Genomic DNA, 49,432 nt, shown 5'->3' on the forward strand with positions numbered 1-49,432 from the left:
TAACCGCTCTACTTGGGCTTTCAGCCGTGATCGATTCCTGCCTGAACCAGCCTCCATCATCTGCTGGTAGGTCATGTAGAATCGCCCGCAACGATCTCCAAATACCTTCCCATGCCGGTAGAGGATGGCGTACAGAACTCGTAGCGGCTTCTCTTCAACCAGCCGAATTTCCTGTAAGTCCTCATCGCAAAGCTCTCCATCCTTGAGCCTGGTCGATCGGGACGGCCTTATACCCTTATAGCAGGTGTAGCAGAGCTTGTAACAAATGGCGCTAATGATTCCATCTGCGCGTTCCGGATCGTACAAACTGGTGCTGCACTTCGCCCATGTCCATTGGCGGAGTTCGCGTTTGGCGGCCCCGTACGTGTAGCCGCATTCTTGAATGAAGTGTTGAGCCAGCTTATACACCGCTTGTCCATAAGCTGCACCGCCCTGACTAATCCCTTCCTGTAGTAACCTCCTGACCTGTTCGGCATTTCTTTCCGTTGTCGGCTTCTGATAGATCGACAGCGGTTTTATAGAGACCGCTAACTCGTCGTACTGCAAAGCTTCTGACCTTAGTGTCACTGGAAACCCAACTCCTTTAGGCGAGTACTTGCACCGTGGCATTAGAATATATAACGAATTCGGGTCAACGTTTAAGTGGAGTTTCAAATTCATTCGATTATTTCAAATCACTGGGCAGTACCCCGTTCATCTCTGCTACAAGGGTCAACATTCTGCCGGATACGCGGGTGATGGCATTCTCAACAGCTATAAGTTCCTCGAAATACCGACTCGAATTCTCATCCCACTGATTGGCGCGTCGCATCATTCGGGCAACTCGTATACTTTCCATTTCAAAGGGAAAGTCAATTTGCTCATCGGGTTGCAAGCGATACTGTTCTCGGAGATACCCTTTCTCCTCTTCGGTCAACGTCTCCCACGTGATCGTCTCATACTCCCCTGTTGTGAGTGCTGCCTTATTACCGACTGCATTCCGATTTCCTCTCAATTTGGCTGGGTTGTTTGGCCCCTTGCTCTTGCCGCCGTGCAAGCGACATCTCCCGTTCTTCATGGGCAGATTGTTACAGCTCGTCCCGCTGCGGGTTCTCGCTCCGCAGACATATTTCTGGCCTCTCATCATAGACTTGCGCCTCCTCTGAATAACCTGCATAGCGTTCGTGTTTGAAAACTTGGGTGTTCAGTTTTGCCCAACAACGTTATGAATACCTTATTTTCGTTCCTGTTTATTACGGCTAGGGAGTATCTAATACTGATTTTCATGTCCTCTGTCGCTATAGGCAACCGTTCATCCTCGTTAGTAAGTGCGGCATATACAGCCTTTACCGTGTCTGACTAACGAGCCTAGGCGCTGCGAAACCTTTCGCCGAGTTCGAGTGAGTTACTACCTCTCGGGCATAGAACGGTGATCTTACCGTAAATTCACGGTTGCACGTAATTCCGGGTGATTCCATAGAAAAGACCACTCAAATTCAAGTGGCCTGTGGTCATACCGTTTAGTTATCGTTCTGTAGTGTGGCATGTTCGAAGTATCCATTCGCTACTTGGCTGAAGTTATTGCGGTTGAAGTTGTCCCAATTGATCTTGGCTGCGGTCGTTCTATCGATAGTGATTTTCATAACAGGCTTGTTCTCAACTTTACCGTATGTGTCTACTAGCGGGAGTTGCCAAATTATAGTGACCTCCTCCATCGTGCTCATAGCGAACAGTTGCTTGAATACATCCATGGACTGAAACTGCATCCGGCTTTTCGTCGATCCTCCAGCATTGTCGGCTAGTAGGGTGGCGACAACGATATGATCATCCGGCCTTGTTGTTCCCTGATGTTCATTCACCTGCAAGCTCATGATTCGTTCGCCGCCAACGCTGCTTTTGGTTCCGGCAGTTTTGCTGATAACCGTTCTGACTTGCTGTTCGACTAGGTTATCCTGCTTTGCAATGCTGGTGGTTCCTGCCACTCGTGGCATTGTCGGTTGCGGCGAAACCGTTGGATCGTCTTCGTTCATCGAGAACAAGCTGGCTACAAAGACACCTACGATGAGCAGAACAATTCCGAAACCGAGACAGCCGATGCAACCTTGCAATGCGTTACTGCTTTTGGATGGACTTTTCCCATTCATTTTCGTTGATTGCTGAGACAAAGTGGCCGTTGAATTCGTGTGGGGACTCCCTTTAGGAACGGTGGGGTTCTTCTGCAATGGCTATGCATCCTTTCATTAATCAGTTGGCATAGCCATAATTATACAACACAAAAATACTTTTTAGTATTATTTCATGATACTTTTCTGCCTATTACCCTTGTTTTTCCCATTGTCTACACTAATTTTGAGGTGTTGAACGTGGCAGATATTCTAAAGGCGGTTGGCGGCAGAATTAAAGAGATTCGGAAATCCAGAGGATTGTCCCAGGATCAGCTTGCCGAGAAAAGCGGCTTTCACTTCTCATACGTAGGCGGAGTGGAGCGTGGTGAACGCAACGTTTCGCTGGAGAATCTAGCCAAGATTGCGGATGCCCTCCATGTGCCCGTTAGAGAACTATTGCACTTCGATGATTCTTTATCTGAGGAGAAGGATAAAGCCCAGGATGAGGTTATTGCTATTCTGGATACGTTGGATATCAAGAAAATTCAGATGTTTAAGAAAGTGCTGATCGAGATTACCTCCTCCTATGCGGAGAAGGACTCCTAAGGCAGCCCGGCCTTCATCCCGCTCTATGCGGCGATGAAGGTTTTTCTATCTGAAACACAAACTGGATTAAGCAGTCCGCGAATCGTATAAATACAGTTAAGAGCCAGTATCCACTGAGCCATCATGACTGTAACATAATGAACAACAATCTTGATATTGCCGACTGGAATCAATCAGACCCGGCAAACTCAAAGAGGATTATTCCTTATGTTACAGATGAGCGCAATCAGGCTAATGCTGTTACTTTCAGATACTACGATAGATTGACTTCTGCACGAGATAAAGAAAACCACAATACGAGATTAGTCGTATTGTGGTAAAGGGGATAACTTTCTCTACAATGCATCTTTTACTGAGAACCTGGTGACTTGAATATGATCAGTATTTAGAATATGCAGTATATCTCGACAAAATCTCCGTAATTCTTCTGCTTCTTCTGTCACTTGAATTTTTAACTGTATTTTGGCCTTTATCAGATTCGGACCATCTATTATCTCCAAGACCTTGAACACTTTTACATGTTTATTGTTTAGAAGAAGGGACCAGCTTCGTATAAATGATTTGATTAACTCCAAATTAAACTTATCAATCTGTTCACTTGTAATAATTTCTAATTCTAGAAGTTCTCCTTTCTTAGGAGTTTTGTTTAGCGGAGAGTATACCTCTTCAATTTTGTCCCAATTGATATTTGCCATTTTTTCACCCCGTTTTTAAAATGCTGGTGAGAATCTCCTACCACCAGGTAAAGACTTCGCTAATTCCCTAAATATGATGGCCGCTGCGGCTGCTGTACTAAGCTCTGTGAGGTTTCCATCATCTTCTACATAGTACATAGAATAAATCGCTTGACCCGGCTCTGGAAAACTAATTCGCATTTTCACATTACCTGCCAATGTGATTCCCGACATTGTCTCAAGAGTCTCACCTTCAGTCAATCCACCTAACGATTTATAAAGTTCAAGTTGCGGTTTGGGATCCGCGCCATGTAAAGGCTTCACTTCCCAAACTTTTTTTCCTAAGACAATATCAGCTTCATACTTTGTTTTCTTTCCATTGTTATTCGCTTTAAGGCCCTTCTCTAATTCTGGGTTCTCTCCGTACATTTGCTTTAGTTTTTTGGCTACATTGATTTGTGCTATTTCATGAAGTGGTGTAAACAACTGAGTATATGGTTCTTTCATAGATTCAGAACCAACTGTATAAGAAATAACATTTGCTCCAAAAACCATATTAGAGCCTTCATAATCAGCCAGTCTACCAGTGTTGTAAGCCTTTGAAATAAGGTTAAGAGCCCACCCCCAGGTATGTCCTGTTGGATCAACCCTAGTTAGAGGATTGTTTTCTACATACGTATACAAATTCAAACTCAGTGGGTTACTAATCTGGCCCTCATACGTATCCTTATTAATAAATCGACCTATACTCGGATCATAATACCTTGCTCTTAGGTAATAAAGCCCAGTTTCTCTGTCCAGGATCTCCCCTGCGTACAGAAACGGGTTCCTAACTGTTTCCCGGGAAGGAAACACGTTCCCCCACTCGTCATAAGAATAACTATTTTTGATGTTCCCCGCTGTATCGACTATTTGTATCACATCGCCATGTCCGTTATACAGATAGTAGTAGTGCTTGCCAGTGGCTGAATCTTTTTGAGACAATACCCGATCTGGTCCCCAGACATAATTAGCTAGTATTGTGTTGCCAGCATCCGCTTCAGCAATAACTTTGCCATTATTGTTATAGACGTACCGAACGGTTTCAGCAGGTGTGGATTTCTTGGTCCGCAACCCATCAGGCCCGTAGTAAAAGTTAGTTATCCCTTGCTCGCCACTTACTTGCGTAAGTTGATTCCATACGTCATACGAATACGCTCCGGATTCCAAGCTTCCAACGTATTCTCCTACAGACTCGAATCGATTCCCAATAGAATCATAGCTATATTCGGCCCATGTCCCATTCGGTCTGGAAATGGTCTTCAATCGATTCAGACGGTCATACTGGTACGTGGTTGTCCCTTGATCATCGGTTTTTGCAGTGATGTTCCCGTTATCGTCGTACTGATACTCAAAACGGGAAAGCAGTTGAGTTCCTTTGTAGTTGGATACTTTCTTGAGTCGCTTCAAATCATCATATTCTTCGTACACAGTACTCAGATACGTATTATCCGTTAACTTCGGATAAATGATGGAATATAAAGTTCCATTCGGGTTATACGTGTACCTGGCGTTGACGGCATCCGATGTGTTTGCAACGGAGGAACCGTCCGTCTGAACAAACTCCAATCGATCTTTGCTATACTTAAAAAGCGTACTGTAATTCGTGTTGGTTATGCTTGTTAGCGCACCTAATCGATTGTACTCGCTAGTGACGGTTTGAGTAAATCCTTCACTAACGATAGACTTGGATTTGACCTGTCCTGCAGAGTTATAATCGTAGTGAAGCGAGCTTAGAAGACTGCTCCCAGCCCAAACTTGAACCTTTTCCGGTCCGAACGGCATCGCGTTGTAATAGGTGCTCCACTTCGAGCCCGAAGTGCAAGGATTTTGTTGAGCACATTGAGCATTGACTTTGTTGCGACCCCATTCGTCATATGCAAGTTCGAACTTTTTGCCATTTGGATCTGTTCGCTTTACGGTCTGCAACAAGGCATTGGACACATATGTTTCTGGTTGCTCGGCTGGCCCAACTTTCTCCTGGATAGCTCCAAGTTCATTGTACGACTTTGTAATTACTTTTCCATCAGCCAACGTAGTCGTTTGGAGTTGCCCAAGTGTGGAGTATGCATACGAAGTTGTTTCATTCTTGGCATTTGTCACACTTGACAATCGATTCAATTTATCATAGCCAAAGGTTGTCTGATAAGACGGGGACACGTTGTATGAGCTGGGATCGCGATAGACAACCACATTCCCCAAAATATCGTACAAGTAGGATTCCGTTACGACCTTGGACGTAGATGGCCATGACGGATACGCTTTCCGACTGCTGACTTGATCGAAATTATTATAAAATGTCTCTACTACGTTGGATTTCAGCCCATTGTTAGTCGGATTCGAACGATAAGCGGTCACATTGGAGGCGGCCACAAAAAAGCCAGTGGTTTTTTTCTGAGCAATGTCGCTGTCCAGTCGAAATAGATTTCCCCAAGTATCGGTTCGCTCCGACACATTACCCCAGTCATCGTAAGCATACTGCTCCGTGTTTTCTTCAGCATCTTTCGCATAAATCGGTCTACCTACCGTATCATAACGATACTGTGTTTCCACTATATCCCGATTATTCTGATAATCCTTGAACCTGCTTAATAAAAGTTGTCCCTGACCGTTATAATATCGCTCCCGCTCATTGAATAACGGCCCAGCACCGTTAACGATCAAATATGATCGAACCTTCATGGATTTTGTATTGGTATTCACAGCATCAAAATCCGATGTGGTCACTCCTGTTACAAACTCAGTTCTGTCTTCAGCCGCATATGGAATGCCATCCAATGATGTGTATGCAGGGAATTTTATGGTGATCGTTCTTCCTAACGCGTCGTAGAAAAATTGCTTTTCAATATTGTTGTTATCCTTTTCAGTTTTGACTTGTCCGCGAAGCATCCCATATGTATACGTATTAGTCGATGTTTTTATTTGATTTGCTTCATCCGTATAATACGAAACCATACTAGAGGGGAACACGAAGTAAGTGCTCGAATCGAATATGTTTTCCGTTTTAGCTGTTTTGCCATCCTCCAGTAAAACGATGATGGTTTCTTTCTCCACTTTATTCTGATTCATCGTATACTGATGTACCGTGACTTGCCCAAGGGCATTCGTTGCCGTAAGTACCCTGCCATTCGCATCATACGTGTAGCTTTCCGATGAAGCCACCGGGTCTGTCACATTCTGATACCAACTCTTGCCGTTAAGCAACGAGCGGTTTGTAGGATGATAAGTAAAGGTTGTCGTATATTTCTGCTTCTCCCCTGAATAGAATAGACTGGCTACTAGAGGTTGCGTAATAGAGGATACTCCGCCCCAATCATAATATGTGTTTTCTACAAATCGCTCAGTGACTAAATGGATCGGACTGGAATACTCTTCCAATTTGGTTACGAGAGGTTTAAATTTGTATGTGGAGTGAAAGCTGGAATAGCTCGTTACAAGCTTCTCATTGTTCCCTACCAAAACTTCAACCGAAGTATTTTGCCGAAGTCCATTGAACGTATATGTGGTACGCAAATTGGTTTCTCGAATCGTTGCTTGGGAGTCATACGTGTAGGACTGCGGCAAGGAATTATCCGAATGATACGTAGGGTATCCGCTAACATCTCTCGTATAGGTATAATCCACATGATGCAAATCACCGGTTTCTACCCACTGTCCTCCGCTTAATACATACTTTTGATCGTAGCGAGTCTTAATCCGATAGGCCTGATACAAACCATCGCTTCCCAGATTACGATTGACAGGTTCATATTCGTACTTGCTCTGACTTAGCGGGTACGCAACCTTTGTTAATAAAGCCGATTGGGAAGTACCGCCATACAGCACCGTCTTTTCATCAAAACGAAAACCAATGGATGATATCTGATAATCAAAATACATACTCAATGCGGTTGAAGTACCCTCCGCTTGTGTAACTCTCCAAAGCTTCGGCTCATATCTACCATTAATGTTGTCTCTCATTTTCGTATACTTGACTTGATACGTGTCGGAAACACCAGGCAAAGAAACGGTTACCGTAATATCTTCTCCAGGAAATGCCGGGTAACTGCCATTTATCGTACTTTGATAGCTAAATGCAATGATTCTTCCGATCGAATCTACAATTTCAGAGATAAACGGGTAGGAGCTGCCATTAATCGTTCGATTGGTGTAACTAAATTTGATTTCATTGTTAAACCTATCCTTGATGCCTAACAGGATTCCAGAAGAAGCAAAATAATATTTTTTAAGATCTGCACCTGTAAATACATATGCGGAGCTATACTGCCCGTTACTGTAGGATTGATTGTCAATGGCGAATATAACATCATTGCCCTGGTACAGCTTCAAATTGGTTCCGCCTTGGTTGAAATCCACTTCGTATACGGCTCCCGAGCCATCATGAAAATGGCGATACCCGCCCTCGATTTGAACGGACGGAAAGGCAAATGCCCAACCGTTACCGAGGTCGTATCGGTTTCTTAAATAATTGTTGCTGTCTACATAGTTGGATATATCGGTATCACAAACCTCATAATAGTAGTCAATATAGGAATACAGGTAGTAATCATAGTCCGGTACGTCAATGGTTTCTACCGACCATCCGACATACCATGTGTTGGGATCCTGTGCTGCTGCATACCCGGCGGCATCCGCGTCGGAGTAACTGATATAAGTGCCCGCGTACACAATACCATTAAAAAAATGATCCAAATACAAGTCGTACTCATGGGTGACATTCTGGTACACGGGAATATAGTGAGGCTCCCATTGACAATTCGTCTCTGAGTAACCCACCCGCTTGGTTCCAATCTCGGCCTGGGCAGAGTTGTAAATTCTGGACAAGTTGAGATTCAATCCATCTCTTCCCGGCAGACTCAAATCATGTTGAATCAATGTCAATGAGCCGGTCTGCGGGTCAATCAATTCTTCTGACTGATTGCGGTCAGCCAGATTTGGCTTTTGGCTTTCATTCACAAGCTGTGGATTTACTCTCCCGTTCAACTCAGCTATAATGGCACTGTTCAAGTCAGCCATCGCCGTCTGAGCAGTTGCACCAAACAGAAGTATAACGAGAAAGAATGCTCTACATATGTTTATCATATGTCTTTTCATTGTCTTCCCTCCGTTATAGAGGATTCCTGGCGCGTCTCTTTATACTGCTGTATAACATCTTTTAACGGCAGATTTTGTCTCTCCGCAATAACCTCTAATTTTTCCAATGTTATTTCAGGAATCCCCTTAGTGTCGCTATCCAACAGTCCCTTCGATGCCATACGCCGGCTGGTCTGTAGATCGCTCTGGCTGCGGCTTTGTTTCTGCATCTCAACAATCCCTGCAAGTCCACTTCTTTTATAGGTGTCTATTAGCTCCACCATAAGTTGAGATTCTTCCCTCTTTTTCATATCAGATTCTTTAGTTTTCCTGTTACTAGAGTATAGAATGGAAAATGCATATAAGATTTCCCATTGCTGTTGTACGGTTAATCCGCTTTGCTGTAAAGTGAGATATTCATTTGGAAACTGGTCGATCAATTGTATGACCTGCATCTTGTCCTGTGATTCGAGTCCTTTACTAATCAAGTACCAATCGATTTTTTTGGATTTTTGCTCTTCCAATAGCTGTTTAGGATCTTGACCGTACTTCAGTCCCAAGCTGTAAGCCCAACCCACATCCTGAGCGTCATAGCCTGCACGAAGTAAAGAATTGTATTCTTCCTGCTGCAGGTGGTACTTCATGGACTCAGCAGGAACGTTCATCCTTGTTTTTTGTTCAATGGCACTCCAATCTTTTTGTTCATCCTTTTTCGCATCGAGTAAAGATTGAATGCTTTGGTTGCTTCTTGCAGATAATTCGTTAGCCTTTAACAGGTCTTTCATGCCATATCCCTGCTGGAACCATTCCGCGACTTCCGTAGGTGACGTTGCTTGATCATTTCGCTTTATGGACGGTACATCCAGACGAATCGTACTATTCTCCGTCCCGTAGCTTCCCTCGGTGGGCGGGACTGGGGAATGTTCGGGCAGTATGATGTCCGTTGCCGTGGAATTCTTGCTTTCTTTCATAACTCCAGGAACAATCCCCGCAGCAAAGAGGACCGAGAACGATCCGAAGCTACTGGAAACAAGAAGGAAACATAAGAGATAGGGAATGTATCTTTTCACGCTTTTCATTCGCAGTCACTCCAATTTTTTATTAGAAATGTTTGCTTGCAAAATTTTATATACTATACTCTATCTTTAAAGCAGTAAGTGAATTATGGTTGAACTACTTGTTGAAGAACATTCCCATTGTTGTCATATGTATATTTCAATTTCTCTCCCGAACTAAACTGGATATAGTCAAGCCTACCTTTCGAATCATACTTAAACTGTTTGTTCCCTGAATAAATGAGTAATGTTTTACTTGGCACTGATAGGTTTCCCGCTTCATCCTTTGCTCGAACTGTAATTTGATATAGCCTATTCATTTGAAAATTGGAATAGGTAAACGTCGGTACTGCACTTGATCCAATTTGGTTTGACTTATCATAAATGTAGTAGGTGGATACACCGACATTGTCGGACGAAGGTAACCAAGAAATAGTAGCACTCGCTCCATTTCTAGTTAAGATATAAGGAGTAGATGGAGCGGTTGGCGGTAAAGAATCAATAATAACAGACAAGGCATCGCTCATTGGCGACACATTTCCCGCTGCGTCTTTAGTACGTGCAGTAAAATGATACATAGTGTTGGGAAGTAAAGTGAAAAAAGGGTCTTGTCCTGGGGTGGTCCACGTCAATTGCCCATCTTTGAAATATTCGGTACTTGTCACCCCGACTTCATCGTAGCTATTAAATGCATATAGAAGAATGAAGTATGGGTTGCTCTCGTAGTAGGCTTCATAAGTTAATGAAGGTTTTGTTGGTGCTATTGTATCTGCAAGGGTTTGAGTAGTTGCACCAGAACTAAATGCCGATTCATTTCCAGCTATGTCCTTCGCTTTAACCGTAAAAGTATAAGAAGTATTTTGCGTCAATCCTGTACACGTATAACTTGTAATTGATCCAGAAACATCTTTTGGATTGCCGCACCCATTGATAATATAACTGTATACCCCAACATTATCTGTCGATGGATTCCAAGCGATGGATATCGATGTCGCTGTTCGATTCGTAATTACCACACCGCTTGGTACTGAGGGAGCGGTGGTATCAGTGGTATACCCAACGTATAAACTTGGTGCCGCATAAGGCCCCCCATCATCCCAAGTAGCAAAACTATTGCTAGATATATTTATTGCTTCTACTCTCCAAGAAGTAATGCCAGCTTTATTGATTGCAGTAGCAGGCAATTGAAAAGTTGTATATCCGTATCCATAATTAATTCCAGTGTTTACAGATAAACTTGCAACTAGTGGAGCATTGGCGCTATAGTCGGAGGGATCCAGGGTCGGACCAAAATCATAGGAGTACAATCCTAATGTAAACGGATTTGTGGTTGTATTCGTTCTCCAATTAATATAATCCGTATGAGTTAGAAGTGCTGTTGATATAACAGCATCTGCTGGGATAGAGCTTGTATCATACTTTACAAAAGACTTTCGTATATAAATGGAATCTTGGTAATTGTCAAGCGTATATTCAACATAATATTCTGAAAATGTATCAATTTCCGAACTGGAAGGCGAGTTCTGATATTCGTCCATAATATAATACTTATTTTTGATTGAGCCTCTATTCACCGTGTTATAAAAAACTGCTGGATCCAGTACCATGGGATAACTTAAGCCTTCGGTATTAATAATTAAATCAAGGTATGTTCGATTGCTCTCTTTTCGAAGTGATTGTTTTACCAACCTGATAGTTCCATTCGAGTCTTCAACAAAAGCTGGGCTAATTTGCAATTGTCCAGCACTGAAGTCGTCCATGATGTTTCCTTCAACCTCAAATGAAAATAATTTTGGTGCCGTATCATCCCTCAAAATAATGGATTCTTTTATTCCACGTGTATTTGCCTCAAGTAATACATCCGTACTCTTCCAAACCTCGTAATACTTAATTTGATTATCATAGACCGCATTCATCACCCCCAAACTATTATTGGCAGTAAGTGGGATAAACGTCAGAGTGTCATTACCTCTGCTAATGGAGTAGCCATCCGAATATTGTTTTGGAAGCAGAGAATGGTAATTGGTCTGTAATGTTCGAAAATAGCCTTCTGAGAGATTATTTTTCTCTTTAGCAATAATAGTTCTATCTATTACTTTGGGGAGATGTTTAGCCGCTTCTCTTGAGATCTTTACATTCCTAACTGCTTCTATAAATTCTTCGTCGACAAGTTTCGTCTTGACCTCCTGATAATTACCATCTTCATCCTCGTAATGAATTGGTTCACTACTAATGTACGCTACGAAACTACCGTCTTCTAAGAGAAATTGTTTACTCGTTTGATTTCTTAATTCAGGAAGTTCTCTCACTATTTTTTTACCTTCTACAAAACCTAAACTTTCGCTTATTTCAATATTTTCTATATCCTTCGATCCGGTTGAGTACTTGATAAAATTTAAGTGATTCATGTTCTCTTCATCCAATTGTACGCTCTTTAACTCAGGCACTATTTGTCCAATTGCTAGATTCGGCAAGAAGTTTAATATCCAACAAATTACCAATATAAACATGAGCACATTCTTCATCCTGAATTGCATTCTTCGACATCTCCCTAGAATATAGTTTATTTCCACTAATTTTCTATATACTTTATCGCCTCCATCTTTCAGGAAAACCTTAATCCCATTTATTTTATTTGAGTGTTCCACCTGTCGGAAACTGTCACTTTTCCGTTTTCATACCTGTTTTATGCTTTTTTGTGGTCATTTAGAAAAATATTAGGAATCTGGTACGTTGCACAACGAGAACTACGGCACAATTGCATGGTTTCTACGATTCAACTCCCCTCTGCCCCACTGCGCGAACTCCCAAAAATTCATTCATTGACGCCAACTCGCTCGACCCTTATGATGGCTATAGGATGTATCTAAGATGTATTATCCCTGTAAAACAGTTGTATACATCGAGATGAGCGGAGGAAATGCGACATGATTCATTTGATCTGGAGTCCCAAGAAAGCGGAGGCATTGTGGCGGCAAGGCCGCGATGCGGAAGCGCCTTATTGGGCGGAGATATTAAAATATGCAGGGCTCGCCTATCACGAGTGGACGCTGGAAGCTTGGCGCGAGGTACAGCCCGAGGGGCTGACCTTGATCGCCGAGCTGGACGTTGCCGACGCGGCCGAGTCCGCACAGCTGGCGGCGCTGTTCACCGCCTACTGCGCGCGTGGCAACGCGATCCTCGTCGCCGGCGGCACGCACGGCCTCGACGCGACGCTCGGCGTGAAGCGCATCCAATCGATCCGCGAAGGCTGGATCGACTGGGCCGAGACGAGCTCAAGCGGCGCATCAATCGCTGCAGCAACAGAAGCTACCGCCAAGCCGTCGCTGGCCCAAGGGCTGCGCAGCTCGTTCCACTTCTTCGGCGCGACGCTCGTCGAGCTCGCGGCGGGTGCCGCCGAAGAAGTGGAACCGCACGGCGCGCTGCTGCCGCTGGCGGCCACTGTCCCGGCTGCCGGCTACCCCGCCGTCACGATCCGCGACGTCGGCCCAGGCGCGGCCGCGCTGCTAGCCGTCGACCTACCGCGCACGTGCCGGCTCATTCAGGACGGCGTCGCCGTGCTGCGCGACGCCGTCCCCGCTCCGGATGGCACGGCCGCCATCTGCGACGACATTCTCAAAGCGGACGACGGCGGCGTCCTCGACTGGGACCGCGATCGCGATCGGGTAGAAGAGGAAGGTGCTCCGTTCTTCCTCCACCCGATTGTCGACGAGTTCCGTGTGCTGCTGTTGCGGCTGCTGCACCACCTGCACGCGAGGATCGGGCGGCCGCTCGCACAGCTGTGGTTCTGGCCGGAGGGGCTCGAAGCGATCGGCCACATCTCACACGATACCGACGGCAACGACCCGGCCGGCGCCCGGATGATGCTCGACCGGCTGCGCGAAGCCGGCATCCGGTCGAGCTGGTGTACGATCATGCCGGGCTATGATGCCGACATGTACCGCCGGATCGTGGCCGAGGGGCACGAGATCGCGATGCACTACAACGCTCTGGAGGCGGAGGGCGCTTATTGGGATGAGGAGCTGTACCGCGCCCAGCTTGCTCAGCTTCGTTCCCAGCTGGCCGTATCCCATCCCGACCCGGCCGACGCCGACCGCACCCAAGTCATCGCCAACAAAAACCATTATTTGCGCTGGGAAGGCGACGTGCAGTTTTACCGCTGGTGCGAAAAAAGCGGCATCGTCGTCGAGCAGAGCAAGGGCGGCACGAAGCAGGGGAACAAAGGGTTCCTCGCCGGCACCTGCCATCTCTACCGACCGGTCTCGACGCCGGCGGAACGCAATCGCCTCATGAACGTGTACGCGAATCCGACGCTCGCTTGGGACCCGCCAATGCCGATCCGCTGCACACAACCCGAAGCCCAAGCGCTAATCGACCGGAGTGCCGACGTTTACGGCGTAGCGCATTTCCTGTTCCACCCGGCGACCATGCTCGCATATGAACCCATCGGACCGAACTTCGTCGATCTCGTCCGATACGGCACCGGGCGCGGCCTTGCCTGGTGGACGGCACGCGAGCTCTACGAATGGCAAGAACGCCGCAACGGCGTCAGCGTCGACATCGATTCGCACGACGACGCCATCGTGATTACCGCGCAGCAGCCGTGCAAAGGACTCACGCTGCTGCTGCCGGAAGACACCGCCGTCGACCCAGATGTGGCCGCAGCGACAGCGGCGGGTATTCATTCGGCTACGATCCGCTGCGCCCAATCCGTCACGCGTTTCGGCATCCGTCACCGTCAGTGGATTCTCGATATCCCAGTTGGCGTGACTCGCATCCCGCTCCAGAAATCGAGCGATCTGGCTGTGCAAGGGTCAAAATGACTCTGCAAAACACGAAATCAAGCGGCCGAGCCGTGCACTCTTCTCATCCATAAAGACATCCAGTTCTTACTCCAAAAGCCAAAAAACCGTCGGCGTCCCCACCTCTTGATGTGGAACCCGACGGTTTTCTCTACTAACAAACTATTTCCCAGCCAACAAAACATCCAACGCCATATTCAGCTTCAGCACATGGACGCGCGGCTCCCCGAACAAGCCTAAATCGCGCCCTTCCGTGTGATCGTCCACCAGTTGCTCCAGCTGCGCAGCCGACACTCCGGTCAACCGACTGATCCGCGGCACCTGCACGCGAGCCGATTCCGGCGTAATATGCGGGTCCAGCCCCGAGCCGGAGTTCGTCAGCAGCGCCAGCGGAACTTGCCCCGAGGGCACCTCCGGGTTCAACTTGTTCCACTCCTCGATCGAAGCCTCCATCCGCTCCTGCAAAGCCGGATTGGACGGCGCATAGTTGTTCGAGCCCGAAGCCTCCGCCTTGTAGTCGATGCTCGATACGCGGCTCTGAAAATGCTTCGGGTCCTCAAACTTCTGCCCGATCAGCTCCGACCCGACGACCGCCCCGTCGGCGCTCTCGATCAAGCTGCCGTTCGCCCGGCCCGGCATGAGCACCTGAGCGACGCCCGTGCAGACGAGCGGATAGATGAGGCCGCACAGCACGAGGAACACAAGCCCCGCCCGAATCGCGACCCACAGCGAGACTCGGGCACCATGCCCGCCTCCCCTCTCACCGCGTGCGCCGCCTCCGCCTTCCCACTCGCCGTCTGCACCCACGCCAACTCCTTCCCGCTCACCGCCTACTCCTGCGCCACCGACCCACGCATCCTGTTTCACAGCGCATCCAGTCCCTTCTAATTAGAAGCTCGCCTTTTCATCTCCGCCATGCCTTATCTCTACACTAATCCGCAGCTTAAATCCACAAATGCACGACCAAATCGATCAGCTTGATCCCGACGAACGGCACCACGACACCGCCCAGCCCGTAGACGAAAATATTGCGCTGCAGCAGCTTCGTCGAGCTCATCGTCCTGTAGGCGACGCCCTTCATCGCCAGCGGGATGAGCAGCGGAATGATCACGGCATTAAAGATTAACGCCGATAATATCGCCGACAACGGCGAACCGAGCCGCATCACGTTCAGCGCCTCCATCTCCGGAATCGCCACCGTGAACATCGCCGGGATGATAGCGAAGTATTTCGCCACGTCATTCGCGATGCTGAACGTCGTCAAGGCGCCGCGCGTCATGAGCAGCTGCTTGCCGATCGCGACGACCTCGATGATCTTGGACGGATCGGAGTCCAAGTCGACCATGTTGGCCGCCTCCTTGGCGGCGACCGTCCCGCTGTTCATCGCCAGCCCGACGTCGGCTTGCGCCAACGCCGGCGCGTCGTTCGTGCCGTCGCCGGTCATCGCGACGAGCTTGCCCTCGGCCTGCTCGCGGCGGATGACCGCGATCTTGTCCTCCGGCTTGCTCTCCGCGATGAAGTCGTCGACCCCCGCCTCGCGGGCGATCGTCGCAGCCGTCAGCGGATTGTCGCCGGTACACATAATCGTCTTGATGCCCATCTGACGCAGCTGGTCGAACCGTTCCTTCATGCCCGGCTTAACCGTATCCTTCAGATAGATCAACCCGAACACTTGGCCATCCACCGCGACGGCCAGCGGCGTGCCGCCCTCCATGGCGATTTCATCGCCTTTCGCCCCCAAGTCCGCCGGCACCGTCCCTCCCAGCGATTCCACCCAGCGGCGGACCGCATCGACGGCGCCTTTGCGCACGCGCCGACCGTCCTTCAAGTCGATGCCGCTCATCCGCGTCTCCGCCTTGAATTCGATGAACTCCCCGCCAACAGCCACAGACTCGTCATACGCTAACCCAAGCTTCTTCATCAGCTCGAGCACGGAACGGCCTTCCGGCGTCTCATCCTTCACCGAGCCAACCGCCGACCACGCTGCCAAAACCTCCATCCGCTCCGAACCAACCGGAATGAACTGGCTGGCCATCCGATTGCCGAATGTGATGGTTCCCGTTTTGTCCAGTATCATCGTATTGATGTCGCCGCTCGCCTCCACCGCTTTACCGGACATGGCCAGGACGTTGAACTGCGTCACCCGGTCCATACCGGCAATGCCGATCGCCGAGAGCAGCCCCCCGATCGTAGTCGGGATCAGACACACTAACAGCGAGATCAGCACCGGAACCGAAAGCTCAATCTCCAAATAACGCGCGATCGGAGCCAGCGTCACGACCACAATCAGAAAAATAATCGTCAAGCTGGTCAGCAGCGTGTTCAAGGCGATTTCGTTCGGCGTCTTTTGCCGCTTCGCGCCCTCCACAAGCGAGATCATCCGATCGATGAACGATTCCCCCGGATCGCTCGTAATCCGCACCTGAATGCGGTCGCTCACAACACGAGTCCCGCCCGTCACCGAGCTGAAATCGCCGCCCGCTTCCTTAATAACCGGCGCCGATTCCCCCGTGATCGCGGATTCGTCGACCGAAGCCAGTCCTTCCACCACTTCGCCATCGCCCGGAATCATTTCTCCCTGCGCCACGACTACCAGATCCCCTTTGCGAAGCTCCGTCGAAGGCACTTGCTTCACGACACCGCCAACCAGCTTGTTCGTCGTGATCTCCTTTTTGGACTTTTTCAGCGAGTCGGCCTGCGCCTTCCCCCGCCCTTCCGCCAGCGCCTCCGCGAAATTCGCGAACAGTACGGTGAACAGCAGCACGAAGAATACCGCAAAATTAAACCCAATCGCATCCTCCGTCCCGAAGTACCCGGGCAGCACCGTCATCAGCAGCACCACAAACGTACCTACCTCGACCACGAACATAACCGGATTTTTCATCATCGTGACCGGATTCAGCTTCACCAAGCTATCTATGATCGCCTTCCCGACGAGTTCGCCGTTCAGCAGCTTCTTACTCCTGCTAGTTGCCATGTCGATTCCCTCTCCTCTTCCCTAACGGATCGTCAGATGCTCGGCGATTGGCCCCAGCACGAGGGCAGGCAAGAACGTCAACGCCCCGATGATAAGCACGACCCCGACCAGTATGCCGACAAACAGCCCATTATCCGTACGAAAAGTGCCGATCGTCTCCGGAACCCACATTTTCCGCTGCATCGACCCGGCCACCGCCAGCAACGCGATCATCGACACGTAACGTCCGAACAACATCACAAGCCCCGTCGAAATGTTCCAAAACGGCGTATTGTCGCCCAACCCCTCGAAGCCCGAGCCGTTGTTCGCCGCGGATGAGACGTACTCATACAGCACCTGCGAAATGCCGTGGAAGCCCGGATTCGTGATTGCCGCCCGCCCCGACTCCGCAGCTAATGCCAACGCCGCAGGCGCCAATATAATGAAGGGATGCATCAAAATTGCGATCGCGATCAGCTTCATCTCCCGCGGCTCGATCTTGCGTCCGAGAAACTCCGGCGTCCGCCCGACCATCAGCCCGCACAGGAACACCGCCAGCATCGCGTACATCAGCATGTTGACGAGCCCGACTCCTTTTCCGCCGAACACGCAGTTCAGCATCATCAGCGCGAAAGGAGTGATTCCACCCAGCGGGGTAAGCGTATCGTGCATATTGTTGACCGATCCGGTCGTCGCAGCCGTCGTTACCGTTGTGAACAAGGACGATTGCGCGATGCCGAAACGCACTTCCTTGCCCTCCATGCTGCCCTGCGACGCGTCGACGTCCAGCCGATTCAGCACCGGATTGCCATTCGTTTCCGCCGCATAGACGAGCGACAGGAACAGGACGAATATGATCATCATGCCGGAGAAAATAACCCAGCCTTGCTTGCGGCTCCTCGCGAACAGCCCGTACGTGTAAGGCAGCGCAGCCGACAGCACCCACATCGACAGGATCTCGATTACGTTGGTCAACGGACTTGGATTTTCAAAAGGATGCGCCGAATTGACGCCGAAGAACCCGCCACCATTGGTGCCGATGTGCTTGATGGACTCCAGCGCCGCGACCGGCCCGATGGCGATTTGCTGCCCTTGCCCTTCCAGCCCGGCGACCGTCAGCGTAGGCTTGAGCGTCATAGGCACACGGAGCGCCACCAGCAGCAGCGTCACTACAAAGGCGAACGGCAAAAACACCCGCGTATGCGCCTTGACGAAATCCTCGTAGAAGTTGCCGATCGTGCTCCCTTTGCTCGTAATTCCTCGCACGAACGCCATCGCGATACAGAGCCCCGACGCCGCGGACGTGAACATCATCATGGTGATGACGATCATTTGCGAGAAATAGGACAACCCCGACTCCCCGCTGTAGTGCTGCAAGTTCGTGTTGGTCATAAAGCTGATGATCGTGTTAAACGACAGCGTCTGCTCCATATTGCCGATCCCGTTCGGGTTAAACGGCAGCGCACTTTGCAGCCTTAGCAGCGCGTATCCGATAGCAACCAGCACGATGTTGGTCAGCAGGAAGCTAAGCGCGTACCCTTTCCAAGTCATGCCCCTCCGTTCCCGCAGCCCGATCAGCGCGAAAATCGGCCGTTCCGCCCAGGCAAACCAGAGGTCCGTTCCATTGGTCTCATTGCGGAACACGTTATACAAGTAAGTCCCTACCGGCTTGACGAGCAGCACCAGCAGGACGACGACGACGGCAATTTGCAAAATGCCCATCCTAAATTCGAATCCTCCCTCAGCCTGCCGCTAAATTTTTCCGGATGGATCAAGGCGTGCATCATCTGCAGTCCCCTCCCGAGTCTTCGACAACCCGGCCGCACCAAGCCGCGAATCCGGCGAACAGGGCATACCCTACCGCCAGCATGGCGAGCATTGCCAGATCCCACATCGTATTGTCCTCCTGTAAAATGAAGTTACGCTCAGATGTTACCTACCGGACTAGCGAATCCAGCAGAAACGGCACGTTCTCGGTATTCGAATGCACCACGTAGTTCGCTCCGAGCCCTTTATAAATGAGGCGGGGCTGCTGCGAGCGAGTGACGACCGTAATCGGCTCCGACGTCCACATCCGGCAAATCTGAATGAATCGGCAGCTCAAGACGAGGCTACTCTCGAATAAAACGACCTTTCCTATGGGAAAAGGAGGGATCAGCCAAGTACTTTCATCGGTAGTATCCACTACCACTATTTTCTTTACACCTAATGCTTCCCACTTCTCGATTTCCTTGGCGCTGTTGGTTAGCGCGGCCACGGACGCTTTGTGTGCGACCAGTTGCCGCAGGAATTGCTCCCCCGCGCGATGCGGCGCCGAAACCAACAGACATGCGGATGGTTTCTCCATGTTCGTTCTTCTCCTCCTGATGATAGAAGGGACGATCCACAAAAAAAGAAGCCGGAGAGGAGACAGCGCTCCTCCCGCGACTTCCCGGGCATAGCGGAATAAACCCGCCCTGCCGAGTGCCCGCGATCGTTGCCTCTCCCTTACGCTTACGAGGTTAGCTGTCGGATTCGGGCGAGAGAGTCGCCCTACCTGGGGTGCGGCGGATCCGCATGCGGATGCGGACTTGAGGATGCCGTTCCCGAGGATTCACCCCTTGGAGCCGCTTAAGTCGGCAGCGTCCGGTGGGTCCCCCGTTCCTTTTTTCCATGCCAGGATTCAGCGAAAACATTTCAAATGAAATCCAGTTATTGCCCCATTTTCACGAATGAACACAGCAAAAAACCACAGAGGCCTGAGCCCTGTGGTCGTCAACCGATCACAAGCACCATCATCCTCTCTCCCTATCGCCTACGAGGTTAGCTGACGGATTCGGACGGTGAGAGTCGCCCTACCCGAACCGGAGTCCATGGTCTCCTGATTCGGGATTCACCCCTGCGGCTTCGCCGACGGCTCTCACACCGTCCTGCTGCACCGCTGTTGGTTCCCCCGCTTTCCGTGACGAGCACGGAAATTAAGCGCCGCAACCGATTGTTCGGCTGCTCACTTGCATGAATCGTATGTTACGCCTGCGCTCGAGAGCTGTAAAGGGAACCCGCACTCGATAGGAAGTCACAATCGACCGTGCTTCCTCCGCTTGATCGTGGAAACTCTCGAATACTCTTTGATGCTTTATTTTTCGTTGGTTTTCTTATTTTTTACGAAAATAGATGAGATTGAGAGCTAGCAGCTGAATAATGAAGGAGCGGGGTCCGTGATTACGCTTTCACTTCCCGAAATCGGCCGAAAATCAAGGAATACCAGCGATTCCCGTTTTTTACAAGGCGCCTCCGCGGACGTATGATCAGGATCAAGCTCGAACCGGGTTTGTTAGGCGTTTATTTAAAGAAGGAGTGCGACACACTATTATGAAGCAAGCGCCTAGCGTGGATCATTTGGATGTTTACTTTTTTCATAGAGTGGATGCGGGGAGCACCGTATTATTGAGATTAACTTGCGAAGGAGCCCACCCCAGATGTCCCATTTTCGCCGCAAAACGCCGGAAGAGCTGTTGAAATCGATCTATAAGCTGCATGCCGGCCGGCTGAAGGTGTTCATCGGGGCGGTGAGCGGCTCGGGCAAGACGTACCATATGCTGCGAGAGGGCCGACATCTGCGAGAGCAAGGCATCGACGTCGTGATCTGCGCCGTCTCGACCTTGCAGCGCCCCGAGACGGTGGAGCAGCTCGGCAGCCTGGAGCGCGTGCCTAGCATCCGCTGGACCAAGGACGGCGTCGAGCGCAAGGACTTGAACCTCGACGAGCTGGTGAAGCGCAATCCGGAGGTCGTGCTGGTCGACGGACTCGCCCATCGCAACCGGCCGGAGGCCAGGTTCCCGACGCGGCTCGAGGATATCCGCTATTTGCTCGGCCAAGGGATCAGCGTCATGACGACGGTCAACGTATATGAACTCGAAGGAGTAGCCGAGCTAGCGCACAAGCTGACCGGCCTCGTCGTAGAGGAGACAGTGCCGGAGGAGGCGCTGGAGCTGGCCGACGAGGTCCGGCTCATCGACGCGACGCCGCAGTCGCTGCTGCAGCGCCTGTCGGAAGGCCACCTGCAGCATACGAAGACACCCGCGCTATTCCAGCGCGGGAATCTCGCGATTCTGCGGGAGCTGGCGCTGCGGCTCATGGCCGAGGGCGTGAACGAGACGCTCGCCAAACACCGCGAGGAGGAAGGGCTGATCGGCCCTTCCGGGGCGGCGGAACGCATCCTGGTCTCCGTGCAGTACCACTGGAACGGCTCCATTCATATTCGCCGCGGCCAACAGATCGCCAAACGATTGAACGGCGACATGGTCGTCATTACGTTCGTGAACAAACGCCGGGCGCTCTCGAATGACGCCGCCGCCTTCCGGCGCTCGATTGTGAAGCTCGTCGAGAAGCTCGAGGTTTCGTTCGAGGAGCTCCCTCTCCGCTCGCGCCGCCTGTTGCCGACGGATCTTGTACGTCATGCCCTCCGCCACAACGTGACCCGGCTGGTGCTCGGCCATTCCAAGCAAACCCGCTGGCAAGAGCTTTGGCAGGGCTCGATCGTGAACGACATTCTGAAGAAAACGCGCAACATCGACGTCTTCCTCGTCGCCGATCGGGCGGAGCATCAGGGCGAGCGGATTATGCCGGCAAAGGTTCGAGACGCGCAGCGGCAAGGGCCGAGAGACGGGGTATCGACTGCCGGGGATGTATACCGTCGGCTCAGTACGGACGAGGTTGAGGAGAAGATCGGCCAGCTGCGCCGCGGCACGTTCAAGGTGTATATCGGCGCCGCTCCGGGGGTTGGCAAGACGTACACTATGCTGCGGGAAGGCAACTATTTGCTGAAGAAAGGCATCGACGTCGTTATCGGCTTGCTCGAGGCACATGGACGGCGGGAAACAGCGGAGCAGGCCGGCGATCTCCCGCTCATCCCCCGTTTGCAGACGGTCTATAGCGGCGTGACGCTGGAAGAGATGGACGTGGACCGCATTCTGGAGCGGAATCCCGAGGTCGTGCTGGTCGACGAGCTGGCGCATACGAACGTGCCGGGGAGCCGGCGGAAGAAGCGGTACGAGGATGTCGTGAAGCTGCTGGAGGCCGGCATCTCCGTCATATCGACGGTCAATGTGCAGCATCTTGAGAGCTTGAACGATGCGGTCGAGCAAATCACCGGGGTCCGTGTCCGCGAGACGGTGCCGGACTTCATGCTGCGCATGGCCGACGAGGTGGAGCTGATCGACGTGGCGCCTCAGACGCTGCAGGATCGGCTGCGCGCGGGCAAAGTGTACGCGATGGAGAAAGTCGAGCAGGCGCTGGAGCATTTCTTCAAAACCGGGAACCTCATTGCGTTGCGGGAGCTGGCGCTTCGGGAAATAGCCGACGATGTCGACGAGCGGCTGGAGTCGTGGCAGCGGCGGAATTCGCTGCGGGGGCCGTGGCGGCGAGAGGAAGTGATCTTCGTCTGCGTCAAGGGCATAAGCGCGAATGCGGAGCGATTGGTGCGGCGCGGCTTCCGGATCGCCTATCGGCTGAAGGCGCGCTGGGTTGTCGCTTATGTGCAGGACAGCCGTGCGAGGCTGTCGGCGGAGCAGAAGCGCAAGCTGGACTGCATCCAGGATCTGACTACCCGGCTGGGCGGGACGTTCGAGGTGCACGAAGCCGGCTCCAAACGGGAAGCGGCGGAGCTTATACAGCAGAAGGCCGATGCCTACAAGGCGACACAGCTGATCATCGGACAATCGTCCGGCGGCAAGCGTTGGTGGAGCCGGCTGTTCTCCGGGTCGGTCGTGCAGCCGCTGCTGCGCAGCGCCCGACATATGGATGTGCTCGTGGTGGCGGATTTCGATCCGAATGTGAGCGTGGATGAGCGGTAACGAACAGTAGCGTTGCACGTTACTCTACTTGAACCAGCCTTTGTTGCGAAACCAGAGGTACATGCCAAGCCCGATGCAAGCCATGACGGCGAGGGCGCCGAAGTAACCATACTGCCAGTTCAGCTCCGGCATATGGAGAAAATTCATCCCATAAATGCCCGCGATAAAGGTTAACGGCATGAATATTGTAGTGATTACGGTGAGCGTCTTCATGATATTGTTCATCCGGAACGAGTTCACGGAGATGAAATTGTCGCGGATGTCCGCCGTCATCTCCCGGTTCGCCTCGACCATCTCGGACAGCTTCATCAGGTGATCGTGCACGTCGCGGAAGTACGCCATATGAAGCTTGATCCCCTCAAGCTTCTCCGAGTTGATGACCCGGTACAGCATGTCCCGCATCGGGATGATCGTCTTGCGGATCTTCAGCAGATCGGCGCGCAGCTCGAACACCTGCTCCATCATCTGATGCGACGTCATGCCCATCTCGTTGTTCTCCAAGCTGAGCAGATGGTCCTCGATCCGATAGACGCTCGGAAAATAGTAATCTACGATCTTATCGAACAGGATATACGCTGCGTAGAGCGGCCCTTTCTCCAACAGCTTGGCGTGGGCGGTCAGCTTGGCGCGGAATTCGTCGATCTCCTGATGCGGCTTCTTGTGATACGTCACGAGGTAGTTGGGCCCTAGAAAGACGTCGATCTCCTCCGCCTCGAGCGTCAGCCGGTTCAAGCTGTGCAGCACGAAGAAGATGTGGTCCTCGTACGGATCCATCTTCGGCCTCTGCAAGTAGTTGACACAATCCTCCACCGCCAGCGGGTGAAAGCGGAAATGCGTCTCCAGCTGCTTCGCCTCTTCCTCCGTCGGGCAGTCGAAGTCAACCCACACCCACTTGTGCTCCTGCTCGTGCAAGCTCTGTAACGTCGTTAAGTTCCCGATAGGCTTGGCGTGTTTGTCGATCGCTAGTACGTGAATCATGGCGGATGCGGGCTCCTTTAACTTACTGCAGCGGATTGTGGAACTGAACGCCTTCGATGGTTTGGCCGACGGGTCCGTCTTCGGTCAGGATGACCGGGATTCGATGGGTCATGGCGACCGCCCAGATCTGAGCGTCCCAGAAGCTCATCCGATGCTCTCGGACCGCTCGCAGCGCATGCTCGACTTGACCGACACTGACCGGATATACCGTCATGATCTGGCTGTAAAGAGTGATTACGCGGCTAAGCCACCCAAGATCGCAGCCTTTGCGAATCATGACCGAGGCGAATTCAGATACATTTTGCGTGGACAAACAAGCCTGGTGCCGGTATTCGTGCAACGTCTGGACCGCCCGCGCCTGCTTCTGCGGATCTGAGGGATCCCACGCATAGACCAGAATGTTCGTATCAAGGAGTACGCTCATGATCTCCTCCGAGCTTCCGGATTCTCGCGTCGTATTGCTCTTCCCGATTCCACTTCAAGTCCCGGACGGGCGATTGCTTCATCTCATTCAGCAGCTCGTTCCATGCGGCTTCATGGTCGCTCTTCTGCACCAAGTATTGCTCGATCCCCTCCCGAATAATCTCCGACTGGGGAACGCCCTTCTCGTTGGCGATTTCCTGCAATCTACGGTTCATCTCTTCGGTTAGATAGATTTGTTTGCGAATCATCCCCAACACCACCTCTAGTAATGTATACATTATACATATACACCACATCGCAAGTCAAGCACGCCAAAAACCGGCTAATCGCCGGTTTGATGGGTTGTGAAGCTGGTAGTTTACGTCACCCCTGCGCCCCACGGCTTAGCTCAACCCTTGAGCGCCCCCGCCTGCAGCCCGCTGATGAAGTAGCGCTGCAAGAACAGGAACAAGACGATCACCGGTGCGAGCACGAGGATAAAGCCGCCGAACAGCAAGCTGAGATCGGTCTGCCCGAGGTCGCCGAAAAACTTGTACAGGCTCAGCGTCACCGTCGGGTACTTGTTCGAGGTGAGCAGCACGAGCGGCAGCAGCAGGTCGTCCCAGATGTGGACGAACTGGAAGATGAACAAGGTGGCGCTGATCGGCTTGAGCAGAGGAAACACGATCTGCAGGAACAGCCGCAGCGTCGAGCAGCCTTCGATCTTCGCCGCCTCCTCGAGCTCGAGCGAGATGCCGCGGATGAAGCCGACGAACATGAAGATCGCGAATGACGACATGACCCCGACGTACACCATCGAAATGCCGAACAAGTTGTTGTACAGGTGGAACTTTTTCAGCACGAAGATGAGCGGGATAAACGCCGCCTGCACCGGCATAAGGATCAGCGACACATAGAACCAGTAGATCGAGCGGAAAAACCAATGGTTGATCCGCGCAATCGCATAGGCCGCCATCGAAGCAAAGAAGATGATGTAGATCAAGCTGAGCGCCGCGATCGAGAAAGTGACGACGTACGCCTTGAAAATCTCCATCGCCTGCGAGGCGCGCACGAAGTTGTCGAACCCTGCGCTGAAGTCCGGCAGCGCCAGCGGACGCTGCTGAATTTGCGGGTTCGTCTTCAGAGAATTCACGACGATCAGATAAAGCGGAATGCTGTACACGAGAGCAAGCAGCAGGATCGAGCCCTCGAACAATCGTTTGCGCCAGCGCCGCATCATTATTCGTAGGCCCTCCCTTCATAGCGCTTCGTGACAATGACGAATAGGAGCGTGATGACGAGCACGAACACGACGAGCACGAAGGCGGCCGCCATCCCGTACGCCAGATCGAGCGACTGGAACGCGTTCCGGTAGATCCGAATCGCGAGCGTCTCGCTCGCCCGGGCAGGCCCGCCGCCGGTCAAGGCGAAGGGCAGGTCGAACAGCTTGAGCCCCGCCGCCAGCCCGATCAGCGTGTTCACCGTGATCCCCGGGGCGATCATCGGCAGGATCACGCTGAAGAAGCGGCGGGTCGGGGAGGCGCCGTCCACGATCGCCGCCTCCTTGATCTCGGTCGGCACGTATTGCAGCGAAGCAAGGTACACGATCATGATCGGTCCGGTCAACTGCCATACCGCTACCATAAGAATGGTCCATGCAACATAATCCGGCGAGTCGACCCACAGTACCTTGATCGGCCGGTCCATGAGCCAGCTCAGCGCCTTGTTCATCAAGCCGTTGTTCGTGTCCAGGATGAAGCCCCAGACGTAGGCGCCGAGCACGATCGGCAGTAGCTTCGGGAAGTAGAACAGCGTGCGGACGAGGTTCTTCGTCTTGAACGCCTGATTGACCGCCAGCGCGAGCAGCAGCCCGAGCACATTCGTCAGCACGGCGATCGCGATCCCCATCCACAGCGTCCGATACATCGTCTGCACGAACGAGACGTCCGAGAAGATGCGCTCGTAGTTGCGCAAGCCGATGAATTTGTAATCGCCGATCCCGTCCCAGTTCGTCAAGCTGTAGAACAGCGTCTGCCCGACCGGAATAAGCATGAAGGTGAAGATCATGACCGAGATCGGCAGCAGGAACAGCAGGCCCGTCAGGAACAGGCGAAGCCGGATCGAGCCGAAGCGAAAGCCTAAGCCCCCGCCCGAGCCCAAGCTCTTGCCCGCACCCTTTCCCAAGCGGCTGCCCGGGCGGCTGTTCGAGTCCGCAGCATCGCCTAGGCGACTGTCCGAGCCTAAGCCCGTACTCAAAGCCGTGGTTTTGCCTGAGCCCAAACCCTGCCCCCCTCCGCGCAGCCGCGCCAAAACGCTAGTTTTCAGCTGAGCATTCGATGTCGGTTTCATGCGGCGTCCCCGTTATTTCTTAATTTTATCGTTGTATTCCTTGATCCACTCATCGGCCATCTTGTTCACGTCGCTGCCGAACGTCACACCCTGTGCCGTCTCGCTCAGCTTGATGAACACCGGATTCGTCATCGGCCCCAGGTTGGCGAACGTGTTCACGCGGCCCGATTTCAGCCAGTTCGTCGTCTCCGCGAACACCGGCAGCACCTCGCCGACACCTGGCATGGCCGACATGTTTTGTTTGGCTTTGATGATTTTGGCGAAGTTCTCTTTGCTGAAAAACCAGTTCATAAACGTCTTCGTCTCTTCCAGATGCTTCGATTTCGCGTTCATTGCGAAGCCGTCCTCGATCGTGTAGATGTAACTGTTGTCCTTGTCCGCCGTGTACGGCAAGTTCATGAAGCCCCACTTGAAGCCCGGGTTTTGCTGATCGATCTGCGCTGCGGACCATGTGCCGCCCATCACCATCGCCGCCTGTCCTTTGGCGAAAGCCTGGATCCCCTGCTCGATCGAGTAGGTGAAGCTGCCGGTCAGCACGTATTTGTTCAGCTTGTTGAAGCGGTCGTAGCCTTCTAGCAGCAGCGAACGATTTTTCACCCAGTCGACCTTGTTGCCGAGATAAGCTTCCTTGAATGCCGCGTCCTTGTTGGCCTGATTGCCGAACGTCCAGTGGAACACGTTGCCGATCGCCGTCGCCCATTTGCCCGCATACACCATGAGCGCCTGATTCTTGGCCTTCAGCTTCTCGCCCGCGTCCATCAGCTCCTCCCAAGTCGCCGGAGGTTTACTGTAGCCGACCGACTCGAACATCGGGATGTTGTAAGCGAATCCGACAAAGCCGAGTCCCGTCGGGAATACCGACATTTTGCCGTCTACCGTAACCCCTTTGCGCACATCCTCGGAAAAGTTTTTCGCCGACTCCAGCTGTCCCAGATCGTAGAGGAAACCCGCCCTGTTAGCCAGCAGCGTCAGCTCGTTCAAGGCGTTCAACTGGTAAATGTCCGGCATTTCCGCCGTCGTAATCATCGTCTGCAGCTTCGCATTCCGTTGATCGGCCGGCAGTGTCTCGACTTCTACGTTAATCTCCGGATGCACCTTGCGGAACTCGTTCACCATCCCGACGACCGTGTCGCGGTTCACGATCAGACCTTCGGCAATCTGCATCTTGAGCGTGACCGGATCCTTCTTCGCCGCGGGTCCCGACGGTGCCGGACTGGAGCCGCTGTCCGTTCCTCCGCTCGAGCAGCCCGCCAATACCATACTGCCGATCAATGTAGCTGCGATACCCCACCGAATCCTCTTTTGCATGCGAGTAAACAAGGGACTTGACCTCCTTTTAGTTGCTACTCCCAGCATAAAGCGCTTTCAGAGGAAAACCTATCACACGGAATTTGCATCTCTATCGCACAAAATTTGCTTCAATACCACATCGGTCCCCGCTCCCGGCATGCTCCTCAGCTCGATCGCCGCGCCTTCCGCCTGCAGCAAAAACCGTTGCGCTCCCACGTATAGCCCGGTGCCCCACTCCTTCAACAGGTCGACATTATCCCGGTTGAGCACTAGATCGATGGCTTGCTCGAAGCCGTTGCCGGTGTCTTTCACCTCGAAGATGAGCCATTCCTGACCTTGCGCAGGCTCTTGCTCCACGCAGCCGCGAATCTGAAGGCGAGCCTGCTGCTTGGCGGCGGTGTCCGGGAACTCACGCTCCTCGAAGCCATGCACGAAAGCGTTCTCGATAAACGGCTGCAGCAGCAGCTTGTGCACGCGGTAGCCCATGATCCGGTCCTCGAAATCAATCGTCACGTCCACCTTGCGCCCGATCAATTGCTGCTGGAGAAACACATAGTCGTTCATCCACTTGAGCTCTTCGCCGCAGGTGACCTTTTCGCCCGGCAGCGTCGTTGTGTAGCGCATGATGACCGACAGCGAGACGATCAGGTCGCTAGCCTCCTCCGGCTTCGCATCGAACACGCGGCACTGGATCAGGTCGAGCATGTTGTAGATAAAATGCGGGTTGATCTGGGCTTCGAGCGAGCGCATCTGAAAATGGAGCTTCTCCTGATACTCGATTCGCTGCCGCTCGAACAGCCGCTGAATTTCCGTCGTCATGTCGTTGAACACATCGCTCAGCATGCCGAGCTCGTCCGTCGAATGTTTGGTAATTTTTACGTGAAAGTGGCCGTCTCGGGCTTTTTTCATTTTATCCGCGAGGATGTACAGGGGCCGCATTTGTTTGGACAGAAAAGCGATAATCGCCGCCAATAGGATGAAATTCGCGATGATGAACAAGCCGTTGTTCTGGATCATCGGCACGATGTAGATTCGCGACAGCCGCTCGCTGGACAAATAGGCGGAAACCTCCCAGCCATAAGGGGCCAGCTGCTGGTGGACGATCGTGCTGGATTCGGCGACGGTCGGCTGTTTGTCGGTATGGTTGGTGAACAGCAGCTGCTGATGGGCATCGGTCACGACGGTTTTGATCAGCTCGTTGTCGGCCTCCGACTTGAGCAGCTGTGCGAATACGGCCGCGTCGATGGAGAGCAGGCTGACGCCGAGCGGCTTCAGGTCGATCGGGCTGCGGATCACTTGGCCGAACGAGAAATACGTCGCGCCGTCATCCGTTCCGAACAGCGGAGGGTGAGCGGTCAGCACCGTGTTGATCGGGCCGTTCGCAGCGATTTGGCGGAACCACTCCCGGTCGGCGTAACGATTGAGATAGCTGGAGAACTGCACCTGCGAGCGATCATTCGACTGCTGGTACATCAGCTCTCCGTCCAGCGTGAGATATGTGAAGACGAAGCGGCCGTTAATCTCCGATGTGAATCGGTTGCTGAGCTGCAAGAACACGTTGTTCAAGTACGGATCGTTGCGGGACAGCGGATTGTCGGCGGCGGCGCGCAGCTTGTTCTGGAAGACGATATCGGACTGATAGTCTCTGTAGATGTAGTCGTTCATTCGCTCCATGGAGATGACCTGCTGTCGCAGCGAGTCGATGCTTTCTTCGAGAATTGTTTCGTACTGGTGCACGATAATGTCGCGGGTGGTGCCGAGCCAGGACCGGAACAGGACGATTTCGAAAAATAAGGTGGGCAAGGTGACGAATACGATGAAGCCGATGACCATTTTGCGACGGAGGGAGGATTGGATGGAGGCGAACGGCGCTCTCATGTTCATGCTCATGGCTGAGAGGCACCTCCCGTAAGCCGCTGCTTGAAGGCGGATGGGGACAGTCCGGTATGCTTGCGGAACATCCGGCCGAAATAATTGAGGTTGCCGAACCCGGTGCGCCGCGCAATGTCGCCGATCTTGGCATCCGTCTCCTCCATCAGCTTCACGGCCAGGTTCAGGCGAAAGCTGTTGAGGCTCTGGATCAGATTCGTCCCCACCTTGCGGGAATACACCCGACACAGATGGCTCACGTTCACATGAAGCCGCTCAGCCAGCTCCTTGACGGTGATCGGGTAAGCGTATTCGGTGCGGATGATGTGGAGCACCTGCAGCACGAGCTCGTCCGTGATTTTGCGCTCGCGGATGAGCTGATGGAGCTGCTGCTCGGCCAGCTCGTCGAGCGCGAAGCCGTCGTGCGGCCGGTGCGCCGGCGCAGCGGCGGGGACCGCGGGCGCCGCTTCGCCCGGGGCGACGGCGGCGCGGCGCGCGGCGGGCTGCAGCTCGGCGGCGACGCGCTCGAGCACTTCCTCGAGCATCGCCGTCGACACCGGCTTCAGCAAATAATCGAAGGCGCCGCTCCGGATCGCGCGCTGCGTGTACGGGAAGTCGGCGTAGGCAGTCAGCACGATGCAGCGGGTGCGCTGCTTCTCCTCCTTCGCCAGCTCCTCCATGAGCTGGAGCCCGTCCAATCCGGGCATGCGGATATCGATGAAGGCGGCATCCGGCCTGGCGGCGCGGATGAGCTGCAGGCCGTCGCGCCCGTTGAACGCTTTGCCTGCAATTTCATAGTCTTCCTGCAATCGAGAGATTCGTTTCGCCAGCACGTGGCATAGCTCCTGCTGGTCTTCTACGACGACAATGCGCATGTTGGACGGCACCTCTCTGCCTGTGACGTACTTGTTGCTCTCAGTATTCCACTAGGTGGGCGGCGGCGTCAATATGTGGATCGCTGCCAGGCCTCCTCTTGCTCTTTAAGCGCGATTTTCGTGCTTACAGAATCGGGTTGTAGCTGCCTCGGAAGGCGAACCGGTAGTCCGGATCGATGCGAATGTAGCCAAGGATGCAATGGCGGCGCGGACGGTGGAACACGCAGGAGTAGTTCTCGTTGTCGCGGTTGCCTTCGGCGACGAGCAGTCGGTCGTCCTCGCACTCGAGCACGATGCCGATATGATCGTGATGCTCCTCGGACAGCAGTTGCTCATAGACAACGATGTCGCCCCGTTCGGGGGTGAAGCCCGCCTCGCCGTCTGTGTAGAAGAAACCGGTCTCGGGCAGCTTCGCCCATTCGACCCAAGCCCCGCAACCGGCGAACCGGCACACGCCGTTCGGATAGCGGATTGGCAACCGGAGTCCCGCTTCGCGGGCGCAGTAGTAGATGAAGGCGGCGCACCAGCTGTTTTGCAGGCCCTTGTAGATGTCCGGGTCCGGCCAATAGTGGCAGATCGCGCGGTAGTGGGGATCCTCGGGGTCGCCGAGAATAGTTCGGCCCGCGAGCGATTCCGCCATATTGGCCATCGCTTCGCGCGAGAATCGTCGCGGTGCGTCGACTGCAGTCCCGCTCCCACCCGCATACACCATCTGCAGAATTGCCACGATCTCCTCCCGCTGGAACAGACCGCTGTCTCTCAGAAGCGGCCTCGCCGCCTCCGCGCTGTTGATGCCCGGGAAGTCTTCGACACCGGTCAACCGACAGTAGTAATTGTGCAGCCAACCTGCAATCATAGCCAGTTCGGAGTCCACCCCTCCGCCCGAAGCACACCCTACCGCCTCCTCCATCGGGACCCGGGACATGTCTCTAACAGCCACCAACCGATCCATCGCCATCTTCCCTCTCATTCCGCCTTCGCCTCCTCCTCCTCTTCTTCTTCTACCTACCATTGCGCCTCCCCCAGGACCCGTAACATATCTCTAACAGCTGTCAGCCGATCCATCGCCATCTCCCCGCTCATTCCGCCTACGCTTCCTCCTCTTCTTCTATATACCATTGCGCTTGCGTCCGGAACATGGACGCATACTCGCCGCCCCGCGCGACAAGCTCCTCGTGCGTGCCCTGCTCCACAATGCGGCCCGCGCGCAGCACGACGATGCGGTCCGCGAAGCGCGCCCACCCGAGCCGGTGCGTCACGAGCAGCACCGTCCTCCCATGCGCCGCCTCGCGGAAGGAGCGGTGCAGCGCGGTCTCGTGCAGCGGGTCGAGCGCGGCCGTCGGCTCGTCGAGCACGAGCAGCGGCGCTTCGCGCAGCGCGGCGCGGGCCAGGGCGAGCCGCTGCCATTGCCCGCCGCTCAGCTCGCGCGCGCCGTCCGCGACCCGCCCGACGCGCGCGTCGAGCCCTGCCGCCGCGCCAGCGGCCAGGCCGCTCGCCCCGCTGCGCTCCAGCGCGCGGCGCAGCTCGGCCTCGTCCGCCTGCAGCGGGTCGCCGCGCCCGAACGCGACATTGTCGCGGAGCGTCGTCTCGTAGCGGACGAAGTCCTGGAACGTCGCTGACATTAGCGCTCTCAGCTGCGCCGGATCGAGCTCCTCATAACAGACGCCGTCCCAAGCAATCGCACCTTCGGTCGGCTTATACAGCCCGAGGATCAGCTTGGCCAGCGTCGACTTGCCCGCCCCATTTTCCCCGACAAGAGCGACCGTCTCTCCCGGGACCAATCGCAGACAAATCCCTTGCAGCACCGGATCCTCCGGCCGACCGGGATACGAGAACGCAACATCGGTCAGCTCCACAATCCCTTCCCTGCCCGGAATCTTGTGCGAGCGCAAACTGCCTGTCGCCTCCACACCGGAGAGCTCCCCCTGATGAAATTGCAAGTACTCGACCAAATCAATAATTTGCCCGCCCTGCATGTACAGCTTGCTGACCGGGTGCTGAATGCTCGACGCTATCCCGTACGCCTGGCGAAAAGCCAGAACCACTACTACCACTGCCCCCGCCGTCACACCGCCCGTTCCCAGCTTCAAAACCAGCCATACGACAGCTCCGAACAATCCCGCAATTTGCACCGTGGAGACGAACATTCCATGCCGTATTTCTCGCCTTCTCGCATCTGTCCGTTGCCGCAGCGAGCTGCGCATCAAGCCGGTCCACTTCTCCAGCAAGCCGCCCAGCGTACCGAAGAGCCGCAGCTCCTTCACTGTCTCCGGCCGCACCAGCTCTCGAGCCAAGTAGTCGGACTGCCGGCCTGAACGGGTCAAATCCCGGTTCAACCGGCGGACGACGAGCTCCGACTCGAGCCGAATCCCGAATGTAGCTACGCAAACGCCACCCAGCAGCAAAGTCATCCATGGATATACCAGCCAGACGGCCGCCATCAGCCCGCATGCCTCGAGCAGCAGCCTGAGAAGCGACGTCGCGTTCTGCAGGATGCCGACCAGCTCCGTACCGGCGGCCGTTTGCGCTCGCTGCAAGCGATCATAATACGTCGGCTCCTCCATTCGCTCCAACGGAACGGCGACCGCCCGCCGATGGACCTCCAGCTGGAGCTCGCGCGACGCCCTATCCTTCACCCGCAGCTCGATCAACTGGTTGCCTGCGCCAAGCAACACCTGGACGAGCATAATGCCGCCGAATATCGCCAAAGGCCGCCAAGCCAGTTCCGCCGTCTCCCTCCAAATCCGCTCCCCGCTTCCATCGCCGACCCCGGCGACGAAAAGATCGACCAGCTCTCTCTGCGCGGCAAAGCCGGGAACGATCAGCCATCCGAGCAGAAGCGGGATGCCCAGCCACAAGGAAGTCCACACCGGCGACCCTCGCCAGATGCGGCCAAGCAGCTCCAAGCTGCATCTCGCCAATCGCCTTCGGGAACCGTCCCCCACCGTTACCCCTCCCTTGTTCAACTGTACCATGCCGCTTGCAGGCGAAACATCCGGCTGTACACGCCATCCGCTCGCCGCAACAACTCGTCGTGCGTGCCCCGCTCCACCAACCTGCCATCGTCCATAACAAGGATCGTATCCGCCAGCTTGGCCGCCCCCAACCGATGGGTGACCAACAAAGCCGTCCTCCCTTCCGCCGCACGCAGGAACAGCTCGAACGCTTCTTTTTCCGCTTGGGGATCAAGTGCCGCAGTAGGCTCATCGTAGAAAACGACAGCCGTTCCGCTCACTAGAGCGCGTGCCGCCGCGACCTTCTGCCACTCGCCCCCAGACAGCTCGACCCCGCCGAACGGTGCCCCCAACTGGGCATCCAGCTCCACCAGCCGGCTGCCAACCGCACGAAGCGCCTCCAACTGATCCCGAGCCGACGCATCCGGCCGACCGAGCGCCATGTTTTCCCGAAGCGTCACATGAAGCCGCGTAAAATCCTGAAACACCGCCGCCATCCCCGGCTGTCCGCCGAGCCATTGGATCGCCCCTTCCGTAGGCGGATACAACCCACTCAACAACTTGATCAATGTGGACTTGCCGGAGCCGTTTTCCCCTACAAGCGCCACTCGGCTTCCTGGTGAAATCTTGAAGCTCACTTCGCTGACCGCATCCTTCTCGGCGCCTGGGTATCGGAAGGTCAACCCGCTTACCTGCAAGCCTCCCCGCTCCATACCTTCACACCCTGCGCTCGACGCTTCCTCCGCCACCCGCTCCTCCAGCTCCATATACGCACGAAAATCATTCCACCTCAGCATATGCTCGCGCAAAGCCGCCCACTGACCGCCCATACCGGACAGCCGGGCAAGCAGCATCGTTAATGCCATCAACAATAATGTGAAATCCCCCGCCGACCACCCGCCCGCTACTGGCAGCAGCACTAACAGGGCCACAAGCGCACCGCTCGTTAGCCCCATTAACAAAGCAGGGCCAAGCTTTCGCCACTCCCCCGCCTTCGCCGCTTGCCAGGCGGCCGCCGACTGTTCGTCGTGGAGCGCTGACCACCGCTGCGAAAGCAGCCCGCCAAGGCCGAACAGCCGCACTTCCTTGGCCGCCTCCCGACGAGTCAGGAGGTCTGTGTAATGCTCCTGCAGTCGGCGTTTCGGCGTCTGCTCCCGCAGGACCTGTTCTAGCCGCAGCTTGGCCCGCCCCGCCGCCGCCGCATTCAACCAAGCCGCCGCGCAAGCTAGCAAAGCCGGCAGCCAAGCGCCGAAAACAACCATCACCGCTAGCAGCAACGCCACTAACGTTCCATTTTGCAAAAAATGAATGGTAGAGTAACTGATTTCATATAGAGAGGCACGTGAGGCACGAGCGCGGAGATCCTGCATGATCGGCGATTCCACGTCGAGAAGAGGGAGCTGAGTAGTTTTGTGTAGCAAGAGGCGTTGCTGTTCCAGCGTTCCGAGCTCGCTCAGGCGAGCCATAGCCATCGGCACCGGTACGCCCAACACGATCTGCGTGAATACGAGGAGTCCGGCCAACAAACTGGCGGCAAGCAGGAACGGTTGCAGGGGATCGCCTGCGGTCCAGGTCTGGATCCGGTCGATCAGTTGCTTAACCAGCATGAGCTCGACGGGTGTAAGGCACACGGTCAGCAGCCCGCACACCGCCAGCAGCAGGAGCGGCTTTTTCTCAATGCGATACAGATGGCCCGCGGCTTGTTTGAAGCTTTTCGCATAAGGATAGTGGTCCAAAATGAGGCTTCCCCTCCCGCTCTAGATCCAGCACGATCCAGTATAGCAGAAGAAGATTCGGGGGAGTTGGGAAAGTTTTTTTGTAATGGAGTGAAGGCGGGTCATCGTTTATTCAAGTTAGACTTAGACTTTTGCAGAGCCGCCCGTTCCTTCTCGATGGTCTGGATTTCGAGGTCAATCTCTGCCATCGCGCGGTTTCGCATAAGAGGCATATGTCCTCTCGCGGCCGTCCGCGTTCCGCCTACAATCGTGCCGTTGTTATGGATGACTTCTCCGTGCAGCGTTACGATCTTTTCTCCTTTCCCAATAAGGGGCAAACACCGGATCGCCACCTCGAGACTATCGACAATAATCGTCTGCCCGAGCAGGTATGTGAACACATCCCGATAAACCGGATCAAACGCCACCAAATCGAGCGCGACGCCACGAAACCCTTTCACTTGGGACAACTGCCGCTCCCCCTGCTCGGACATTCGTTTGCCTTGAACCCGATTCAGGGGGATGAACGCCACTCTGCCTTGCCGATGCTGCCGAAGGTAGTTGATGGCCAGCAGAGCATCCTCCTCGGTTTCCGTGATGATGCACTCCAATTTGTCGCCTAGAATGACCTCGAGCGCAACCTCATACGGATTCGGGACTAGCAGTAAATCGGCAACCGCTCCGCGAATCCCCGCCAGCTGCTTCCTTTGAGCCTTCAGGACGCTGCGTACCCCTCTGCTGTAATTTTTGTAGTCCCCGTTAATCTCGATCATCGTTTGCTTGCGCAATTGCAAGGCTTGCAGCTTCCTGTCGCACTGCACCAGCTTCGAAATGGTTTCCATCACAGGTTCCTCTCTACTCTCCTAATAAGTCTACAATATACCATAATTTCCTAAAATACAAGAGCGAAAATAGAACATATATTCTCATTCCGATGTTTCGAACACTTTTTATGGGAATGGACTCGATGTGCCAATGTTATCATTTTTATGGAAGAACTATGTAGTCGAGTTCCGTTATAATAAAGCTGCACCTACTTATTGGGAGGCTTACCCTTGAAGCTAACGCGAGACTTACCCGAGAACCACGGGCTTTCCACCAAGCGGCTGCTTGCGTTTTTCGCGAAAATGGAACAGCTCCAGCTGAACGTCGACACCTTGATGCTGCTGCAAAACGGACAAGTGACCGCCGAATTTTGCCGGGTTCCCTATCGCTTGGATAGCCCCCGTCTGCTGTTCTCCCTCAGCAAAAGCTTCACTTCAATTGCAGTAGGCATCGCTTGGGACAGCGGTCTATTGGGGCTTCACGATCCGGTCGTCTCCTTTTTTCCCGACAAACTCTCGGATCTCCCACTCTCATCGAACTTGGCTAAAATGACCATCCACCACCTACTCTCCATGAATGCAGGGCACCAAGACAATATTTACGGGCCGGTAATCGGAAGCGGTGAGCAAGATTGGGTGAAGGCGTTTCTGAGGCAACCCGTGGAGCACGAACCCGGACATTGCTATCGGTACAGCACGCCTGCCACTTATATGCTTTCCGCTATCCTAGAGCAGGTGACCGGGCAGACTTTGGTCGATTTTCTGATGCCGCGTTTGTTCGAGCCGTTGGGGATATGCAGGCCTTCGTGGGAAACATGTCCAGGTGGCGTTTCAGCCGGTGGGATGGGGCTTAGTCTTTCCACGGAAGATGTAGCCAAATTCGGAGTCATGCTGCAAAATAAAGGGAAGTTCGATGGGAAACGCATCGTGTCTGAAGCTTACCTGGAGCTGGCAACGGCAGAACAAAGCGACAATCGTGCTGGTGCCACACGGATCGACGATGCACAGGGGTACGGGTATCAATTGTTTTTGGGTCGGCAGGGGTGTTACCGCGGGGTTGGTGGTTTTGGGCAGCTTTGTTTGGTTGCGCCGGAGCTTGGGGTAGTCGTAGTGGCCACATCGAGCTTCAGCAGCATGGCTCCTTTGCAGACGGTGCTGGACTTGCTCTATGAGCATATTCTCGGTCCGTTGGCGCTGGGCTGTGTCGGCTTGGAGACGGTGAACGGGTTGGATCGTCTGGCTTTGCAAAGGCAGTTGTCGGAGTGGGCGTCGAGCTCGGTTCCTGTGAGTAAGCCCGTTCCGGTCGGGAGCCCGGATTATGATGGCGGCAGCGGCAGGTATAGGTTTAGCGAGGGGAACCCGCTCGGCCTGCGGATGATTACGTTTGATCGAATGACGGTGGAGTTCGTCTATGAGGATGCTGGGCGGGATTGCAAGATTTCGTTTGATTTTACGCAACCTGTTCATTCGCAAGGCGTGTTTGTTAAAGATCTTTTGCTCCATTTGCAAGAGGTGGTCTGTTACGCGGCTTGGCAGGACTCGAGCTGCCTGGAGCTGACCCTCTATTATATAGAAACGCCTTATGTGGTTACTTATACGTTTGGGTTTGTGGAGGAGGCGCTGGATGTCGGTGTTCGGCAAAATGTATCTCTCAACGGCGGCGGAGTGCGTGACATTCAAATGCGGGGACTATTACGACAGGTAGACTAGCCAAGGGGGTACGGCATGCACATCGGCATAGATTTGGACAACACCATTCTGGACGCTACAGCTTCGCATTTGCACTATTACAATCTGGCGTCGGGGCGTTCGTTTCGACCGGAGGATTTGAACGACTTTTACATCTATCGGCTGTACGGCTGGAATCAAGAGGAACGCGAGGCGGTCTATCTGCGGCATGGCCATGATATACATTGGAACTCGCTGCCTTTGCCGATGGCCGTAGAAATGCTGCAGGAGCTGTTCGCCCGGCATCGGCTGTCCTTCATTACGGCACGGCCGGAGCTGTTTCGCGAGGTGACGGTGAATTGGCTGGAGCGTCACGGCGTGCCGTATCATCATATTTGTTTTGTGGAGGATAAGCTGCGGACTTGCATGGACTTACAGGTGGATGTGCTGATCGACGACGGTCCCCACTATGCGGAGCAATTTGCCTCAGCGCAGCGGCCGGTCATCTTGTATGAGCAGCCTTATAATGTAGCGGTTCGGCATGAGCTCGTGTACCGGGCGGCCAATTGGCTCGAGGTGCGGCAGCATGTGGAGGCGTTGGATGTTCGGTTACGGTTGGGTTGAGCGGGGTGCCGCGCGCTCGAGCCCCAAGACCCTCTAGCGCCTCCGGTACAGCAAAGCCCGCACCGCGAACCGCGGCAAAATCAGCTGCCGCCTCCAGCGCGAAGGCTGGTTGAGCAGACGGAACAGCCACTCCGCGTTCAGCTTCCGCCAGACCAACGGCGCACGGGGCACTTTGCCCGCGATGATGTCCAGGCTGCCCCCGACACCCATCGCGACCTTCGCGTTCAGTTGCCGCCGATACTTGTGAATGAACCGCTCCGCATTCGGCGCCCCTAGAGCCACGATCAGAAAATCCGGGCTGCACCAGCGAATCTCCTCTACGATCCTCTCCTCGTCCTCCGCCCCGAAGTAACCATGATGCCGTCCTGCCACAACCGCGCCTGGATATTTCGCCCGGATGACCTGGGCGGCTGTCTCGTTCGTCTGCTCATCGGCCCCCAGCAGGTAGAACGTCCAGCGCCGCCCGTCCCCTTCCGCCAGCAGCTCAAGCAGCAGGTCGCAGCCCGTCACTCGCTCCGGGAGCGGATTCCCTTTCAGGCGCGACACCATCACAATGCCGATGCCGTCCGCGGTCAGCAATCCCGCTCGATCCACAATCCCCCGCAGCTCCAGGTCGTGCTGACACGCCATCGCGATCTCCGGATTAAGCGTGACCACATGAAACAGCTCCTCCCGCCGCTCACCTTCAACCACACCGCCAATCCGCTCCACCGTCTGCGCCATGGTCAGCTTCGGCACCGGAATGCCCATTATGTTTGTATAGGAGTCCATAGCCAACTCGTCCCGCCCCTCATCTCATACTCTCTCACAAAATGCTATTCCTCCCCATCCTATCATCTAGTATGATTATGGCATAGAGCTACTTTTCCAATGAATGTCAGTCTATTACAACTTAGGAGGCTTCCTATGAGCAAAATTCGCCTGGGCATGATCGGCAGCGGCGACATCAGTAGACGGTACTTTGAACAGGCCGCCAAGCTGGAGGACGTCGAGTTCGTCGCCACTTATTCCAGAAAGCTCGAAAATGCGGAGCGGAAAGCTGCCGAACACGGCGTTCCCCGCTGGTACGACGACTATCGCCAGCTGCTGGACCGCGAGGAGCTGGACGCCGTCGTCGTCACGACCCCGCACTCCTTGCATGCGGAGCCGGTCATCGCGGCGCTGGAGCGCGGGCTGCATGTGCTGAACGAGAAGCCGATGGCCACTTCCTTCGAGGATTGCGCGCAAATGGTCTACCTGGCCGAGCAGCAAGGAAAAATCTTCATGAGCCTGCCCTATGATCAGAACCCGGCCATGCTCGCAGCCGCCCGATATCTCGACGAAGCCTACATCGGCAAAATCACCGGTGCTGAGGCGCAGCTTTCTTTGCCCGGTCCGCCTAGAGACAACTGGTACTACGACCGGTCCGTCTCGCATGGCGGCGCCGTGCTGGACTGCTTGGTATACCCGGTCAGCCGCATTGTAGCGCTGCTCGGTCCTGCCGTTAGCGTCATTGCGGAAGTGAACACGCTCATCCCGAACCGCATCGTCGGCGGCGGCAAACGCGTGAACAGCGACGTAGACGATAACGTCTCCCTCATCGTGGAGTTCTCCGGCGGGCAGCATGCGGTCATCCGCACCTTGTGGGGCATGTCGCTCAAGCAGAACAACACGATCCTTTACGGCCGAAAAGGAACGATAGCTTTGGGCGACAGCGGGTTTCCGCTGGTGATCCACTCTCCTGATCAACCATTGCCAGATGCTGAATCGGTTACTTGGAGAGGCAATACGGATTGCTACGTCCCGCACGCGACCATCGCCGCCATGCCGAACGAGTCGATGATCGCCCATTTCGCCCAATGCATCCGCACCGGCACACAGCCCGCCCAATCCGGCCGCCAGCAGCTGCATGTGCACGAGATTATGTTTGGCGCCTACCGTTCCGCCGAAACCGGCCGTCGGTATAAACTCACCACCACCTTCGACCATGGCGACAAGCTGAAACCCGACATTTTCGACACGCGAAGCGACTTTATTTAATCCCGTCAACTATCGAAAGGAGGCTCTCCCAGGAGCTTCCGCTCCGGCGCCGTGCTGCTGCATTACAAATTGACGTAATGCTCCATCCAACCTCATCCCGCCGGGAGCTCAGCACGCGGGGTTCGATGACGATCGAGCCCCATCCCGCTTCCGCCGGCTTCACCCCGAGCAGGCAGCGCGTAAACTCATGGAGCGGCAATGCTCCCCACGCACAGCAATCGCTCCGTTGTATATCGGGGTCCTCCGGCCATGTGGTCAGCCCAAGCTCCACGAGATCCTTCCATGGCGAGCATAAACGCACAGCGATAATAGGCATTCTCGTTGCCCGCTCGTCTTTCTCCGCCTTCCGGCGCATGACATGCCATCCAATCTGCTTGCTCAATCGCGAAATTAGTACCCATCTCTCATTCTCCCTCTCATCCATAAACTTTTGTATTGCTTAATTCAACAACGTTGAATTATGATTAACATAGTTGAAGTAAGTAGGAGGAACTTGCGATGAAAAAAGCGGTCATCATCGGAGCGCTCGACAGCAAGGGAGTCGAATTCGAATATGTCAAAATGAAGCTGGAAGCTTCGGGGATCCCCACGTTTGTCGTGAATACCGGCATCCTGGGTGAGCCCCGGTTCGCGCCGGACATCGACAGCGACACGGTCGCGGCGCATGCAGGGACATCCTTGCAGCAGCTTCGCGAGACGCGGGATCGCGGAGAGGCGGTAGCCGCGATGACTAGAGGCGTCGCCGCGCTCCTGCCTGAGCTGGTCGAGCAAGGAATCGTCGGAGCCGTGTTCGGCATGGGCGGTACGGCCGGCACCACCATCGGAGCGGCCGCCATGCAAGCCGTCCCGATCGGCATTCCCAAGCTGCTCGTCTCCACCGTGGCATCCGGGGACACCCGACCTTACGTCGGCGTGAAGGATATTGCCATGATGTACTCGGTCATCGACATCGCAGGGCTCAACACGCTATCCCGTCGCATCCTGGCGAACGCCGCCCATGCGTTGGCCGGCATGCTCCAGCATTACGACGCTGTGGAGGACGCCGCGGCTGAGGACAAAACCGTGCTGGGCATGACGATGTTCGGCGTGACGACCCCATGCTGCGATCAGGTGAGAATCCGGCTTGAAGCGGAGGGCTTCGACCTGCTTGTGTTCCACGCCACCGGAGCCGGAGGCACTGCGATGGAAGAGCTCGTTCGGGCGGGCTTCATCAAGGGTGTGCTCGATATTACAACGACCGAGCTGGCCGATGAGCTGGTCGGAGGCATTTTCAGCGCCGGCCCCAATCGATTGAAAGCAGCCGGGGCAGCGAACATCCCGCAGGTCGTTTCCGTCGGAGCGCTCGATATGGTCAACTTCGGTCCTCCGGACACCGTTCCCGCCACCTTCCGCGATCGCAAGTTTTATCAGCACAATCCAACCACTACCTTGATGCGCACGACATCCGAAGAAAACGCCGAGCTGGGCCGCAGACTCGCTGGACGGCTGAATGCCGGCAACGCGCCAACCATCTTGGTGTTTCCGGAAGGCGGCGTCTCGCTGCTTGATGTGCAAGGCAAAGCGTTTCACGGCGAGGAGCAGCGTCAAGCGCTTCTGCAAGGAATCGTCGACACACTGCGGCCGGACATTCCGCTTATACGGGTCCGCGAGGACATCAACCACCCGGACACGGCGAAGCAAATAGCCGAAAGCTTTTTACACCTCTACAGAGCCAATCCATAAGAACGGAGGGCGAATGGCCCCATGTTTTCCAGAAAAGAACTAGTAGATCGGTTTCGAGCCAAAATAGCGGTCGGCCAACCTATCATAGGCGGCGGAGCAGGTACCGGCCTTTCCGCCAAATGCGCGGAGGACGGCGGGATCGATCTCATCATCATCTATAATTCCGGCCGCTATCGGATGGCGGGGCGCGGTTCCCTGGCAGGTCTCCTCCCCTATGGGGACGCCAACCAGATTGTGGTCGACATGGGCAGCGAGGTGCTCCCTATCGTGCGGCGCACGCCCGTTCTCGCCGGGGTTTGCGGTACCGATCCTTTCCGCAGGATGGATGTCTTCCTCCCGGAGCTGAAGCGGCTTGGATTTTCCGGTGTCCAGAACTTCCCGACAGTCGGTCTGATGGATGGCGTGTTTCGTCAAAATTTAGAAGAGACGGGCATGAGCTACAATCTGGAAATCGAAATGATCGAAAAGGCGCATCGGCTGGATCTGCTGACAACCCCGTATGTGTTCAATGAAGAGGATGCGCGCAACATGGCGAAGGCCGGCGCAGACATTCTCGTTGCTCATGTAGGCCTGACGACCAAAGGAAAAATCGGCGCCAAAACCGCCCTCTCCCTCGATGAATCGGCCGATCTGGTACAGCGTATCCACGATGCGGGCAAATCCGTGAACCCGGACATTATCGTGCTATGCCATGGCGGACCGATTTCCGAGCCGGAGGACGCCTCTTACATTTTGCGGCATACCCGAGGGGTGGCAGGTTTCTTCGGCGCTTCCAGCATCGAACGCCTTCCGACGGAAACGGCGATTACGAATCAAGTCCGTCATTTTGTCCGCATGCTTGAAGCCTAGAAAAGGCCAGACAGGGCATTTTTAAAACATATGTAAACGGAAGCACGAACGAGCAATGGCGAGCTTTCATTTTCTGAAAAACCCGAGCAACGGGATCAGGCCGACCAACCCAAAATAGCGAACATATGTTTTTGACGTTTGACCCTGGCGAGCCCACCCTGCTACGATTGCATCAATTTCCACTTTCGGAGGGGTTGCATCTGTCGCACCAATCGCCGCGCTCCCATATGTCGAATCCATTTCCGGATTGGCTGGTTTTCTTTTTCAAGCAGCTGGTCGGTTCCAAAAAGGAATTCCTGCTCATTACGCTGCTCACCGCGCTCGCCGCCGCTTGCGGGACGGCCGTCCCCTTGCTGATCGGCCGGTTGATGGATGCAGTCGCGCATCGGCAAGGTCAAGGGTTGACCGCCATGGCCGCCGGGTTGCTTGGCATCATCCTGCTGGGAGAGCTGCTCGCCGCTTACCGTGCCTACGTGTCCTCGAAAGCAATGGTAGGGCTGTCTTACAAGCTGATGGAGGATACGCTGGCCGCCCTCTTGCGCACGAACGCACGGTTCTTTCACGAGACGCCGCGCGGGGAGCTGCTGCAGCGATGCACGCAGGATACGAAAATAATCCAGCGATTCGGCCTGTCCACCCTGCCCTCGTTCGCCCAGGATGTGCTGCTCGCCGCCGCCGCGCTCACCATGCTCATCCGGTGGAATGGGGTGCTAGCCCTTCTCTTGGTGGCTGCTTTCGTGCTCCTCTTCCTCCCCGTCCGACACTTCGGGCGCAGACGAGGCGCCGTCCGCAAGCTGGCAGCCGCTCACGACGCCGCCCTGCGGTCAAGCTTGCTGGAGAAGCTGGGCTTCATCAAGCAGATCAAGCTGTACGGGACGGAGCGTATGGAGCGCGCTTCCTATGAGTCGGAACAGCAGCGGTGGGCGGAGCTATACTACCAGGACAGCATCGTCGACACGATGTACCGCACGTTTCCCCGCATCCCCGACTCGCTGGCGCCGGCGCTCGTCTTCGTCTTCGCCGGCTGGCAGCTGGCGACCGGACATGCTACGGTGGGACAGCTCGTGGCGATTCTCGCTTTCATTCCCGCGATCAACGCGCCGGTGCGCTCGTTCTTCGGGCTGTACGTCAGCTTCGCGGACATCAAAGTGCGGATCGAAGGCATTCAAGCCTATATGCGGCTGCCGAGCGAACCCGGCTTGCAGCCGGGGCTGCGCCAGGAAGGGGACTACAGACGGGCGGCTATCGAGTTCCACGATGTGTGCGTGGCGGAGGAGCGAGGCGAGCTGCTTCGCGGGCTGCGGTTCCGTATCGAGCCCGGCGAGCATGTGGCGGTCGTCGGGCCGAGCGGCGCAGGCAAGAGCACGCTGCTGAAGCTACTGCTCCGGCTGCAGGAGCCGACCTCCGGCGAGATCCGGATCGGCGGCGTGCGTACGGAGGAGTTGGACGCCACGCATTTGCGCAGCCGGATCGGGTATGTGATGCAGGAGGGCGTCTGGTTTCGGGACAGCTTGTACCGAAACTTGACGTTCCTCGGCGAAGCCGATGTGCAGACGTTGGATCACTGGATGCGGGCTTTCGGGGCGGAGGATATTCCTGAGCAGCTGCCGCAGGGCTACGACTCCGATATAGGCCCCGGCGGCGATCGTCTGTCCGGCGGCCAGCGCCAACTTCTCGGGCTGATTCGGACGCTTGTGAAGCAGCCCGATCTGTTGCTGCTCGACGAAGCGACCGCCTCGCTCGATCAGCAGAGCGAGCTGCGCGTGCTGGAAGCGTTGGACCGGCATGCCGGCGGCATCACGCGCATAAACGTCACGCATCGCCTGCGCTGCGCCGCCCTGGCCGACCGCATCCTCGTGCTTGACCAAGGCGAGCTGGTCGAGCAAGGGACGCATCGCGAGCTGCTCGACCGAGGCGGACTGTATGCCCGGCTGTGGCGCCAAGAAGCCGCGGAAGGAGGTGTCGCCGATGAGCACGAGCTTGCCGTCAGCCGCTGATCGCAAGAGGATTACTGCTTATCTGCGGAAGGCCTATGGTCCTTATCGCGCGAATATCGCCCTTATCGTGTTGAAAAATGTAGTCGGCAGCCTGCTGTTCATGATTCCCCCGCTTCTCTCGAAGTACATGCTGGAGCGTGTGTTACCGCAGCAGGACGTATCCCTGTTGGTCGCTGTGGCGCTCTGCATGATTTTGGTTCCGATCACGGGGAGTATGATCATTTTGCTCGAAAATCGTTGGTCCAGATTCATGCTGACCTTGTCGGCGCAGGGACGGACGGAGCTGTATGAGGGCATCCAGCGAAAGCCGCTTGCATGGCATCGGCGGCAGACGGTTGGCGATTTGACCACGAGGCTGCTGGACGATACGCACAGGATTACGGATCAGGCTTTCGGGCATGTCGGTTTTTATTTGTTCCATATTGTGACGATCGCGGCCGGCTGCTCCATTCTTCTGTTCTTGCATCCGTTGCTCGCCGCCGTCGTGCTGAGCGTATGGATTGGCCAGACGTTATTGTTGTCCAGACTGAGCCGCTATGCGAAGAACAAAGCCGCCCAAGTCGCCCGCCAAAATTCGGCCGTAGCCGAGACGGTTCGAGAGCTTGTCTCCGCCGCCGGCTTCCTCAAAGCAAACGGCCAAGAGGACCAGGCCATGGAGAAAGTGAACGAGTTTTTGCGCCGGGAGTGGGAGGCTACTCGCAGCGGCGTCTTGACGGACCATCGGGTCAGTCTGCTGCAGGCCGCGCTGAACGCCTTGTCGCTTGTGCTGATGTATACGGCGGGAGGTTATTTGGTGCTGCGCGGGGCGCTGACAATTGGGGGACTGGTTGCCTTTATCGCCGTTTTCAACTGGCTCCGGCCTTTCGGCATGGCTTTCATTTCACGGACGTTAACGCTTCAGAAACTGTCGGCCGCCGTTGAGCGGGTTGCGGAAGTCGCGTTTGCCGGGGGGACATCGGCTGAGACGGAGATGGTTGCAGGGCGGAGGATTCCGTCTGGTCCAGTGACTGTAGAGGTGCTGGGACTTAGCAGTCGTCGTGACGGCCGAGCCGTGTTGGAGCAGATTGATTTGAGCTTAACGCCAGGCTCCGTCACCTCCTTAGTCGGACATCGGGGTTCCGGAAAATCTACATTCGCCGAGCTGTTGCTCGGTTTGGAAGAGCCTACTGCCGGCCTTATTCGGCTGAACGGGATTCCACTGGCGGAGATTGATTTGAATTGGCTGAGGCGCCATATGCTAGGTGTAACTCAGGAAGTGATGCTGCGCAGCGGGACAATTCGCGATAATATTGCTTACGGGCTCGAGAAGGTCGATCCGCAGGAGCTGCAGAATGTGATGCGGGTTACGGAGCTGGCAGACTGGATCGCCCGCCTTCCCGACGGACTCGATACCCGGGTCGGCGAGCAAGCGCTGCAGCTGTCCGGAGGCGAGCGGCAGCGAATCAGCATCGCCCGGGCTTTGCTGCGACGACCGTCCGTGCTTATCCTGGACGAATCGACGTCAGCGCTAGATCAAGGGACCGAGCGCCGACTGCTGGACAAGCTATTGGCGGAGCATGAGGGGATGACCTTGCTCTTCATTACCCATCGCCTCGATGTGGCGCAGCGATCGGATCAGATCCTCGTGCTGCACGAGGGACGACTGGCCGAGCGCGGGACGCATGAGGCGCTGTTGGCGAAGCCCGGCCTCTACTATGCTCTGTGGGAGGCGGGGGAAGCTCGGTGAGGCTGCCGCGTGCAGCCTCAGTCGCTGCGGCGGTTGGTTGCCGCGCGCGGCTGCGGTTACCAGCCCATCCGATCCCGAAGCGAAGCGATGTGCGCGATATGATGGCGACCGTGCCAAGCGTATAGCCCGACGTTCCAATTGAGCCGAATCGTATTGCCCGACTCCGGGTGCGCAAAGGTCAGCGCCAGCTCTTCCCGCGTAAGGGTGCGCAGCAGCGAAGCCCAACGAATGTGCAACGATTCCAGGAGTGTGAGCGAGACTTCCACGGGTAGCCGGGAATCCGGCAGCTCGGCCCACCGCTCCTCGCGGTACGGCTTGATCGTCGGATTCGGCTCGGTGAGCGCCAGCTTGAACCGGGTGTAGCTGTTCAGATGACTGTCGGCCAGATGATGCACGACTTGCCGCACGGTCCAGCCGTCCGGACGATAAGGTGTGTCCAACTGCTCTTCGCTGAGTCCAGCCACCGCCGCCCGCAGTTGGGCTGGAGCGGCTTCGATCTCCTCCATCCAGCGGTTGCTTTGTTGCTGCGAGATGTCGCCCTCCCATTGGAATCGGCCTATCGGGAAACGCAAATCCGTCATTGTTCTCGTACTCCTTTCGTCTTCAGAAGAAGTTCATCTACCGTCATTACGACAGCATCGGCCGAGCCGAACCTTGTCTTCACTTCGACGAGTCCTTCCGCCGCGTGTTTGCCGACGGTGACTCGGATCGGGATGCCGATCAGATCGGCGTCCTTGAATTTGACGCCCGGGCGTTCGTCCCGATCGTCCAGCAGCACGTCGATGCCCGCTTCCCGGAGTTGCCGGTATAGCGACTCCGCGAGTGCGGTCTGCTGCTCGTCCTTCAGCGACACTTGGATCAGATGCACCTGGAACGGCGCGACGGCGGCCGGCCAAGCGATGCCGTTCGGATCGTGATGCTGCTCTACGATGGCGGAGAGCAGCCGGGACACGCCGATGCCGTAGCAGCCCATGACCAGTGTCCTCGTCTGTCCGGCGCGATCCAGCACGGTCGCTCCCAGCTTCTCGCTATAGCGGGTGCCGAGCTTGAACACATGACCCACCTCAATGCCGCGATGGAACTGCAGCAGCGCGGAGCAGTGCGGGCATGTATCTCCGGCGGCGGCGTTGCGATACTCGCCAACGAGGGTAGGCGCAAAATCCCGACCAGGCACGACATGCCTCATATGGTAGTCGTCTTCGTTTGCACCGACGATCGCTTCCGGCATGTTGGCGGCATCGCGGTCCACCAGCAGCAGCGGTACATTCAGCCCGACCGGACCTATGAAGCCGAAGGACACGCCTGCAAGATTCCGTGCCGCCGCTTCGTCGGCCAGCTCCAGCTTCTGGGCGCCCAACGCCTCTCTCACCTTGATCTCGTTGACCTCATGATCCCCTCGCACCAGGACGGCAACGAGTCGGCCGTCCGCCACATAGAGCAGCGTCTTGATGCAGTCGCTTGCCGCCGCGCCGGTGAATACCGCAAGCTCCTCGATTGTCTTGATTCCAGGCGTATGAAACTTCTCCATAGCTGCTATAGAGGAAACCGAATCTTCGCAGCCGCCGCTGCTATCGCTGTCCCTGGCGTCCACCTTCCGTGCTGCTGCGAACTCGGCTTTCTCCATGTTAGCCGAGTAGCCGCAGTTGGTGCACGACACGATCGTATCCTCGCCGATGTCAGCCAAGACCATGAACTCATGCGTGCCGCCTTCGCCTCCGATCGTGCCGGGATCGGCTTCGACCGCTCGGTAGTTCAGCCCGCACCGGTCCAAGATGCGCACGTACGCGTCGAACATGCTCCGATAGCTGCGGTCCAGCCCCTCCAAGTCCAAGTCGAAGGAATAGGCATCCTTCATCAGAAATTCCCGTCCCCGCAGCAGCCCGAACCGCGGGCGGCGCTCGTCGCGGAATTTCGTCTGGATCTGGTACAGGGTTAGCGGCAGTTGTCGGTACGAGGACACCTCACTGCCGACAAGGCTGGTGATCACTTCCTCGTGTGTCGGCCCCAGGGCGAACTCCCTGCCGTGCCGATCCTGCAGCCGGACAAGCTCCGGGCCGTATAGCTCATACCGGCCGGACTGCTGCCAGAGTTCCGCCGGCTGCAGCGCCGGCATAAGCAGCTCCTGCGCGCCGGCCCGGTCAAGCTCGGAGCGCACGATCGCCGCGAGCCGCTGCAGCACGCGCTGGCCGAGCGGCAAGTACGTGTACACGCCGGCCGCGACTTGGCGGATGTAGCCCGCGCGCAATAGCAACTGGTGGCTCATCGCCTCCGCTTCAGTCGGCGCTTCGCGCAATGTAGGAAGCAGCAAATGTTGTTGTCGCATTGAGATGACCTCCTTGGATGGTAAACTGAATAGGGTCGTGCGTACGGCTCACGGAACGGCTCGCATTCCTGCTGTAAGCACGAAAATCGTGCTTACGGCTCACGGAACGGCTCGCTTGCCCGCTG

At 55.2% G+C, this 49,432-nt stretch carries 37 protein-coding genes and 2 riboswitches; of the genes, 10 read left to right on the forward strand and 27 right to left on the reverse strand.

The window, feature by feature from the left end; genetic code table 11:
* The 3 genes from PKO02S_RS17310 to PKO02S_RS17320 form a co-directional block, all read right to left on the reverse strand.
* The coding region (locus tag PKO02S_RS17310; RefSeq protein ID WP_164821515.1) for a hypothetical protein at positions 1–567 on the reverse strand (567 nt) is incomplete at its 3' end.
* 97 nt (positions 568–664) lie between these two features.
* Positions 665–1,126, reverse strand: coding sequence for an HGGxSTG domain-containing protein (locus PKO02S_RS17315; RefSeq protein WP_127585098.1), 462 nt, complete (start codon positions 1,124–1,126; stop codon positions 665–667).
* Positions 1,127–1,499: 373 nt separating this feature from the next.
* Positions 1,500–2,201 carry a hypothetical protein gene (locus PKO02S_RS17320; RefSeq protein WP_127585099.1) on the reverse strand — a complete coding sequence of 234 codons (702 nt, stop codon included), beginning with the start codon at positions 2,199–2,201 and terminating at the stop codon, positions 1,500–1,502.
* A gap of 141 nt (positions 2,202–2,342) precedes the next feature.
* Here PKO02S_RS17320 and PKO02S_RS17325 point away from each other — a divergent pair, with 141 nt between their 5' ends.
* Entirely contained in the window at positions 2,343–2,690 is a 348-nt protein-coding gene (locus PKO02S_RS17325; protein ID WP_127585100.1) for a helix-turn-helix domain-containing protein, read from the forward strand.
* 335 nt (positions 2,691–3,025) lie between these two features.
* Here the strand turns inward: PKO02S_RS17325 and PKO02S_RS17330 are convergent, their stop codons facing one another.
* The 4 genes from PKO02S_RS17330 to PKO02S_RS17345 all read right to left on the reverse strand — a co-directional run bounded on the left by PKO02S_RS17330 (position 3,026) and on the right by PKO02S_RS17345 (position 12,068).
* Positions 3,026–3,385: a hypothetical protein gene (locus tag PKO02S_RS17330; RefSeq protein ID WP_127585101.1), complete on the reverse strand. Its 360-nt coding sequence runs from the start codon at positions 3,383–3,385 to the stop codon at positions 3,026–3,028.
* 15 nt (positions 3,386–3,400) lie between these two features.
* Positions 3,401–8,497 carry an RHS repeat domain-containing protein gene (locus PKO02S_RS17335; protein ID WP_127585102.1) on the reverse strand — a complete coding sequence of 1,699 codons (5,097 nt, stop codon included), beginning with the start codon at positions 8,495–8,497 and terminating at the stop codon, positions 3,401–3,403.
* Positions 8,494–9,555 carry a hypothetical protein gene (locus PKO02S_RS17340; RefSeq protein ID WP_127585103.1) on the reverse strand — a complete coding sequence of 354 codons (1,062 nt, stop codon included), beginning with the start codon at positions 9,553–9,555 and terminating at the stop codon, positions 8,494–8,496. Before PKO02S_RS17340 ends, PKO02S_RS17335 begins: the two co-directional genes overlap by 4 nt.
* Before the next feature lie 83 nt (positions 9,556–9,638).
* Complete coding sequence (locus PKO02S_RS17345) at positions 9,639–12,068, reverse strand: fibronectin type III domain-containing protein (RefSeq protein ID WP_127585104.1); 2,430 nt, start codon at positions 12,066–12,068, stop codon at positions 9,639–9,641.
* Between the two features lie 390 nt (positions 12,069–12,458).
* Between PKO02S_RS17345 and PKO02S_RS17350 the strand changes: the two genes are divergently transcribed.
* Positions 12,459–14,354, forward strand: a complete 1,896-nt coding sequence (locus PKO02S_RS17350) for a polysaccharide deacetylase family protein (RefSeq protein ID WP_127585105.1) — start codon at positions 12,459–12,461, stop codon at positions 14,352–14,354.
* Between the two features lie 141 nt (positions 14,355–14,495).
* Here PKO02S_RS17350 and kdpC read toward each other — a convergent pair whose 3' ends face one another.
* From kdpC to PKO02S_RS17370, 4 genes are all read right to left on the reverse strand, one after another.
* Positions 14,496–15,062: a potassium-transporting ATPase subunit KdpC gene (gene kdpC, locus PKO02S_RS17355; protein WP_246067104.1), complete on the reverse strand. Its 567-nt coding sequence runs from the start codon at positions 15,060–15,062 to the stop codon at positions 14,496–14,498.
* Positions 15,063–15,276: 214 nt separating this feature from the next.
* Positions 15,277–17,310 (reverse strand): potassium-transporting ATPase subunit KdpB, encoded by a 2,034-nt coding sequence (gene kdpB, locus PKO02S_RS17360; protein ID WP_127585106.1) that lies wholly within the window; start codon positions 17,308–17,310, stop codon positions 15,277–15,279.
* A 21-nt stretch (positions 17,311–17,331) separates the two neighbouring features.
* On the reverse strand, positions 17,332–19,011 hold the full coding sequence (kdpA, locus tag PKO02S_RS17365) for a potassium-transporting ATPase subunit KdpA (protein ID WP_127585107.1): 1,680 nt from the start codon (positions 19,009–19,011) through the stop codon (positions 17,332–17,334).
* A 214-nt stretch (positions 19,012–19,225) separates the two neighbouring features.
* Complete coding sequence (locus tag PKO02S_RS17370) at positions 19,226–19,636, reverse strand: hypothetical protein (RefSeq protein WP_127585108.1); 411 nt, start codon at positions 19,634–19,636, stop codon at positions 19,226–19,228.
* Between the two features lie 128 nt (positions 19,637–19,764).
* A riboswitch (cyclic di-AMP (ydaO/yuaA leader) is annotated at positions 19,765–19,967 on the reverse strand.
* Between the two features lie 98 nt (positions 19,968–20,065).
* Positions 20,066–20,263, reverse strand: a riboswitch (cyclic di-AMP (ydaO/yuaA leader).
* A 484-nt stretch (positions 20,264–20,747) separates the two neighbouring features.
* Here PKO02S_RS17370 and PKO02S_RS17375 point away from each other — a divergent pair.
* Positions 20,748–23,123 carry a universal stress protein gene (locus PKO02S_RS17375; RefSeq protein WP_127585109.1) on the forward strand — a complete coding sequence of 792 codons (2,376 nt, stop codon included), beginning with the start codon at positions 20,748–20,750 and terminating at the stop codon, positions 23,121–23,123.
* Between the two features lie 24 nt (positions 23,124–23,147).
* Here PKO02S_RS17375 and corA read toward each other — a convergent pair whose 3' ends face one another.
* From corA to PKO02S_RS17435, 12 genes are all read right to left on the reverse strand, one after another.
* Positions 23,148–24,101, reverse strand: a complete 954-nt coding sequence (gene corA / locus PKO02S_RS17380; RefSeq protein WP_127585110.1) for a magnesium/cobalt transporter CorA — start codon at positions 24,099–24,101, stop codon at positions 23,148–23,150.
* 22 nt (positions 24,102–24,123) lie between these two features.
* Positions 24,124–24,525, reverse strand: a complete 402-nt coding sequence (locus tag PKO02S_RS17385; RefSeq protein ID WP_127585111.1) for a PIN domain-containing protein — start codon at positions 24,523–24,525, stop codon at positions 24,124–24,126.
* Positions 24,509–24,772: a ribbon-helix-helix domain-containing protein gene (locus PKO02S_RS17390; protein ID WP_164821516.1), complete on the reverse strand. Its 264-nt coding sequence runs from the start codon at positions 24,770–24,772 to the stop codon at positions 24,509–24,511. Before PKO02S_RS17390 ends, PKO02S_RS17385 begins: the two co-directional genes overlap by 17 nt.
* Positions 24,773–24,912: 140 nt before the next feature.
* Complete coding sequence (locus PKO02S_RS17395) at positions 24,913–25,743, reverse strand: carbohydrate ABC transporter permease (protein WP_127585113.1); 831 nt, start codon at positions 25,741–25,743, stop codon at positions 24,913–24,915.
* On the reverse strand, positions 25,743–26,852 hold the full coding sequence (locus tag PKO02S_RS17400) for a carbohydrate ABC transporter permease (protein ID WP_127585114.1): 1,110 nt from the start codon (positions 26,850–26,852) through the stop codon (positions 25,743–25,745). Before PKO02S_RS17400 ends, PKO02S_RS17395 begins: the two co-directional genes overlap by 1 nt.
* A gap of 12 nt (positions 26,853–26,864) precedes the next feature.
* Positions 26,865–28,172: an ABC transporter substrate-binding protein gene (locus PKO02S_RS17405; RefSeq protein WP_164821517.1), complete on the reverse strand. Its 1,308-nt coding sequence runs from the start codon at positions 28,170–28,172 to the stop codon at positions 26,865–26,867.
* A gap of 60 nt (positions 28,173–28,232) precedes the next feature.
* Entirely contained in the window at positions 28,233–30,032 is a 1,800-nt protein-coding gene (locus PKO02S_RS17410) for a sensor histidine kinase (RefSeq protein ID WP_127585116.1), read from the reverse strand.
* Positions 30,029–30,886 (reverse strand): response regulator transcription factor, encoded by an 858-nt coding sequence (locus PKO02S_RS17415; RefSeq protein WP_127585117.1) that lies wholly within the window; start codon positions 30,884–30,886, stop codon positions 30,029–30,031. The genes PKO02S_RS17410 and PKO02S_RS17415 overlap by 4 nt, the downstream gene beginning before the upstream one ends.
* 124 nt (positions 30,887–31,010) lie before the next feature.
* On the reverse strand, positions 31,011–31,856 hold the full coding sequence (locus PKO02S_RS17420; protein ID WP_127585118.1) for a CHAP domain-containing protein: 846 nt from the start codon (positions 31,854–31,856) through the stop codon (positions 31,011–31,013).
* Positions 31,857–31,974: 118 nt separating this feature from the next.
* Complete coding sequence (locus tag PKO02S_RS17425) at positions 31,975–33,831, reverse strand: ATP-binding cassette domain-containing protein (RefSeq protein ID WP_246067102.1); 1,857 nt, start codon at positions 33,829–33,831, stop codon at positions 31,975–31,977.
* Positions 33,832–33,848: 17 nt separating this feature from the next.
* Entirely contained in the window at positions 33,849–35,576 is a 1,728-nt protein-coding gene (locus PKO02S_RS17430) for an ATP-binding cassette domain-containing protein (RefSeq protein ID WP_246067103.1), read from the reverse strand.
* A 101-nt stretch (positions 35,577–35,677) separates the two neighbouring features.
* Complete coding sequence (locus PKO02S_RS17435) at positions 35,678–36,397, reverse strand: SMC hinge domain-related protein (RefSeq protein WP_127585120.1); 720 nt, start codon at positions 36,395–36,397, stop codon at positions 35,678–35,680.
* A gap of 213 nt (positions 36,398–36,610) precedes the next feature.
* On the opposite strand from PKO02S_RS17435, the gene PKO02S_RS17440 reads away from it, so the two are divergent.
* Both PKO02S_RS17440 and PKO02S_RS17445 read left to right on the forward strand, forming a co-directional pair.
* Entirely contained in the window at positions 36,611–38,089 is a 1,479-nt protein-coding gene (locus PKO02S_RS17440) for a serine hydrolase domain-containing protein (protein WP_127585121.1), read from the forward strand.
* Between the two features lie 15 nt (positions 38,090–38,104).
* Positions 38,105–38,671, forward strand: a complete 567-nt coding sequence (locus PKO02S_RS17445) for a 5' nucleotidase, NT5C type (protein ID WP_127585122.1) — start codon at positions 38,105–38,107, stop codon at positions 38,669–38,671.
* A gap of 33 nt (positions 38,672–38,704) precedes the next feature.
* On the opposite strand, the gene PKO02S_RS17450 is transcribed toward PKO02S_RS17445, so the two are convergent.
* Positions 38,705–39,442 (reverse strand): WecB/TagA/CpsF family glycosyltransferase, encoded by a 738-nt coding sequence (locus PKO02S_RS17450; protein ID WP_127585123.1) that lies wholly within the window; start codon positions 39,440–39,442, stop codon positions 38,705–38,707.
* A gap of 135 nt (positions 39,443–39,577) precedes the next feature.
* On the opposite strand from PKO02S_RS17450, the gene PKO02S_RS17455 reads away from it, so the two are divergent.
* Positions 39,578–40,690, forward strand: coding sequence for a Gfo/Idh/MocA family protein (locus PKO02S_RS17455; RefSeq protein WP_164821518.1), 1,113 nt, complete (start codon positions 39,578–39,580; stop codon positions 40,688–40,690).
* Positions 40,691–40,875: 185 nt separating this feature from the next.
* Here the strand turns inward: PKO02S_RS17455 and PKO02S_RS32430 are convergent, their stop codons facing one another.
* Positions 40,876–41,091 carry a hypothetical protein gene (locus tag PKO02S_RS32430; RefSeq protein WP_164821519.1) on the reverse strand — a complete coding sequence of 72 codons (216 nt, stop codon included), beginning with the start codon at positions 41,089–41,091 and terminating at the stop codon, positions 40,876–40,878.
* 97 nt (positions 41,092–41,188) lie between these two features.
* Here PKO02S_RS32430 and PKO02S_RS17460 point away from each other — a divergent pair, with 97 nt between their 5' ends.
* The 4 genes from PKO02S_RS17460 (at position 41,189) to PKO02S_RS17475 (ending at position 46,984) form a co-directional block, all read left to right on the forward strand.
* Positions 41,189–42,412 (forward strand): Tm-1-like ATP-binding domain-containing protein, encoded by a 1,224-nt coding sequence (locus tag PKO02S_RS17460; protein ID WP_127585125.1) that lies wholly within the window; start codon positions 41,189–41,191, stop codon positions 42,410–42,412.
* Between the two features lie 21 nt (positions 42,413–42,433).
* A complete protein-coding gene (locus PKO02S_RS17465) occupies positions 42,434–43,261 on the forward strand; it encodes a phosphoenolpyruvate hydrolase family protein (RefSeq protein WP_127585126.1) in 828 nt (275 codons plus the stop codon).
* Positions 43,262–43,488: 227 nt separating this feature from the next.
* Positions 43,489–45,258 (forward strand): ABC transporter ATP-binding protein, encoded by a 1,770-nt coding sequence (locus PKO02S_RS17470; RefSeq protein WP_164821520.1) that lies wholly within the window; start codon positions 43,489–43,491, stop codon positions 45,256–45,258.
* Positions 45,230–46,984: an ABC transporter ATP-binding protein gene (locus PKO02S_RS17475; RefSeq protein ID WP_164821521.1), complete on the forward strand. Its 1,755-nt coding sequence runs from the start codon at positions 45,230–45,232 to the stop codon at positions 46,982–46,984. The genes PKO02S_RS17470 and PKO02S_RS17475 overlap by 29 nt, the downstream gene beginning before the upstream one ends.
* Positions 46,985–47,040: 56 nt before the next feature.
* On the opposite strand, the gene PKO02S_RS17480 is transcribed toward PKO02S_RS17475, so the two are convergent.
* Together PKO02S_RS17480 and PKO02S_RS17485 are read right to left on the reverse strand one after the other, a co-directional pair.
* Complete coding sequence (locus PKO02S_RS17480; RefSeq protein ID WP_127585129.1) at positions 47,041–47,565, reverse strand: YfiT family bacillithiol transferase; 525 nt, start codon at positions 47,563–47,565, stop codon at positions 47,041–47,043.
* On the reverse strand, positions 47,562–49,307 hold the full coding sequence (locus PKO02S_RS17485) for a proline--tRNA ligase (protein WP_127585130.1): 1,746 nt from the start codon (positions 49,305–49,307) through the stop codon (positions 47,562–47,564). Before PKO02S_RS17485 ends, PKO02S_RS17480 begins: the two co-directional genes overlap by 4 nt.
* Positions 49,308–49,432: the final 125 nt, after the last annotated feature.

Source organism: Paenibacillus koleovorans NBRC 103111, assembly GCF_004000845.1.
GTDB lineage: Bacteria > Bacillota > Bacilli > Paenibacillales > NBRC-103111 > Paenibacillus_AA > Paenibacillus_AA koleovorans.

Bases quoted from the DNA above. Each gene is read 5' to 3' on its own strand.
- PKO02S_RS17315 (WP_127585098.1), bottom strand. From the start codon at position 1,126: ATGATGAGAGGCCAGAAATATGTCTGCGGAGCGAGAACCCGCAGCGGG.
- PKO02S_RS17330 (WP_127585101.1), bottom strand. From the start codon at position 3,385: ATGGCAAATATCAATTGGGACAAAATTGAAGAGGTATACTCTCCGCTA.
- PKO02S_RS17335 (WP_127585102.1), bottom strand. From the start codon at position 8,497: ATGAAAAGACATATGATAAACATATGTAGAGCATTCTTTCTCGTTATA.
- PKO02S_RS17340 (WP_127585103.1), bottom strand. From the start codon at position 9,555: ATGAAAAGCGTGAAAAGATACATTCCCTATCTCTTATGTTTCCTTCTT.
- PKO02S_RS17345 (WP_127585104.1), bottom strand. From the start codon at position 12,068: ATGCAATTCAGGATGAAGAATGTGCTCATGTTTATATTGGTAATTTGT.
- PKO02S_RS17350 (WP_127585105.1), top strand. From the start codon at position 12,459: ATGATTCATTTGATCTGGAGTCCCAAGAAAGCGGAGGCATTGTGGCGG.
- kdpB (WP_127585106.1), bottom strand. From the start codon at position 17,310: ATGGCAACTAGCAGGAGTAAGAAGCTGCTGAACGGCGAACTCGTCGGG.
- kdpA (WP_127585107.1), bottom strand. From the start codon at position 19,011: ATGGGCATTTTGCAAATTGCCGTCGTCGTCGTCCTGCTGGTGCTGCTC.
- PKO02S_RS17370 (WP_127585108.1), bottom strand. From the start codon at position 19,636: ATGGAGAAACCATCCGCATGTCTGTTGGTTTCGGCGCCGCATCGCGCG.
- PKO02S_RS17375 (WP_127585109.1), top strand. From the start codon at position 20,748: ATGTCCCATTTTCGCCGCAAAACGCCGGAAGAGCTGTTGAAATCGATC.
- corA (WP_127585110.1), bottom strand. From the start codon at position 24,101: ATGATTCACGTACTAGCGATCGACAAACACGCCAAGCCTATCGGGAAC.
- PKO02S_RS17385 (WP_127585111.1), bottom strand. From the start codon at position 24,525: ATGAGCGTACTCCTTGATACGAACATTCTGGTCTATGCGTGGGATCCC.
- PKO02S_RS17390 (WP_164821516.1), bottom strand. From the start codon at position 24,772: ATGATTCGCAAACAAATCTATCTAACCGAAGAGATGAACCGTAGATTG.
- PKO02S_RS17395 (WP_127585113.1), bottom strand. From the start codon at position 25,743: ATGATGCGGCGCTGGCGCAAACGATTGTTCGAGGGCTCGATCCTGCTG.
- PKO02S_RS17400 (WP_127585114.1), bottom strand. From the start codon at position 26,852: ATGAAACCGACATCGAATGCTCAGCTGAAAACTAGCGTTTTGGCGCGG.
- PKO02S_RS17410 (WP_127585116.1), bottom strand. From the start codon at position 30,032: ATGAGCATGAACATGAGAGCGCCGTTCGCCTCCATCCAATCCTCCCTC.
- PKO02S_RS17415 (WP_127585117.1), bottom strand. From the start codon at position 30,886: ATGCGCATTGTCGTCGTAGAAGACCAGCAGGAGCTATGCCACGTGCTG.
- PKO02S_RS17420 (WP_127585118.1), bottom strand. From the start codon at position 31,856: ATGAGAGGGAAGATGGCGATGGATCGGTTGGTGGCTGTTAGAGACATG.
- PKO02S_RS17435 (WP_127585120.1), bottom strand. From the start codon at position 36,397: ATGGAAACCATTTCGAAGCTGGTGCAGTGCGACAGGAAGCTGCAAGCC.
- PKO02S_RS17445 (WP_127585122.1), top strand. From the start codon at position 38,105: ATGCACATCGGCATAGATTTGGACAACACCATTCTGGACGCTACAGCT.
- PKO02S_RS17450 (WP_127585123.1), bottom strand. From the start codon at position 39,442: ATGGACTCCTATACAAACATAATGGGCATTCCGGTGCCGAAGCTGACC.
- PKO02S_RS17455 (WP_164821518.1), top strand. From the start codon at position 39,578: ATGAGCAAAATTCGCCTGGGCATGATCGGCAGCGGCGACATCAGTAGA.
- PKO02S_RS32430 (WP_164821519.1), bottom strand. From the start codon at position 41,091: ATGGGTACTAATTTCGCGATTGAGCAAGCAGATTGGATGGCATGTCAT.
- PKO02S_RS17460 (WP_127585125.1), top strand. From the start codon at position 41,189: ATGAAAAAAGCGGTCATCATCGGAGCGCTCGACAGCAAGGGAGTCGAA.
- PKO02S_RS17465 (WP_127585126.1), top strand. From the start codon at position 42,434: ATGTTTTCCAGAAAAGAACTAGTAGATCGGTTTCGAGCCAAAATAGCG.
- PKO02S_RS17470 (WP_164821520.1), top strand. From the start codon at position 43,489: ATGTCGAATCCATTTCCGGATTGGCTGGTTTTCTTTTTCAAGCAGCTG.
- PKO02S_RS17475 (WP_164821521.1), top strand. From the start codon at position 45,230: ATGAGCACGAGCTTGCCGTCAGCCGCTGATCGCAAGAGGATTACTGCT.
- PKO02S_RS17480 (WP_127585129.1), bottom strand. From the start codon at position 47,565: ATGACGGATTTGCGTTTCCCGATAGGCCGATTCCAATGGGAGGGCGAC.
- PKO02S_RS17485 (WP_127585130.1), bottom strand. From the start codon at position 49,307: ATGCGACAACAACATTTGCTGCTTCCTACATTGCGCGAAGCGCCGACT.